45 protein-coding genes and 1 tRNA gene (1 of these 46 cut by a window edge) are annotated in these 40,922 nt (G+C 34.7%); 22 read left to right on the top strand and 24 right to left on the bottom strand.

Going from position 1 to position 40,922, the window contains the following annotated elements:
- From Q0941_RS02940 to Q0941_RS02930, 3 genes are all read left to right on the top strand, one after another.
- Nucleotides 1-694, top strand: a 694-nt coding sequence (locus Q0941_RS02940) for a SufD family Fe-S cluster assembly protein (RefSeq protein ID WP_299291193.1), incomplete at its 5' end; no start/stop codon positions are given.
- 17 nt (nucleotides 695-711) lie between these two features.
- Nucleotides 712-1,026, top strand: a complete 315-nt coding sequence (locus Q0941_RS02935; protein WP_299291191.1) for a hypothetical protein — start codon at nucleotides 712-714, stop codon at nucleotides 1,024-1,026.
- A 321-nt stretch (nucleotides 1,027-1,347) separates the two neighbouring features.
- The gene (locus Q0941_RS02930; RefSeq protein ID WP_299291189.1) at nucleotides 1,348-1,881 is read left to right on the top strand and encodes a ferredoxin family protein; all 534 of its coding nucleotides are present in this window, start codon (nucleotides 1,348-1,350) and stop codon (nucleotides 1,879-1,881) included.
- Between the two features lie 111 nt (nucleotides 1,882-1,992).
- On the opposite strand, the gene Q0941_RS02925 is transcribed toward Q0941_RS02930, so the two are convergent.
- Together Q0941_RS02925 and Q0941_RS02920 are read right to left on the bottom strand one after the other, a co-directional pair.
- A complete protein-coding gene (locus Q0941_RS02925; protein WP_299291187.1) occupies nucleotides 1,993-2,889 on the bottom strand; it encodes a transcription initiation factor IIB in 897 nt (298 codons plus the stop codon).
- 667 nt (nucleotides 2,890-3,556) lie between these two features.
- A complete protein-coding gene (locus Q0941_RS02920; RefSeq protein WP_299291185.1) occupies nucleotides 3,557-4,417 on the bottom strand; it encodes a matrixin family metalloprotease in 861 nt (286 codons plus the stop codon).
- A gap of 938 nt (nucleotides 4,418-5,355) precedes the next feature.
- On the opposite strand from Q0941_RS02920, the gene Q0941_RS02915 reads away from it, so the two are divergent.
- Nucleotides 5,356-5,922 carry a trans-aconitate 2-methyltransferase gene (locus Q0941_RS02915; RefSeq protein ID WP_299291183.1) on the top strand — a complete coding sequence of 189 codons (567 nt, stop codon included), beginning with the start codon at nucleotides 5,356-5,358 and terminating at the stop codon, nucleotides 5,920-5,922.
- A gap of 1,083 nt (nucleotides 5,923-7,005) precedes the next feature.
- The gene (locus Q0941_RS02910) at nucleotides 7,006-7,146 is read left to right on the top strand and encodes a hypothetical protein (RefSeq protein WP_299291181.1); all 141 of its coding nucleotides are present in this window, start codon (nucleotides 7,006-7,008) and stop codon (nucleotides 7,144-7,146) included.
- Between the two features lie 123 nt (nucleotides 7,147-7,269).
- Here Q0941_RS02910 and Q0941_RS02905 read toward each other — a convergent pair whose 3' ends face one another.
- The 10 genes from Q0941_RS02905 to Q0941_RS02860 form a co-directional block, all read right to left on the bottom strand.
- A complete protein-coding gene (locus tag Q0941_RS02905; RefSeq protein ID WP_299291179.1) occupies nucleotides 7,270-7,410 on the bottom strand; it encodes a DUF6659 family protein in 141 nt (46 codons plus the stop codon).
- Between the two features lie 113 nt (nucleotides 7,411-7,523).
- Nucleotides 7,524-7,904, bottom strand: coding sequence for a DUF6659 family protein (locus Q0941_RS02900; protein WP_299291177.1), 381 nt, complete (start codon nucleotides 7,902-7,904; stop codon nucleotides 7,524-7,526).
- 66 nt (nucleotides 7,905-7,970) lie between these two features.
- Nucleotides 7,971-8,627 (bottom strand): Kazal-type serine protease inhibitor family protein, encoded by a 657-nt coding sequence (locus tag Q0941_RS02895; RefSeq protein WP_299291175.1) that lies wholly within the window; start codon nucleotides 8,625-8,627, stop codon nucleotides 7,971-7,973.
- Between the two features lie 69 nt (nucleotides 8,628-8,696).
- Entirely contained in the window at nucleotides 8,697-9,665 is a 969-nt protein-coding gene (locus tag Q0941_RS02890) for a lysylphosphatidylglycerol synthase transmembrane domain-containing protein (RefSeq protein ID WP_299291173.1), read from the bottom strand.
- A 210-nt stretch (nucleotides 9,666-9,875) separates the two neighbouring features.
- Entirely contained in the window at nucleotides 9,876-10,724 is an 849-nt protein-coding gene (locus Q0941_RS02885; RefSeq protein ID WP_299291171.1) for a transcription initiation factor IIB, read from the bottom strand.
- A gap of 550 nt (nucleotides 10,725-11,274) precedes the next feature.
- Nucleotides 11,275-11,691, bottom strand: coding sequence for a hypothetical protein (locus Q0941_RS02880; protein WP_299291169.1), 417 nt, complete (start codon nucleotides 11,689-11,691; stop codon nucleotides 11,275-11,277).
- Between the two features lie 49 nt (nucleotides 11,692-11,740).
- Nucleotides 11,741-12,064, bottom strand: a complete 324-nt coding sequence (locus tag Q0941_RS02875) for a hypothetical protein (protein ID WP_299291167.1) — start codon at nucleotides 12,062-12,064, stop codon at nucleotides 11,741-11,743.
- Nucleotides 12,061-13,476, bottom strand: a complete 1,416-nt coding sequence (locus Q0941_RS02870; RefSeq protein WP_299291165.1) for an SLC13 family permease — start codon at nucleotides 13,474-13,476, stop codon at nucleotides 12,061-12,063. The genes Q0941_RS02875 and Q0941_RS02870 overlap by 4 nt, the downstream gene beginning before the upstream one ends.
- Complete coding sequence (locus tag Q0941_RS02865) at nucleotides 13,476-13,676, bottom strand: hypothetical protein (protein ID WP_299291163.1); 201 nt, start codon at nucleotides 13,674-13,676, stop codon at nucleotides 13,476-13,478. Before Q0941_RS02865 ends, Q0941_RS02870 begins: the two co-directional genes overlap by 1 nt.
- Nucleotides 13,677-13,678: 2 nt before the next feature.
- Nucleotides 13,679-14,146 carry a universal stress protein gene (locus Q0941_RS02860; RefSeq protein ID WP_299291161.1) on the bottom strand — a complete coding sequence of 156 codons (468 nt, stop codon included), beginning with the start codon at nucleotides 14,144-14,146 and terminating at the stop codon, nucleotides 13,679-13,681.
- A 191-nt stretch (nucleotides 14,147-14,337) separates the two neighbouring features.
- Between Q0941_RS02860 and Q0941_RS02855 the strand changes: the two genes are divergently transcribed.
- Nucleotides 14,338-14,532, top strand: a complete 195-nt coding sequence (locus tag Q0941_RS02855; protein WP_299291159.1) for a hypothetical protein — start codon at nucleotides 14,338-14,340, stop codon at nucleotides 14,530-14,532.
- Nucleotides 14,533-14,941: 409 nt separating this feature from the next.
- Here Q0941_RS02855 and Q0941_RS02850 read toward each other — a convergent pair whose 3' ends face one another.
- Complete coding sequence (locus tag Q0941_RS02850) at nucleotides 14,942-15,469, bottom strand: hypothetical protein (RefSeq protein ID WP_299291158.1); 528 nt, start codon at nucleotides 15,467-15,469, stop codon at nucleotides 14,942-14,944.
- 528 nt (nucleotides 15,470-15,997) lie between these two features.
- Between Q0941_RS02850 and Q0941_RS02845 the strand changes: the two genes are divergently transcribed.
- The 4 genes from Q0941_RS02845 (at nucleotide 15,998) to Q0941_RS02835 (ending at nucleotide 17,272) form a co-directional block, all read left to right on the top strand.
- Entirely contained in the window at nucleotides 15,998-16,420 is a 423-nt protein-coding gene (locus Q0941_RS02845; protein WP_299291156.1) for a universal stress protein, read from the top strand.
- Between the two features lie 25 nt (nucleotides 16,421-16,445).
- The gene (locus Q0941_RS02840; RefSeq protein ID WP_299291154.1) at nucleotides 16,446-16,748 is read left to right on the top strand and encodes a universal stress protein; all 303 of its coding nucleotides are present in this window, start codon (nucleotides 16,446-16,448) and stop codon (nucleotides 16,746-16,748) included.
- A complete protein-coding gene (locus tag Q0941_RS10425) occupies nucleotides 16,741-16,875 on the top strand; it encodes a universal stress protein (protein WP_367277464.1) in 135 nt (44 codons plus the stop codon). Before Q0941_RS02840 ends, Q0941_RS10425 begins: the two co-directional genes overlap by 8 nt.
- Before the next feature lie 247 nt (nucleotides 16,876-17,122).
- Nucleotides 17,123-17,272: a hypothetical protein gene (locus tag Q0941_RS02835; protein ID WP_299291152.1), complete on the top strand. Its 150-nt coding sequence runs from the start codon at nucleotides 17,123-17,125 to the stop codon at nucleotides 17,270-17,272.
- Nucleotides 17,273-17,440: 168 nt separating this feature from the next.
- Here the strand turns inward: Q0941_RS02835 and Q0941_RS02830 are convergent, their stop codons facing one another.
- Nucleotides 17,441-17,590, bottom strand: coding sequence for a hypothetical protein (locus Q0941_RS02830; RefSeq protein ID WP_299291149.1), 150 nt, complete (start codon nucleotides 17,588-17,590; stop codon nucleotides 17,441-17,443).
- Between the two features lie 100 nt (nucleotides 17,591-17,690).
- Here Q0941_RS02830 and Q0941_RS02825 point away from each other — a divergent pair, with 100 nt between their 5' ends.
- From Q0941_RS02825 to Q0941_RS02815, 3 genes are all read left to right on the top strand, one after another.
- Nucleotides 17,691-17,843, top strand: coding sequence for a hypothetical protein (locus tag Q0941_RS02825; protein WP_299291147.1), 153 nt, complete (start codon nucleotides 17,691-17,693; stop codon nucleotides 17,841-17,843).
- A 305-nt stretch (nucleotides 17,844-18,148) separates the two neighbouring features.
- Complete coding sequence (locus Q0941_RS02820) at nucleotides 18,149-18,691, top strand: hypothetical protein (protein ID WP_299291145.1); 543 nt, start codon at nucleotides 18,149-18,151, stop codon at nucleotides 18,689-18,691.
- A 268-nt stretch (nucleotides 18,692-18,959) separates the two neighbouring features.
- Nucleotides 18,960-19,409 (top strand): universal stress protein, encoded by a 450-nt coding sequence (locus Q0941_RS02815; protein ID WP_299291143.1) that lies wholly within the window; start codon nucleotides 18,960-18,962, stop codon nucleotides 19,407-19,409.
- A 1,223-nt stretch (nucleotides 19,410-20,632) separates the two neighbouring features.
- On the opposite strand, the gene Q0941_RS02810 is transcribed toward Q0941_RS02815, so the two are convergent.
- Nucleotides 20,633-25,075: a PKD domain-containing protein gene (locus Q0941_RS02810; RefSeq protein ID WP_299291141.1), complete on the bottom strand. Its 4,443-nt coding sequence runs from the start codon at nucleotides 25,073-25,075 to the stop codon at nucleotides 20,633-20,635.
- A gap of 624 nt (nucleotides 25,076-25,699) precedes the next feature.
- Between Q0941_RS02810 and Q0941_RS02805 the strand changes: the two genes are divergently transcribed.
- From Q0941_RS02805 to Q0941_RS02785, 5 genes are all read left to right on the top strand, one after another.
- Complete coding sequence (locus Q0941_RS02805; RefSeq protein ID WP_299291140.1) at nucleotides 25,700-26,194, top strand: hypothetical protein; 495 nt, start codon at nucleotides 25,700-25,702, stop codon at nucleotides 26,192-26,194.
- 167 nt (nucleotides 26,195-26,361) lie between these two features.
- Nucleotides 26,362-26,712 (top strand): response regulator, encoded by a 351-nt coding sequence (locus tag Q0941_RS02800; protein ID WP_299291138.1) that lies wholly within the window; start codon nucleotides 26,362-26,364, stop codon nucleotides 26,710-26,712.
- A 19-nt stretch (nucleotides 26,713-26,731) separates the two neighbouring features.
- The gene (locus Q0941_RS02795) at nucleotides 26,732-27,823 is read left to right on the top strand and encodes a matrixin family metalloprotease (RefSeq protein ID WP_299291136.1); all 1,092 of its coding nucleotides are present in this window, start codon (nucleotides 26,732-26,734) and stop codon (nucleotides 27,821-27,823) included.
- Nucleotides 27,820-29,421: an ATP-binding protein gene (locus tag Q0941_RS02790; RefSeq protein WP_299291134.1), complete on the top strand. Its 1,602-nt coding sequence runs from the start codon at nucleotides 27,820-27,822 to the stop codon at nucleotides 29,419-29,421. The genes Q0941_RS02795 and Q0941_RS02790 overlap by 4 nt, the downstream gene beginning before the upstream one ends.
- Entirely contained in the window at nucleotides 29,418-29,804 is a 387-nt protein-coding gene (locus Q0941_RS02785) for a hypothetical protein (RefSeq protein ID WP_299291132.1), read from the top strand. The genes Q0941_RS02790 and Q0941_RS02785 overlap by 4 nt, the downstream gene beginning before the upstream one ends.
- 442 nt (nucleotides 29,805-30,246) lie before the next feature.
- Here Q0941_RS02785 and Q0941_RS02780 read toward each other — a convergent pair whose 3' ends face one another.
- Both Q0941_RS02780 and Q0941_RS02775 read right to left on the bottom strand, forming a co-directional pair.
- Nucleotides 30,247-30,372, bottom strand: a complete 126-nt coding sequence (locus tag Q0941_RS02780; RefSeq protein WP_299291130.1) for a hypothetical protein — start codon at nucleotides 30,370-30,372, stop codon at nucleotides 30,247-30,249.
- 522 nt (nucleotides 30,373-30,894) lie between these two features.
- Nucleotides 30,895-31,632 (bottom strand): class I SAM-dependent methyltransferase, encoded by a 738-nt coding sequence (locus tag Q0941_RS02775; RefSeq protein WP_299291128.1) that lies wholly within the window; start codon nucleotides 31,630-31,632, stop codon nucleotides 30,895-30,897.
- A 113-nt stretch (nucleotides 31,633-31,745) separates the two neighbouring features.
- Between Q0941_RS02775 and Q0941_RS02770 the strand changes: the two genes are divergently transcribed.
- The gene (locus Q0941_RS02770; RefSeq protein ID WP_367277463.1) at nucleotides 31,746-32,402 is read left to right on the top strand and encodes a DNA repair helicase; all 657 of its coding nucleotides are present in this window, start codon (nucleotides 31,746-31,748) and stop codon (nucleotides 32,400-32,402) included.
- On the opposite strand, the gene endA is transcribed toward Q0941_RS02770, so the two are convergent.
- Nucleotides 32,403-32,951, bottom strand: a complete 549-nt coding sequence (gene endA / locus Q0941_RS02765; protein ID WP_299291125.1) for a tRNA-intron lyase — start codon at nucleotides 32,949-32,951, stop codon at nucleotides 32,403-32,405.
- A 98-nt stretch (nucleotides 32,952-33,049) separates the two neighbouring features.
- On the opposite strand from endA, the gene Q0941_RS02760 reads away from it, so the two are divergent.
- The gene (locus Q0941_RS02760) at nucleotides 33,050-33,559 is read left to right on the top strand and encodes a 50S ribosomal protein L16 (protein ID WP_299291203.1); all 510 of its coding nucleotides are present in this window, start codon (nucleotides 33,050-33,052) and stop codon (nucleotides 33,557-33,559) included.
- Here the strand turns inward: Q0941_RS02760 and Q0941_RS02755 are convergent.
- A complete protein-coding gene (locus tag Q0941_RS02755; protein ID WP_299291123.1) occupies nucleotides 33,551-33,814 on the bottom strand; it encodes a hypothetical protein in 264 nt (87 codons plus the stop codon). The genes Q0941_RS02760 and Q0941_RS02755 overlap by 9 nt on opposite strands.
- 63 nt (nucleotides 33,815-33,877) lie before the next feature.
- On the opposite strand from Q0941_RS02755, the gene Q0941_RS02750 reads away from it, so the two are divergent.
- Nucleotides 33,878-33,954 (top strand) — tRNA-Gly (locus tag Q0941_RS02750).
- On the opposite strand, the gene Q0941_RS02745 is transcribed toward Q0941_RS02750, so the two are convergent.
- Both Q0941_RS02745 and Q0941_RS02740 read right to left on the bottom strand, forming a co-directional pair.
- The gene (locus Q0941_RS02745) at nucleotides 33,955-34,386 is read right to left on the bottom strand and encodes a hypothetical protein (RefSeq protein ID WP_299291120.1); all 432 of its coding nucleotides are present in this window, start codon (nucleotides 34,384-34,386) and stop codon (nucleotides 33,955-33,957) included.
- A complete protein-coding gene (locus Q0941_RS02740) occupies nucleotides 34,379-35,707 on the bottom strand; it encodes a cation:proton antiporter (protein ID WP_299291117.1) in 1,329 nt (442 codons plus the stop codon). The genes Q0941_RS02745 and Q0941_RS02740 overlap by 8 nt, the downstream gene beginning before the upstream one ends.
- A 421-nt stretch (nucleotides 35,708-36,128) precedes the next feature.
- Here Q0941_RS02740 and Q0941_RS02735 point away from each other — a divergent pair, with 421 nt between their 5' ends.
- On the top strand, nucleotides 36,129-37,652 hold the full coding sequence (locus Q0941_RS02735) for a chemotaxis protein (protein WP_299291115.1): 1,524 nt from the start codon (nucleotides 36,129-36,131) through the stop codon (nucleotides 37,650-37,652).
- Here the strand turns inward: Q0941_RS02735 and Q0941_RS02730 are convergent.
- The 3 genes in view from Q0941_RS02730 to Q0941_RS02720 are tightly spaced (at most 52 nt apart) and all read right to left on the bottom strand, a layout consistent with a single transcriptional unit that may run on beyond the window.
- Nucleotides 37,649-39,712, bottom strand: a complete 2,064-nt coding sequence (locus tag Q0941_RS02730) for a glycosyltransferase (RefSeq protein WP_367277462.1) — start codon at nucleotides 39,710-39,712, stop codon at nucleotides 37,649-37,651. The two genes, Q0941_RS02735 and Q0941_RS02730, sit on opposite strands and share 4 nt — an antisense overlap.
- A gap of 52 nt (nucleotides 39,713-39,764) precedes the next feature.
- Nucleotides 39,765-40,712, bottom strand: a complete 948-nt coding sequence (locus tag Q0941_RS02725) for a ferredoxin family protein (RefSeq protein ID WP_299291112.1) — start codon at nucleotides 40,710-40,712, stop codon at nucleotides 39,765-39,767.
- Nucleotides 40,713-40,748: 36 nt separating this feature from the next.
- Nucleotides 40,749-40,922, bottom strand: partial view of a hypothetical protein gene (locus Q0941_RS02720; protein ID WP_299291111.1) — the 3' portion only. The gene runs 138 nt beyond the window's last position; 174 of the gene's 312 nt are visible here — the last part of the coding sequence; its start codon lies off the right edge, out of view; its stop codon occupies nucleotides 40,749-40,751.

Genomic DNA, 40,922 nt, shown 5'->3' with positions numbered 1-40,922 from the left:
TTATTCATCTGAATCTCTTCACTCTGCAGTTGTAGAACTTGTTGCACACAAAGATGCACATCTAAGATACACTACAATTCAAAATTGGAGTAATGATGTCTATAACTTAGTTACCAAACGCGCCTACGCATACGAAGGTGCAACTGTTGAATGGATTGATGGAAACATTGGAAGTAAACTAACAATGAAGTACCCAGGTATTTACCTAATGGGCGAACGTGCATATGGTGAAACTCTTTCTATTGCATTTGCAGGAAAAGGACAACATCAAGACACTGGCGCTAAAATGGTTCACTTGGCACCAAATACTACATCCAAAATTACATCAAAATCTGTTAGCAGATTAGATGGACGTTCTACATATCGCGGACTCTTAAAGGTGGGCAAAGGTGCAACAAATGTCAAAGCAACAGTACGGTGTGACGCTCTGCTATTGGATGATACATCAAAAACTGATACCTATCCATACATGGAAATCAACCAGGAAGATGCAACAATTACTCACGAAGCAACAGTTGGTAAAATTGGAGATGAGCAAATATTCTATCTTATGAGCAGGGGATTTTCTGAAGAAGAAGCCTTGTCCTTAATTGTCAATGGTTTCATGGAGCCATTCACAAAAGAATTACCAATGGAATATGCAGTCGAACTAAACAGACTCATCAAACTAGAGATGGATGACTCTGTAGGTTAGTTTTCCTTTGAGTTGAAATGACGGACGGTCAAAAGACTCTGACAAACATACAAGTATGTTGTCTTGACAAATACGAAGCACAAAAGATGTCTAGCATGATTTTTCAAAACAAAGACAGGCAGGTGTTCATCAAAGACATACTAAGCGTTTATGAAAACGAAGTAGTAGTATCTTTACTTGACAGATCTGCACACTGCATAATGCTAAGAGACGTAACTCAGACAGAAAAGTTTGCAGACTTTATCCAACAGGTAGTGGAATGCAATCAGAAGATCACAGATGTAAAAATTGTTGGTGACACTGTCTTGCTGACAAAAGAAAATTCCAGATGACAAACATAATGACTAGTCTTTGGATACAAACAAAAACGGAATCTGATTTTGAGTATTGGTATGTAGACTATATTGATTGCGAAGTAATCAAAAGTGAAAAAAGACCAAAGTACCAAAGCATAAGGAAATGGAACGGTACAATTGAAAGTTTTCTTGAAACAAAAAACCTCAAATACAAAAAAGAAAAAGACAACACATTCAGATTTACAGAATAAGATATTTTCCAACAGAAGAACAGTTGACTTGATTTGAACAGATTGTTTTTGTTAGTTGAAACTAATTTCACAGCATTTTAAATAATAATTCAACGCTAAGTATTCTATGCCAATTGCAGAAAATTTTCCAGAGGGGCTAAAACCTATTGGAAAGATTACAAACACAAATGCTGAGAGTTTTCACTGGGTTTGGGGGCCAGGAAAATCTGACGGAGAGGCATTCAAGAACGAGGATGTCAAGAAAGCATACGCGGCTCGTGGAGAAGAGCAAGTCCCATTGGGTGTTAGCGGCACAATGGTTGCAGTTGACTGGGACTCTTGTGTAGCTGATGGCGCATGTATCGAAGCATGTCCGGTTCAGGTATTCCAGTGGTTCAGAACTGAAAAAGACATTCCTGCAAAAGATGCCATAGACCAATCGTTTGAGGGCACCGGAAGTTCTGCCAAGGATGAGAGAAAAGACTATACCGATAAAGCAGATCCTATACGAGAGTCAGATTGCATATGGTGTATGGCATGTGTTTCGGTTTGTCCTCCACAGGCAATCAAGGTTGATCAGGGAAATCTTGAGGCACATGAAAAGGCAGCAGGAACTTATGTCAAAATAGAGTCTGGGACAAACCCACATGCTCATGACTAATCATTATTTTTTTATTTGAATCCAACGTCCCATAGCTGCAAACAAGAAATTATTTGTGCAAGCCGACTTGTTTACATCAACATCCCAAGAACAAAATCCAGGCTATCTAATCTAAATCAAAGGAACATGCTTTTTGAATTCCTTTAATCTATTTCGAATGGTTACATTACTGATTCCAGAGATTCTGGATATTCTTAATTGAGAGATCTCTTTGTTGTTAAGAAGACATGCCATGTATATGGTTACAGCTGCAACTGAATCAGGCTTTTTTCCTGCTATGATCTTCTTCTTCTTCAAAGAATTGAATATTTCTATTGCATCTCTCTTTATTTTTTCAGGGAGTTCCAAATTGTTTGAGAATTTTATAATGCTGTTGACAGGATCGGCAACGGGCATATCAAGGTCCATGCTTCTGGACAGAATCCTGTAACTTCTTGAAACAGAACTCTTTTTTTCCTGGAGATGCTTTGAAATATCTGTTAGAGTCCTAACCGTTTCAAGTTCTCTGCATGATGCATAAATACACGCCCCAGTCATACTCCTAACTGATCTGCCCTGTACAAGGTTGTGCTCAAGAGCCTTCCTGTACAAGTATGAGGCTCGCTCAACGATGGCATCCGACAAAGCCATCTTATTTCTCAGTTTTTCCATCTCATTTAATGCAACAATCAGATTCTTGTTGCCAGATGAGCCTGTCTTGCTTCTTGAGTCCCATGTTCTCATTCGACTGTATGATTTTCTGAGTTTCAAGGGAACTGGATTGCCACTGGCATCATAATTTGAACTTCCCATGACCGTAGATAGTCCACCATCATGGATTCTATTGGTTATTCTAGGCCCTGTTCTGGAATTTGGTACGTTCTCAGAAAATCCATCATGTGATAGATCAATTGTATTTTGTTCGAGTACTTGCCCGCAATTTTTGCAAACCATCTCCCCTTTAACATCATCAAATACTGACGAAACGTGCATGCAGCCAAACGGTTTTTGGGAACAGGAAGAGGTCATTTTGCATCTCCGTGAGTATCTACTGAAAGTACAGACATACTGCATTGGCAATGTGTGTGCTCATGTTTATGTGCCCATAGCTAGTGTAAAAAAACGGAATATGATTTAGACAGACGCTACAGTTTTTTTCAACTTCCATTCCTGTTCCGTACTTTATGCACGAATCAACCATCATTGCATCTATATCGTTGTTCAAAGATTTAAGCAACATGAAAATTAGACTGGTCTAATTAGAGGAAGCTAACTGTTTTCTGTTTTTATTTCATGAATCCAGAAAAAATAGTTTGGACTAATTAGCTGTTTCTAATTTTAGAATTGTTTTTTAGTATAATTTGTTTTGACTGTGTAATGAACAACAAACATTGCAATGTATGCGATTCAAAATTAGAAGTTGAACACAGATGCAAGTTTTGCAACGAGCCAACAAGACTGTTTTGTCATACGTGCGGAATAATGGCTGAAAAAATTATGCATCCTGCATGCATGATAATAGACATGAATAACATGGTTCTGGAAGCACAAATACGCCGCAACTAATTTTATTTTTTTTAAAAAAAATCCCAAACTAATTCAGCAATAGATACATCTACCAAGATAGTCCCTTGAGTAAAATTTGTAAACTAGTTTGTTGCCCTATTCTCTCTTCTACGTTCTGAAAATTCGTATGTCATTTTTTGCACATTACCTCGTCCGTTCCAAGGTCGTTGTACAATGCCTCTATCGTATCCAGAGCACATTCGGATATGTATGGGTATGCAGTAGTTATTTGCGGGGCCATCAAATCCTCAGGTGCAGTAGAATGCCCCAATCCAAAACCGTGGCCCAGTTCGTGCCGCACTATAGTTTTTAGCTGAGGCATGCTCAGTTTCTCTACGTTGTATATTGTGATGTGAGCCTTTAGTATCTGATGTGAGTTTTCATCAATTACAGTGGTTGTATAGCCTGAAATTCCCTCAGGATGCGGCATATTGTTGAGTTCTATCAGAATGTCGCCTTCCCCTTTGTCTGTAACATGAAAATGCAGATTCTTGGGGATAGGGTGTAATGTTGTATTGTTGATGCTGTTTAATGCGCCATACCATCCCATGTAATATGTTGATGTCGTACCTTTAGGACCCTTGTGCAACAGGGAATCGTCTATCTCAATTTTCTCTAAGGACATGATCGTATCAAGAATTGCATCCTGTCTTTCTTTGGTTGCATAAGCAGAATCAACAACATGCACATGGAACAGATCTTCCTCAAGAATCTTCCATGCAGCCCAAGTTGATACTGTGTCACCCCTAAGGTTTTGTACTCGTAACATTGTTTTCATATGCTCTGGCTCATTTTGGACTACATCATTGTTTGAAAATGTAAAGAATCCGACAGTTCCTAACGAACCCACTATAGCTAGACAAACTATGATTAGCTTTGTATTCTGACCCTTTTTGAGATTATGTTTTATTAAATGCCTTAATGTTGCATTTTGCAATAGTTCTTTTTGTTTTTCATTTACGTTTTGCCTAGAGTCTTTGTTATCACTCAAAAAGATGGTCCCCTATTGAAAAATTTCTTGCACACTATTCTTGTGCTTTTTCTTACTGATTATGTCCAGTAGCAATGTTGGCGTTATGGGTTTCTCAAAGATCATGGGTATACCTAGGTCATGTATCTGTTTTGGACTGACTTTAGAACAAGTTAAGATTATTATATCAAGGTCCGGTTTGTCTTGCTTTATTGTTTTCAGATGGTTAAGAAACTCAGGATCATCTTCTAGGTATTCTGAAATGAATATGTCTGTTTTAAAAGAGCATGCAAGCGAAATAGCTGTTTGGAACTTGTCAGATACCATCACATGATATCCGTATGATTCAAGAAAGATCCCAAATGACTTTGACAGCGTGTCATCTCTGTCAAACACAACTATGTTCATACCCCCATATTATATGAAAAGTTGTTATTAAAGAGATCCAAGTCACAAATTATAATTACAAACCACTCACAAAAGCCATGCATGAAAATTAACAAATACGGGAATTTTAGAATAAATAGGCTTGGATCAGTTTTGGAAAAATTGTAGATTCGCAGAACAATACTATTTCTCAATAACAGAGTATGAATGAGATTTGAACTGAAAAGAAGTATGTCCATAAGAACATTAACGGTTCAATTCCACAGGGATTCAGATATTCCTTTGGAGTTCAAAACGGATGGATTTAGGCACAATCATACAGAATGTGGGTGCATTGCAAGACAATGCTTACTAGCATATTAAATGCGATAAGGACTTCTTGTTTGCATGAAAACTGCAAAAATTTCAAAATTTGATTGGTCAAGAGTTGACGACAAGCATTCTGGACATACCCAATACGAATGGGGAGAACCAGAAAAAAGGTCTAAAAAATAGATTTTAGATTCTAATCTTTAAGGGCTCGAACCACTTCTGGAGATAAAGATAAACGCATAAGCAACAAATTCAATTTGATGGGATTTTTTGATACAGAAAAAGGCGTAGACGAATACATCAAAATCGCTGAAGGCTATGACGGCACAGAATTAATCAAGATTTTACAAGAATATTTGCCTAAAAAATCCACAGTTTTGGAATTAGGGATGGGGCCTGGGAAGGATTTAGACATTCTAAGCAAAACTTTCACTGTTACAGGTTCGGATTATTCTCAAGTGTTCTTAGACAGATACAAAAAGGAAAATCCTGAATCGGATCTCCTAAAACTTGATGCAGCAACTCTTGATACTGAAAGGACTTTTGATTGTATTTATTCTAACAAAGTGTTACATCATTTGCCAAGAGAAGAGTTGAAAAAGTCTATTCAGAGACAAGCAAAAATTCTCAATCCAAATGGCATAATTTTTCATTCATTTTGGAAAGGAGACGAAGATGAAAACTTCGATGGGATGTTATTTACAAGATATCAGATTGATGAGTTGAAGCAAATTATCGGAGATAGTTTTGATATTTTGGAAATGAAAGTATACACTGAGATGGAAAAAGAGGATTCCATCTATGTGGTATTAAGCAAATCTGTATAGTGTTAAACCTTTATTGGAAATAAAAAATTTGAGAAAAACTTAGGTTTTCATTCCAAAATGAGAGTTCAGCCAATCAAAAAATCCCCCTTAAGAGAAATTGAGATGAAAAAACCGTAACAAGAGCACATACAGTCTGGGGAAAGCACGACGCAGTTGTACGGTTTGATCATTAATGGTTGTAAAAAGTTCTAAAATGGATCGTTGAATTTGCAACACTATTTGGTGAGATCAATTTGGCAAGATCAGAAAAAGTATCATACAAATCAGCATTAGACATCTAAAAAATAGGCCTAACTCTTGCTGACTTGCATACAAGAAATTGAGGTATCACATATCTAACAAGTAGTGTAGACAAACTAAACGAGCTTGGTATGTTTGTCTATAATGAATCCAAGAACAGCTCATGAAGATTTGCTGCAATTAACACATAGCAATTCCCCCTTAAAAGGTAAAAGTCCCATTTGAAGTAGATATGATACACTATGAGAGAGCGTAAATGACTCTTACATCTAGAGCATGTTGCAATCATATTTGCCCAATTATCTGGGCATTACTTGAATTTCAACGGATTGTTTTAATCAGAATAATTTGTCACATTTGAATAATACTTCAATAACACATGTCAAATTATATCTTCTTTGTTTTACGACGTGGTTTTGTTCTTAGCATTGATTTTCAACAAATTTATTTCCTCATGCCATTCATTTGAATTAATTTATCAAGCTTGATTGGTTAAAAAATTCATGGGTGTGTTGAGAATTATTTGTGTTGCATTGTGTTGCTACTAGTATATCAGTTACTTTTGCTATAGTAAAGTATGAAAACAGGTAGATTCATCAGAGAGGTGCCATTACACGTCTACTGAATTAGAAATATTTCAAAAAGGAGGTTTTACATCAACCCAGCCATCTACTTATGCATTAATGTCCAAGGCAGAGATCTTTGAAAGATTCTGTGAAGAAATTTATTTTCTTCAAAAAGATGTGCAGAAATTAAAACAAGAATACGTCCTGATTGAGAAAAACTCTCGACAACTACACAGGAATTTGGTTTTATCCATCAGCAAAAATACTTGATTGAAACATGGCAAGACGTGTAACTTTTGTAATTGATTATTCCACATACAAGAAACTTAGAGATCTTCAAGCAAAGATGATAAAGAATTCGAAAAACAACATAAGTTTCTCAAAGATGATAAATGATCTTTTGCGAAAGTCACTTTAGTCATGATAAATGGGAATTGATGGAATGAGAGATGAAAATTCTTTTCAGGATTAGGATTTAAAAGAGTTAGAAGTATCATAATTACAACACGATCTGGTCTTGATGCAGAACATTTAGCCAATCCTAATTCAGAATTAAATTTTTTCTTTTGGTAACACGAGATGCTAGCTCAGAGCACACACTTTGATGCTGCTCATCAGTTAGTCTAGAACAAGCACCAGATTTGTATCCTCCAGCCAAAAGAGAGTCTAATCCATCAAACAAACCTGCAAAAAGAATTTCAGGATCTTCTAATATCTTTGAGCGTTTTCTCCATAGTCCTTTAATTCTTCTTTATTTATTTCAGACTCATTTTCCAAAATAAATTTTTAAAAATCTCATGGTTTGATATCAGGTAATGTGATGAAGGCAGAATTTACTTCTCTGACAATATCTTGAGCATTGGAATCTCTGTGAGCAGAGATTAGAACAAGATAGTCTTTTGTAGGAATGCTTATCATTGTAAGATTGGTACGTCTAGAAACAATATAGTCAATAGTGCCTAATTTTTCATCAAAGTCTTTTCTCATCATATAGTCCAGCATTAGTTGTACATACATTGTCTGATTTTCCTTGTCAGGCAAAAGAGATTCAACGCCGTCTCTAAAGCCGCCTGCAATCTTTCTTCCCATTTTATTTAATACGCCAGCAAATCTAATCTGAGGCATAGAGAGAACTTTTTGACATGCAGTTTCCAAGTTTTCAATTTCAGAAGACACAAATAGCATTAAACGTTGCAAAATAAATACAATTCACTTTTTAGCATCCATTTGAAATGAATGGTTTTAGTTAATGGACTCTACAAAGTTCTTGCCGTCATCGGTCGCACATTGTCGTGGAAATGTTTTTTTGACAAGATTTCCCGCAGAAACGCATTCTTCAAAATTTGTAATTTTTGAATTACTACATTGGCCAGAATATGCCTGAATCATTTGGGCATTTTTTAATTTGCATTGATTGTTGTATGTTAAACCATCTAGTCCACATACAGGGGAAAATTCAAGAGTGCAAGCAATTACCGGAATATCTTCTTGCCATCCCCTATCTCTTAATTTGCCAACTGATTCTGGAAAAACACAATATGGGGCAGTGCTATATTCTCTAAACAGCAGAGCTCTATTCTCAGCACAGATGATACCATCTACAGAGATTCCAGCATGCTTTTGTTGCAGTGGCCTCAAATATGGCTCCGGGACTCCATTAACCTCACATATTTTTCCTGGATAAATTCCTGGACCGCAGCGGTCATTTAATACACAAATGTTTTCAAGCGCAACAAATCCTGGGGCACATATGTTATTGTAAGGAATGTGAGAAATATTATTTTTTGATTCAGCACCAAACTGAATTTTTGTTATTTCATTTACTTCAGCATTTACAGAAAAACCAAATAGTATTCCAACAGATAACAGCATGAAGACAAATGAAAGAATACCATACATGCAAGATATTGAATGTTTTTGATTAATTACATTTGCTGTGGTTTGTTTTTTGGACTCAGCATAAGTTGCTCATGTTGGTTGTGGGTGGCTTGTACCAATATTTTGTTTTAAGACTATACGCGTACAAACCAGTCCGATAATTGTTGCAAACCAAACTGTGGATAGTCTCATCATGATTACAACTGATGAAGCAACTGCAAGTTCAAGACCTTGCCTAACAAGTAAAAAGTCAGCCATTCCTTCATTAACGCCTATTCCTGCAGGAAGCATTGACAATACACCATATCCTAAAGCAGTAAAATGAATTTGAGATGTCAACAAATATCCCAGATCTACATTTAGGGACAGAAAAACGATGTATACTGCCAATGCATCCAAACTCCAACCAGCTACACTTAGCATCCAACCTGTTGCCATGTTTTTTGGTTTTGTTAGAATTGCAAAAGATCTACCAGGCTCAATATTTGATAGGCCTTCAGATAGAAATTTAATTTTAGATACTTGGGCATTTATGAAGCTAAAAAATCTCTTATTTTTCAGTACAACATAAAGTACTGCAAGCAACAGAGAACAAAAAAATACCAAAAGTGCAGATATCCATTCAAAATAAAATAATATCCCAACAAAAATTATTGAGGTTCCAGCAAGCAAATCATGATAGCGTTCTAAAAAAATCACAGAAAACGATTTTTCTGCAGAAATTTGGAATCCTTTTTTGAGATATACGGATTTAAGAAAAACTCCTATGCCTCCAGGGGTTGCCACCAAAGATAGGCCGGCTAAATAGACAAGCAAGTTTTTGTAAAAAGGGATTTTTTCCTCTAGCATAATCAAAAATTGCTTTTGGCGTAAACTTTTGACTATATGAGATGCAAATCCTATAAAGAAGATTGCCAATAACAACTCAACTCTGATTTTTGAAAAAGATTCAAAAATTTCACTAACGTCAGAAATTAAGATTAATGCAACATAGAAAACTATTGTTGTTGCAACTATTAACAGCCATTTTTGTTTAATTATTTCCATTATTGATTTCATTTCCATATCTCTAGAGATAATGATCTTAATAAGCCCATTTTATTTACAGGGTAAAAATAGGAATATTGAAAAAGGCTATTGTTCGTATTGGCTGAAGGCTTAGATTGTGCAAATTGTACGGAAATGCATGATGGTCATTTTTACAATTTTTGTAAATGTATTTGCCACGATAAAATTGCAAGAAAAATTGTGGGATAAAAGTATGCATTACTAATTTAATGATACGTATTGGGTAAACTCTTTGAGTCTAGTTCTAATTGTAATTTCTGTAATTCCTGACGTCTTTGAGATTTTAGATTGAGATATGTTTTTGTTGTTTTTGATGCATGCCATGTAAATTACAGTGGCGGCTACAGAATTAGGTTTCTTGCCTGCAACAACTCCCGTTGCTTTTAATTTGTCCAAAATTAATAATGCATCACGTTTGATAGTTTCAGGTGTTTTTAGATTGTTGCAATAACGCACAATGCTAGATGTAGGATCAGATATTTGAACTTCAAGGCATAGTTTCTGAAAAAGAAGACGATATGCCTTAGCTATGGTATTTTGTCGTTCATGAATCTGCTTAGCAATTTCTTTGATGGTTCTGCTAGTCCCCAGATCTCTGCAGGCTGCATATACACATGCTCCTGCAACTGCTTTTACTGTTCTGCCACGAATCAATTTTTTCTCTACTGCTTTTCGATAAAAATACCCAGATCGCTCTACTATGGCATCAGATAAGGACATTTTTTCTTTTAGTTTTCCAATCTCAGATAGTGCAACCATCAAACTTCGGTTGGAAGTGGACCCAGTCCTGCTCCTAGAATCCCATATGCGCATTCTGTTTAACTGACCTTTGAATTTGTGCGAAATGGGTTTCCCGCTAGAGTCAAAATTAGATTTAGCGATAATAGTAGATAGGCCACCATCATGAATAGTTAAAGTTGATTTTGGCCCCACTCTAACATTTTGTGAATTATCTGTAAATCCATCAGTGGAATAATCCACCATATTTTGAACCACAACTTGTCCACAGGTTTTGCAAATTTTTTCACCTGCATTTTCGTCAGATATCAAAATTTTATGATTGCAAGTTTGATGTATTTGTGTTAACATTTGATATCCATATACACTTGGTAAATTTATACAACGTGGAAATTAGAGTGAGCTAATTGTCATCCAACCAACATAAGAGATGCAATTCCTTTAACAACTATCAAACCACCAATAATAACTAAAAATTTAATGTCATGATTTTTTTTTGTTATTTGTACTTCTTTATTCATATAATAGATTACATTTTGTGAAATAAATAATGAATGTATTATTTGTGTTGCAATGTGTTGCAAAATTCAAAAAAATAAGACGTTAGAAAAAAAGAAATTAGATGGAGCTGTCATAGATGCACAACCATCTTTTATGTTCTCGTAATTCCACGTCTGAATCAAACGCGTTTCCGCATACACATTTGTGTATTCTTTGTTTCTGAACGACTTGCATACAGTACTGTAGTCAAAAAAACTATTTGATATTCGTGTATTCATTGTGTTACATTGTGTTGCTATTTGTTCCTAAGCGACAAGTCTCAGCAAACAAATCATTAGATTTATCAAAATGCAAGCAGAGGTTAGTTCTGAAGGAATTTTCTGTAAGTTGCATAATTTTGTGCGTAAATATTGCCTAAAATATGCAAATAAGTGTCAAAAGACTTTATCGTAGAAATTCGCATTTTGACATACGCATCAAACATTTTAGTGGACATTTCTACGTTCTGTATATGGTTTTTTTTCATGGTTTCAGAAAATTCTTGGATCTGTCTTAAAACTCCTTGATCAATATTTAACTTATCAAAAAATTCTTTTTCTGCAACATAACATGCACTACTAGCATCATCAAGCATGTGCAGGTATTGAGTATAAAGATCAGAGTATTTTTGTACAATTACGGGCATTTGGCACTCCATGCTTTGAATTATGTCTGAGGTGTTATTTTTCATAATGTCACATAAAGAAATTTTATCAGGTTTGGTCTTTGATTCAGCCATGCGTACATTGGTTTGTTTTGACTAAAAACCTTTGAGTTACATTTAGGAATTAATTTGTAGGTGAGGTCACTATTTCTGTATAAATTGAATCAGCATTGTTTGAATGAATCATAGCACCAAAAGATACACAATTACCGTTAGAGATCGTTTTATCATATACAATTGTTATTTGTTCAAAATCAGATACAACTCTTATTTCAAATGGAGGAATGTTAGTTTGGTTTGCACATATTGCAAAGTTATAACTGTACCAATTTGGAGAATATTCCATTTTGATTGTCTTAAGATGTTTTACTTCAAAGATTTCAGCAAAACTTGTATTAGATAATGCTAAAAATAAAATTCCAAATAATACGATAACCAATATTTTCATACGGGCATCAGAGGAATTTGAAGATATACCAGAATTCCTGCAAGAATCATGGTTGGTACTGAGATTACTGCACCCGGTTTAATCCATTCTTTGAGTGTAATGTGACCACGTTTGCGTCTTTCAAGCATTCCTATTGCGACAATATTTGCAGTACTGCCAATTAGAGTGAGATTGCCAAAAAATGTTCCACTAAACAGCATTCCCCACCAGAACGGGTAGTTGTGTACACCCATTTCTCCAAATTCATGAACTACCGGAATGAATGTAGCCACTGCCAAGACGTTATCCATTAACGCACTTAAGATGCTTGTTATGGGAACAAAAATGAAATACAATACGGATTCATCATTTCCGCTAATGTCATACATTCCCTGTGCCAGAACTGTTGTGACACCCAACATTTTCATTGTTCCAACTGATGCAAACAAGAAGATGAAGAATGCCAGCGTCCACCAGTCAACTCTTCGTTCTACTAGCTCTCGTGCCTTGTTGTGATTAAGGAATAGTACAATTCCTGCAGCTGCAAAAGCTACTCCGGGAAGAAGCACATTTTTCTCTAATCCAAGTGCCTCCTCCATTGGACTGTGTGCAACAAGGGCTGCAATTGTTCCTATGAATATTATCCAAGGAATTCTAAAGTCCTGTTTTTCTTTGGAGTCATCTGAGGTTTCCTCCAAGAGAAGAGATTCAGATTCGTCAGTAGCCTTTCCATCAGATTGTCCTTTTAATGCAACTCCCATCTGATGAATGTATTTTCTAAAGTAAAGCAAGCTTAGTGGTACTGCCACAGCCAGACCGGCAATTGAGACAGGAGTGGCCCATCTAAGAAATTCCATGAATGTAAGATCTGCCCTCATTGCAATCAAGACACCAACAGGATTACCAACTACGGTAGCACTGCTTCCAATGTTTGTTGCAAATACTGTCATCATAACTAATGGAATAGCACTGATTCTGAGCTTTCCTGTAAGATGCAAGACAGTAGCAGTCATAAACAAAATTGATGTAACTTCATCTACAAGTGCAGCAAATAGTGCAGACATTAACATCAAAACAACAACTAATTTGATTGGATTCTTTCCAACCCCTTTCATGATTTTTCCTAGAAGATGCTCAAAGAATTTTTTCTCTTCTAGAAAACCAACAACTATCATCATTCCTACCAAAAATAAGATCATATCAAATCCTGCAAACTCAATCATGGTATCTGTATCAAGTAGTCCTAATCCCAACATGACAGCTATTCCAACTAGAGCAAATGCAAGCCTAAATCTCCAAAATAGTAGAGTTCCTACAATTAAAGATGCAAAAACAGTTACAGAAGCAATCTGTGCAGTGTTTAATCCAGCAAAACTAACAGTAATTGCAATGGCAGCTAGGATGATTGGATACAGGTACTGATTTTTTATCATCAATTAACCTCAGGCTTTGACATTATCTGTAAATGATCATTCTCTTTTACTATCCAGATTTGGAATCCATTTTCAACTAATAAATTAAAAACATCAAACCATGGAAACTCTTTGTTATCTGTTACAATTATCTCGTATCCGCCATAATCCTCAATTACCTTACCAGTAGAACCAACTCTTTCTATCAATCTTTGATACATGATTATTTTTTTTCTCCGTCTATCAACAATACAGGACAAAAGATTTTCTCAAGTACTTTTCTTGAAATACTGCCAAGTTTCAAGATGCCTTTTACTCCAGATAGTTTCTTTCTTTTTGCCATTATTACCATGTCATATTTTCCTTCATTTGCAATACGAATAATCTCCTCATCTGGATAACCATGAACAACTTTGATGCTGGTAGGAATTCCTTTTTTGCGAAGTTTTACTGCTTTTGATTCTAACAATATGTGCATTTGTGTTTTCATCTCTCCTCGTGCTTTCTTTAAATCTTGGGCAAATTGTTTTTTTTCTCCACTCAGAGATAATGATGGAGGGATTGGAATATGTTCAACTACGTGTAAAATAGTAAGTGCCGAATTATTTGTACTTGCAATTTGACCAGCATGCTCAAGGGCTTTGTCCCCTGCAGGAGAGCCTGCATGTGGTACTAAGATTTTTTCATACATTGATAATGACTCCTCTAATTTCGCAATTAAAATAGTATGTGAAATGTCGTAAAAGAATTCCAGATCTAGTACTATCAAACAATCTTACTTTCATGATTCAAAAAGAAAATTATTCCAAATATACAGATAGCAACACAATGCAACACAATGAATACACGAATATCAAATAGCTTTTTTGACTATTTTATCCCATGAGACGAAAGCTAAGCCAGACAGAAATTGAGGCACAAAGGAAAGAACAGAAAATGCGGGCTGTACTTTCCACTGTAGCAATGAAAAGTGGCAAAATACTCAAAATTGCAGGCAAGGTAGCCAAACAGGCTACAAAATTCAAAGAACCCAGATCACAAAAAAAGATTGCCACTATTAACAAATCTCGATACTAGGTTGCCATCTAGTATCATTTTCTATTAAAAAATTTTTAAAAAAATCAAAGAGTGATTTTCTTTTTACGCGGTTTTGATCTCATCCGGGTTTTGCAACAAGGGCATTTTACTTCCTCTGAAAACAGAAATACCGCACATAATGAACACCATTTTTGTCCGATTTTATATCGAAGACTATTTGGAATTGGAATGGATTTTAGAGTTTGGCATAGTCCTTTGCACATCTGAGCCATTAATCCCACCTCCATTTTTCAAATTCTTTTTTTCTTCTCATGGCATTACTTGCACAACATAATGATTATACTGGTAGCAACACAATGTAAACAAAAGAATAAAATCTATCTTTTAGTTATTTTCAGCAAATTTTTGATTATCTGTAAGATTGTTTAATGTATAGTATTCTTAATTACTAATCTTTTGGAAATTTGAATGTGATTCTATTTTTTGTAGATTGTACATCCAAGCTTTTTTGAACAATGTCATGAAACAACTCAGTGATGAGTGTCTTGACATACAATGACCATTTTTCTCCCAGATCATGGTTGATCTTCAAAATGTACCATGATTTGTCAGAATTTACATCGTGTTGCATCCATGCCACATATAGCCAAGATCTTATAATTTCGATAAATTCCTCTATAGAGTATTCACCTTTCATAAAATTCAATATATCTGAAAACGTGTCTTTTTCTACTTCTTCTGCAAGTTGGATAATTTCTTCATCACTCATTTTGTTAATAGAGTATTGAACAAAAGGCTTGGTCATTGGCAGTAATCCCAATTTACGCTCGTATCTTTCCCACAAGATATGATTGGCAAGGATTTTTGTGACTAGTGAATTTACGTTAATCTTTTCTAATTCTGCGTCTTTTTTAATTTCTTCAATAAGCTCAGGATCTAATCGGAATGTTATTGTTTGACTCTGCTTTTTTTTCACAAAAAAATATCAAGTTTAATAGATGTTAAACCTTTTGATAATTTTTGAATATATTCAGTTGCAAAAATTTTAGATTCAAAATTCATACAATTTCAGCAAAATAGATAAGTTGCAAATTGTTATTTTTTGGTGTTCTCAAAATCCTACGCATGGTTATTGACAACCAGTATTTGATGATCAAGAATACATCTAGTGAGATTTATTAAATTCATCAAACCTACATGAATTCTAGATAAAGAGTACAGGACGATTTCATAACCAATTCAAATACCTTTTGTTGAAATTAACCATAGAAGAATATCTTTCTATGATTATATCTACAAATTTTTAACTACCGTGTTCTGTTCAAATCATAGTGAACACATTTGAAATCAAACTGCTCTGATTTTTTTCTTTCTCTTGGTTGTTCATTTAGTTTCAATTTTTCACCTCAAAATTAGTATGCATGCATGATTGATAAAACACTAGCAATACATTGTGGGACATTGTTTTCATCAGTTTAATATTTCAAAAGAACCAATAGACAGTATGAAAAAAATTCGGGTACCAATAGATGGATCCCCAAATTCCTTTAGGGGGCTCTCCAAAGCAGTTGAGATTGCAAAACATGAAAATGTTTCACTTTTCCTTTTTCATGTTGTGACTGCCTCTCCTTCAATCGTTATTGGCGCCTCAAAAAAAGTGGTTAATGAAAAAATTATGAAAGGTATTAAAAAGAACATTATTGATCCGGCCGTTGAAAAATGTAAGAAAAAAGACATTCCTCTTGAGTATAAGCTAGTCTATGGATCTGATCCAGGTTATGATATTGTGAAATTTGCCAATTCCTATTCGTTTTACATGTTAGTAATAGGAGCTCGTGGAACCAGTAAGCTAAAGAAAATTTTTGTTGGAAGTGCATCAGACTATGTACTGAACAAGGCAAAAATGCCTGTTTTGTTGGTTAAATGACTTGAGTATGTTAAGGTAGAATTTAATGACTTTTAAGAAAATTCTTGTTCCATTTGACGGATCTCTGCAGTCAGGAAAAGCATTCAAAAAGGCAATCGAGATGGCACCAAAATTCAATTCTCAAATTATGCTTCTTACGATATTACATAAAAAACCAAAAAATCTCTCTCTTGATAAAAAAATAATTCAAGAGATTCTAAACGAGGATGATTTTTCAACGAAAACCATCAACAGGTTAATGCAAATTGCACAAGACAAAAAAGTTCAATTGGATTTTGATGTAGAATTTGATTCTTCAATTCCAAATGGAATATTGAGATATTGCTAATCCGAACAAAATTGATCTTATTGTAATTGGTTCCTATGGAATAACAGGTCTTCAAAAACTAGTTCTAGGAAGTGTTGCGTATGGAGTTATTCAAAACACTAAACTTCCCATCATACTAGTAAAATAAAATTTTTCAAATCTATGAATAAAATAAAATGGAATGTTTTTGAGAATAAATTGTTCCATTATTAAATGGTGTATGGTGGTATTATTAATATAAAAAATAAAAACTAGGCTTTAGTATTTAATATTCCATGGTCACCTCCAATTTTTTCATAATTGATTATGGTCATCATTACAGATATACTAGTAGCAACACAATGCAACACAAAGAATTCGCAGTTAATTTATGTCATTTTGAAATATCTACTATTATGAAAACACAACAAATTTCAACATGGGACAAAATGGTTCACGCTCCATTCAAGAAAGTAGTGAAATTTGATCTATTATGCATGGGAATTGGAGCTGTGATGGGAATAGGAATAGGTGCTTTTCTTGTTGCTAGCGGAACAATAAGTTAGCATCTTTCTTGTTTTTTATTTAACATGCATTATTCCAACAAACCATAGTTTTGTAAGTGATTTAGGCATAAATTGTGACAGATTTAGAAGCTAGTTTCTATTTTAATTGCAATAGCAAATTATTCAATGATTTTGAATTTAGAAAAATGGGCAAAGGGGAAAAAGGGTTTACCTACATGAAATTTTATGTAGGTAGAGACCTGCATATACCATTCCTACCATTATGCCCAATGCAGAAGTATATGCAGCAAAAATTATTGTGTTTCTAAGACTAACGTATCTTGTGTGTTTTGGTTTGTACATTATTAGAGATTTCATTTTTTTCACCTCAAGGAAAGTAAAGGGAAGATCGCTCATAAATGAGTAGTATTACATTGTGTTGCTACTAGTATATCTGTAATTATTGAAAAAAATACTCATGAAAAGACCAGACATCCCAATCGAAATCAATGATCATTTGTTAATTTATGGAAAAGAATCTTGGGAAATAGAATACAATGAAAAATGTCCACTTTGTGGTTCCAGAATTGATGAATTTCAGTCGTGTGCATGCGATGCAGGTGGAGATTAGCATAATTTATTCTGTGAAATTGAAAAACTAACTGCGAGGTAGAATTTGGAAAAAAGAATTTCTCAATGCAAATGTTGTGGGACTAAATTTGATAACCGTGCAAGTGATTATTGCAGTACAGAATGTTCAAGACGTGCATTAGATCCTACTAAGCAATGTACTGAAGTTACAAGAGACAGGACAATAAATTAGGAACAAATCTCAAATTTGGCCTTTGTTAGATGAGACATCTTCGAATACAACAGCAACACATTGTGTGACATTGTTTTCCATGAATTAAAATAAAATTATGACGTAATACTGTCATGAAACATAGAAACACACGATTCAGCAAACAAACAAGTGTAGGAGATTATTTCAAAATAGTCTTTATTGCATCGTTAATTCTGATGATAGCAAGCATGTTGATTGCAATGGTTGAGGAAAATAGCAAATCACCAGTAGACAGACCGCAAATTAGAGTAAATTCTGAAGAATCCGCTTCAGAACTCAGTATTTTGCAAATGATTAGTCCTGCATACGCACAAACTGACTATGTCCATACATATGATACTAGCATAAAATCATACGAGACAGTGTTTGTCAGTGGTGCAATGGATGTTCGTGCAGACCACAAACCTGCAACCATGTCTTTGATTGGACCTCAAGGAGAGATCATCTATGCCATACCTACTGAATTGGATGAAAAAGGACAATTCAAATGGCTGCTACACCCTCCAGCAGGGGGATTTGAGATTGGCATAAACAAGATCATCATGTCTCATCCTGATTTGGAGTTAGAACTACTAACAGCATTTGAAGTAACTGAAGAGGTCCAACTAGCATCAGAAATGTCACGAAAGATTTGATCTTTTGTAACATATCCTGTTTTTTGTTTAAACAGAAAATATTTTCAGAAGTTTTGATAAACTGAAGAGTCTGAATAACTATGTTACATGATGCCAAATTAATGTAAATGTTTTAAAAATTACCACTAGGTTTACAATAATGTTTTTTTTTAATATGAAAAAATCAATATTTCTTTTATGAAAAGAATAAACCAGAACAATATTGAAAAATGTTCAGAAATAATTTATAATAAAAATGTGTACGAATATCTTAGGAGTGAAAAATAGATTGGCATCTACAATTTTTAAAGATATTTTAGTTCCCTATGACGGTTCAAAAAATGCATTTCGTGCTTTTGATGTAGCAGTGGACATTGCAAAAAAATATAATTCAAACATTACTGTATTGACATGCATTACAAAGCCAGCCTATCGCGGAACATGGTATCATGATGCAAGTGCATCGTCTCCAAAAATGAAAAAAGAAGAAAAAGCAGCTGAAGAAAAAATTTCCAAAATGATAGAACCTGTAAAAAAGAAAACAGATCTATCAATAAAGCATAAAATTATTCCAGTAATTTCAGCAACAAATGAAATCTCATCTTTTGCAAAATCACACAAAATGGATCTTGTCGTCATGGGTGCACATGGAAAAACAGGTTTGGAAAAAATATTACTTGGAAGCATCTCGCAAGGGGTCAGTCAAAAATCACACTGTTCTGTAATGATTGTAAAATGAGAAAATCTCTCTTTATTTTTTAAAATTTGAGCCTAATCTAGAAGACTTGGACCATTTCTGGGTTTGAATCTCATCAGATTGAACCAAAATCTATCAATTAAGAATTTTTTAGAAAATATTGTCTAAATTTTCATTTGCTTTACGCCAAATACTATTGTGCAAGTATTGGCTTAGATATCGGATTCAACATGATGAATTTGGAATTATCACACTTCCACACATTAGATCATAAACATATTCATTCTAAGTTGTTTTAAAAAAACTGTCTTGGTTTTTTGCGTTTAGGGGTTGTTCTTAGAAGAGTATGGCAACAAGGACAACGGATGTATTCGGATTCAAAATAATTAGAACAGAATGAACAAAAACGATGATTGTTGAGATATCGCAAAGAATTGCGAAGAGGTCTTGCTTTGTTTAGGTGACAGACACCTTTACACATGTATCCCATTTTCTATTTGCTCCTTAGAACTAGATGTTGCTTTTTCAACCAGTTCTAGTTGGAACTTTCTTGATCATCATCTAATATCATAAAAATTTCTCTTTCTGATAGATATACAGGTAGCAACACAATGCAACACAATGAATACACCATTATGAAATACTATTTTCACAAAATAGATTCATGGAAGTCCTCCAAATAGAAAAAAAATACAGATGTGTTTGTGGAAGTATGTTTAAGACAGACTTTCAATTCAGAGAGCATAAACGCTGGTTATGCATTTACGAATCAGGTCTATAATTTTTAGACCGTTTTTTTAGAAATTTCAAACAATTGATTGGGTTTGAATATCACAAATTCAAAGTTCTAAAAAATAATTTTTTGTTTTTAATTTATACTAGTACTATCTTCAAATGTACCAATTTTGTTTTAATCTCTATGTGTGTATCAAAATCATCTAACGTCCATGGGTGAGAAACCAAATTATTTGCTTATTCATCTAGTTTCTCACCCAATTCTTTTCTCAAACCGAAAATTTGGAATCAAGTCTAGCAAGGCTTGAACCAGTTTTGGACAAAATTGTTGATTCACAGACCAACTTCTGTTTTGTGCATATTGGCTAAGAATTTTTTAGAAAATAATGTCTTGGTTTTCCACTTGATTTAGATTTAATCTAAGTTTGCTTCTATTTCGATTTGGGTCTGTAAGGATTCAACTCCAGGGGGATCAGCTATGTTTTGAGAACAAAAATTGGTAAAAAAGGCTTGAAAATTAGTTTTGATGACTAGTCGTCATCATCAGGCTTGTCTAGTGCATGTTTGATGGCTTTCATTGCATGTTCCCATGCTTTCTTGTAACTATCTATTGCCTTGTCAGGCTTTCCTGTATCACGAAATGAATCACCCTTTGCAAAGTCTTCAGCAGATTTTGTAATTTCTTTGTCTACTTTCTTTTGGTCTTTTGGATTTGTTACCGGTGTGTTTTCAGCCTCCAACATTGCAGTAATGGTCAATACCCTGTCAGCATTTACCAGAGTATCAATACCAAAATGAGCTGCTGTCTTTAGTTCAGGACTTGGTGTCTTCTTGTTGTCATCATCATCGTCATCGTCATCCTCGTCAGGATTTATAATTTTGAGAAGTTTCTTTACAGCACTCTTTTCCTCATCAAAGACTTTATCTCCTTTCTTATCATTTAGATTCACCTCATCCTCCCATAGTTTTATCTCAAGACTCTTCTCAATCTTTTTGATTGTATCTCTAACGTCTTTTGATTCTGATTCAAATGGTTCAAGCGTTGTTAGAACTCTGTTCTTTAGGTCTTGAGCGCCAAGGACTGTTGCGATAAATGTGTCACTGCTTGTTCCTGCGTCATCATCATCAATAGTTACAGTTACGGCATATTTGCCAGGTAAACGATAGATATGACTTTCAGATGCAGCGCCTTCAGTCAACACTCCAAGACTTCCAGGGGTTTCATCAATGATTAGTGATGTGTCACTTCCTTCGCCCCAATTGGCAGTTCCAACAAAGTCTTCATATGTAGAGCACACTGCACAGTCAAATCCAGGATCTGTAAATGTAGAAGGATCAAGCTTGACCAAATCATGAATTACAGCCTCTTGATCATTTCCAGCTTCAACAGTTGGAGCAACGTTTTGAACTTGAACTATTCCTGAATCAACTGTACAATTATGTTCGTCACATACTTGTAATGAAACAGTAGGTGTTGCAGGTCCATCTGCTGTATCTGTAAATTCAACTGTCTCACCAGGAGTCTCAAAAGTACCATCATCATCCAAATCCCAGGAATAGGTCAGTGGCTGAACAGGAAGATCAACATCAAATGAGGCAGAACCATCAAGCATGATTGTAGAGCCCTCATGGACAACATATGGGCCTCCAAATACTGCAGTTGGTGGAACTTCTGGGTCTAACTCAAAGCTTGCAAGTTGCACTGTATTGAATCCTCCAAGGGCAAACGTGTCATCAGAGATTACATCGTTTCTTTCTTGCTCTCCCTGTGGACCGCTGTTCCATACTGCTGGGAGGGTAATGAATTTGCCATCAAACACCACTGCAGGAGTTTCGCTGATCTTGTGGAAGTGTGGACCGTGATGGCAATGGAATCCTGAGCAGAGGAATCCATGACAGTGACAGTCAGAATAATGTGGAACAGGATTGTAGACAGGAATTGGAGGCACGACAGTAAATCCAGGAACTTCCAAAAATGCCTCAAGTGATTTCATAGTGACATCACTTTCAGTGCTGACTTCAGTAAACTGTGAAAGAGTAGTCTTGTCTGAATCAAGCAAGATTGTCGGAGTAACAACAATTGGCTCTGTTCTTCCTTGTGGAAACACAACGTTGATTTCACTGTTTTCGCTGAAAATCACTGAAGTTACTTGGCCAGAACCATCAACGTCAACGTCAACTACAGAACCAGTCACTCCCTCAACAGGACTGCTGAAATCTAATTTTGTTAGAATTCCAGTGTTGAATCTAAGTTCTTGGTTTGCAATAAAGTCAATGTCAGACTTTGCATCAAAGAAGTCATAAGATAATTTTGCTCCTGGAACTGGAACAGATGCTCCAAATGATGGACAGACTATTGGAAGTGGAGGAATTCCAGCTGCTAGACATTTCAGATTTGTGTAAACTTTGTCAATATCAATTACCATTGAAGAGAACGTATTGGAACCAAACCCAACAACTTCTCCTGAAGGTTTTACTGATACATCCTCAACCTCTACTGACACAGGACCAAAAGTTGCGGCAGTCCCAATCAATGCGTTTGATACAAAGTCTGGAACAACATTTGTTGTTCCAGCAGCATCAAAACTAAACATGGTAGTCTTTCCTGTGTCAAAATCAATGTCTGGAATTGCAAACAAGTCAGCACATCCAAACAACAGACACACATCGGTATCAATGAATTCCTTCAATCCCATATCAAAGAACATTGTAAGGTCGCCTTTTGATGAAGAATCAATGTTTGCATTTGCAGAATCTAAAGTCCATTGAGAACTAATTGGAACACTTTCACCTGCCAAGAATGTATTTGCATCTAGATGTTCAATTTCAACATCACCTGGATAATACACATCTACTGTTCCCTCAAGGTTTTCAGTACCTGCAGACATGCTCAAGTGTCCGCTTGTTCCTGCACTAATTCCTCCACCCAATTTCTTTTTGGCCAGAGTCACATAGTCACTTGCACCATCACTTTCATCCCATGACTGAGGAGTAAACAAGTCCCAACTTGCAGAACCGTCATTTGAAGGACTCCAGATGTCCTGATCAGTTGTAGTAAATGTGGCATCACCACTAAATGAGGCAAAGACATCAGGTGGAGACACCAGACCACTTCCCGGACCAGATGTACTTACAAAGACGCCAACATCAAATGATGAAACGCCACTGCCGTCATCATCGCTAACGGCAACAGTTACAGAGTATGCACCATTTGAGAGATAATTATTTGCCAAAGAGAATGTCATGTCAGGATTTAATGCAAGTGGTTGCACTCCTGTTCCGTCACCGTAATCAACTGTTGCACTCCAAGAGTCATTACCAGGATCTGAAAAGGAACCGGTTGCTGTAAAGTCCTTATTATCACCTACTGTTTTGTCATCAACACCAACTATTGGAAGAACATTTTCAACAGTTACAGTTCCAGTATCAGAACTTGAAGATAAACCATCATTAGCAGAAACCATTACAGTATACACTCCATCATTAGAATAGACATGACTAAGATCAATTGAGCCGTCAGGATTTGGAACTACAACTTGTGGTCCAGATCCATCTCCATAATCTACAGTTATTGTTGGAATTTCACTTCCAGGATCTGAAAAAGATCCCAAGGATGAAAACAAGTCACCTTCGTCAATTGTCACATCATTCCCTGCATCAACTGTTGGTGCAACATTGTCTACTGTTACACTAAATTTGCCAAAAACAGAATCGGCGCCATCATCAACTGTTACAGTAACATCATAGACCCCATCATTGTCATAGACATGTTCAAGCAAGAACGTTTTGTCAGATTCAAACCCGACGTTTGATGTTCCAGTTCCGTCACCAAAATCTACTGAAACCACCCAAGGATCTTCTCCAGGATCAACAAATGAGCCAGTAGTTGAAAACAAGTCTCCCTCATTGATGGTGCCATCGGTACCAGGAGTAAGTGTAGGCGTGACATTGTTGACAGTAACAACAAACTCTGCACTGGTTGTAGTGCTATCAGGAATTCCATCCCCATCAGTGTCAACTCCAGGACCATCAGTAATGGTAATTGTTACGATAAAGTGGCCATCACTTAGAAATGTATGATTAAGATCAAATTCCTTGTTAACAGAATCAATTACGAGGTCTTCAAAATCAGAATCGCCCCAAATCACACTTGCAGTCCAAACATCGCTTCCAGGATCAATAAAAGAAACATCAGGAATTGAAATAGAATCGCCTTCATCTATAGTAAGATTTGGAATCGGTTCTACTACAGGAAGCACATTGTTTACAGTTACAAGAGCTGTTTCAACAACAATATCAGATCCATCATCAACTGAAACTTTTACCTCGAATGGAAGCCCTGCATTAAGAGAATTGTTGTCTTGAGAATAGACATGATCAAGTTCAAATGTTTTTCCAATTAAGACAAGCGGTTGTATTCCAGAACCATCGCCATAATCTACAGTTGCAGTCCAAGAATCTGCATCAGGATCTGCAAATGAACCTGAGTAAGAAAATGTATCGCCTTCGTCAATTGTATCTCCAGAACCTGCATCAACAACAGGGGCAATGTTTGAAGGTACATCATCTACAGGGTTATTTGGATCAGTCTCTCCTGCATCTACAATACCATTAGCATTTAGATCCTCATCGCCATCAGGCAATCCTCCACCATCAGTGTCTGTAGAAAGAGGATTAGTTGTTGTTGCACCAGCGTCAGCATCTGGCACAAACACGCCAGGGTCAGAATCAGCACCTTGTGGAGATGCAAGACCAACTTCTACACCATCAGTCAACCCATCCCCATCTGAATCAGAATTTAGTGGATCAGTGCCATGAATGTTAACTTCTGTGCCATCAAGTATTCCATCATCATCAGTGTCATCATCAAAAGGATCAGTGGCATAAATTGAAGTTTCATCAGAATCATCTAGTCCATCTGCATCGCTATCAACAGCAAATGCCTGTTGTGAAAATGAAAATCCAGTTAACAAAAGACTAAACAACACCCCTAACAATAATCCACGACCATGCATACCTAGGATCATCGCATTGATTATGATAATTAAAGATGATCAGATGTTAGCGATCAATATGACACATACAAGATTATGAACACTGTATTTAGTCAAAAGTAAAAAATCCGATCACATTCTAAAAACTTGGAATGAAAATACAAATAATTTTTCAGAATGATTCCTCAGAGACTTGAACCAATCATGATTTAACAAATAGGGATTTAGAATTAGTCAGAAAATATTGTCCAAATCATGAATAGTATTTTTAACTTAATTGTGCAAAATTAGTTTTCACATAGGGATTCTGATGTCTCAAAACAAATTTTATGTAACTGCAAATTCAAGATTTTTTCTAATTTAGATGATTCACCTACTGTAGATCTCAAGTATGCATAATAATCTTGGTTCAAACCAAATTTGGTTACAAAGTTTTTTCCATTTAAGAATATTCAGCAATCCAAGGAAGAATTGTGCAGTCATTTGCATATTCAATTTTGATGTATCCATATCCAGCATGTCATCTATGACATATTTTTTAATAGACGTATCTCGTTTAGGAATTCAAGAATAAATATTTCTAGTAATATACTAATAGTGAAGATGGAGGAAGATTTCCAAGATATTGAAGACATCAGTAATGATTTTCAAAGATACATGGCAATAAAACAAATGAATTTGAACCAAATTAGGAAAAAACAATTTCAATCCAGCATGAGTAAGAAACCTAGAGAAAGGTTTGAAAATATGATGTATGAAAAAAAGAAATTTGAAAGAAAAGAGATATCTCAGATAAGCCACATTGTTGAAGAAGTTAACAGAAAAATCAGTTTCAATCTCAAGAACATCAAGAAAGATGAGATCTTTAAGAAAAAAGAGGCAATTCAGAAAATGATAATTCTGAATGAAATCGAGAGGAAAATTTCAACTAAGGAAGAAATCACGGAAAGAAAGACATTTGCACAAATAGTAGATTTGCTCACTCATGTTGAAATTCTTTTAGAAACTCCAGCATTGCCTCCAAAACAAATCGAACACTTGAAAAAAGCTAGAACAAACATTCTGCTAGGTTTGAACCTAACAGATACAAATCCGTGAACCCAAATGTATCACAAAATGTGCAGTATTCTTGGCAGCATGACCGTAATAGGATGTGCATTAATGTAATTACGTATTATTACATGTTCATCTTATTATACAGATTGTCAGAAAAAGCAGTATGAGAATCATAAATACTAAGATCTTCATAATAGGTGACTGCGGGAATGAGAGTGTTAGTAATAGATGATAATTCAGAGATAACAGATATGCTTTCCAGGTATCTTAAACTGGAGAATATTGGAGTTACAGTCTCAAATGATGGCAGAAATGGTCTAGTATTAGTTCGGAATTCAAATTTTGACAGAATAATTTTAGATTTGGCAATGCCAGAATTTTCCGGAATGGAAGTATTAGAAACAATATGTAATGAAAGAATCGTCGAACCAAACAAGATAATTTTGTTTACAGCATCATCAATTTCCCAAGAGGAAACAGACAGAATGCTTGCATTAGGTACAAAAGCATGTTTAAAAAAACCTGCCAAGATGAATGAATTGCTACAGGTCTTAAGATAATAGATCTGGGGGATACTTTTTGATAACAAGCACACCTAATGAACGTGATACTTGCCAGAAAAACGAGATACTGCAGGAAATAGAGAGAGTTCTGGTAAAAAAGACAAAGAAACTAGAAAAGGAAAATGAAATTCTAAGAGGCAAGGTTAGCAAAGTAGTGCATGATCTTGCAGAATCTGAACAAAAAAACATAGTTCTAAAGCAAATTAATGAAAAGATCAGATACAACATAAAAAAGATCAACGGTACAAGAACAAAGTTTGAACAGATAACATCGAAAAACCACAGTAGAAGGGAACTGGAACAACAAAAAGAAATTCTCTTAGAAATCGATACCAAGAAAAGCCATCAACATAAAAAGACAGTGGGAATTGTGGCAATGGCTGTTATTGCAATCATCGTTTCAAGTACAACATTGGCAATAAATGATCAACAAGTTGCCAACTACGAAGGTATGATAAAATCCAGTTTTGTGATTGAGAACCTAAGAGGAGACACTGTTGAAACAGCAATATCATGGCAGATTCCAGATGAAAAAATTCTCTATGTCAACATCATTGATGATCAGCACCTAACCCCAGAACGATTTGAGGTGATTCGTGAGACAATCTTTTCAGAAGAATTTCACGAGATAGATGACAGTGAATTACGAAAGGGTCCAAAAGGAAATGTATCAAAATACTATATTGGGTGGATGGGGGCACTAAAAGAGGCATCAAAGGAGCCTACAAAATTTCCAATACCCACCAACATGGAGATAATATCAGAGAAAAACTACATTGCAGGTGACATCAACATACGCCTAACTAACTTAGCTCACGGTGACGGCATTTCAGGATTTACAAAGGTAATTGCAGATACAAGCAAGAATCAGATTCTCAAAGCAGAAGTTACAATATACGATGTTGACAGGATAAGCCTGAAGGAACTTGAAGTAATTTCAAGACATGAATTAGGCCATGTGTTTGGATTGGCACATTCATCTGCACCAGAAGACCTAATGCATCCAGAAATCATTACCCCATATCCATACATTTCGCCATGTGTGGTTGATGCCGTGCATTCCCTGTACGATGGCAGGAAGAAAAGCGAGGTCATATGTGAAAAATGACTAAAGCAAAATCTGCTGAACAGAAATTCAATTTTTCATATTTTTTTAGATACACCATACTTCCCACAGTGGTATTGTTGGTAATTGCATACATTGCATCGATTCCTGATCTTTGGGTGGTTTCAGAGACAGATCATTTTTACTTCGAGATGGTTTCAGTAACTCTTGCTGTAATCTTGGCATATTATTGTCTTGTAAGAGCAGTTACGTTCAAAGACAAATTCAGCATGTTTGTAGGACTGGGATTTGTGGCAAGTGCATCAATTGATTTGCTGCACGGTTTTTTGACAATTTACGGACCAATTACGGATTCAGTCATGGAATACTTTATACCTCAAACCTGGGTTGCAGGAAGAATTCTGACGGCGCTCATACTATTCATAGGCATCATGAAATTTACCAGAAACTTGGCAGATAATGACAAAGAATTGAAGAAATCGGCAACAGTGTATTCAGCTATTGTTTCACTGCTGGCTGTAGTGATAATTTTAATCTCCATTGCAAAGCCATTTCCGTTTATTGTAATTGACTTGCCAATTCATAGACCGTATGAGATTATTGCCACAGGAATATCCCTAGCCGCAATAGCATTATTTTATAGAAAAAAATTGAATTTGCTAGACAACAAATTTTACAACGGAATATTGTTGTTGCTGGTGATTGAAACGTTTGTAACGCTGACTATATCATACTCAGCACATGTATTTGACACAGCATTCACGGTTGCACACATGTTAAAAAATACAGGCTACTTGGTTTTGATTCTCACACAATACACATCAATTAGTGAACAGTACAGTAAGAGACATATCCTCTACGAGAAGCTCATTACAGCACATTCTAAATTGGAAGACAAGATAAAGACTGAAGAAGAATTGGTGAATCTCAAAAAAGTAGAAAAGATGAAAGACGAATTTTCTGCGATGATTACACATGAATTAAGAACTCCACTTACTCCAATCTTAGGAAACGTGGATTATCTTCAAAACAAAAAGGCATCAGAGAATCTCACTGATGAGCAAAAAAATGCAATATTATCAATCAAAAATAATGCCGTGCATCTAAACAAACTCATTTCAGATTTCTTGGATGTTGAAAAGCTTTCTATGAACAAAGTAGAATTCAAAACATCACAGTTTGATGCAAAAAAGATTCTTGAGAAAATAAGGGAAAACTTTGAGTACGTTATGACAGATAAGAATATCACAATTGAGATCAAATCAGAGTCCATAGATATCGCGTCAGACAAACAACGAGTTCAACAGATACTTGAAAATCTTGTAAGAAATGCATGTGATTTTGTAGAAAAAAACAAGGGAAAAATTATTCTTGATTCAGAAAAAATAGGCTCAAACATAATATTTTCAGTCAGAGACAATGGGATAGGCATATCCGAAGAAGCCCAAAAAAACCTGTTTAGGAAATTTTATCAAATTGACACATCATACAAAAGAAAACACGGCGGAAACGGATTAGGATTATCAATTTGCAAAGCAATCACAGACGGGTTGAAAGGCAATATTTGGGTAGAAAGCCAAAAAGGCCACGGCGCAACATTTTATGTTCAGATTCCGCAAAAACTAGAAGATGCAAGATGACTACAGAGGATACAAACCACAAGATTCGAGAATTAGAGCAGATCAATATGATTTTAAAAGATATGATGAAAAAGGAAAAACATTTGAATTCAACTAGTCAAAATCCAATAGAAAGCAGGATAAAAGAACTAGAGTCTGCAGGTGAAATATCAGAAGAGCTTTTAAAAAAACTCGAGACAAAAGTAACCTTTTCAAAAGATGAGATTTCAGATATGAATGATAAGCTCAGAAACCCACTAGTTCCAATAATAGGATATACCGATATGTTGATTTCAGGAAAATTTGGAAATTTGGAACCAGAGCAGTTAAAAAAAATTGAACATGTAAACAACAATGCAAAGTTACTCAGCGAACGGCTGTACAAAATGTTGAACGAAATGTAAAAAATCATCACTGCGTTTTAGAAATCCTATTCTGTTATTACATCAATGTGGGTTGTACAGTGTTTATAAATTCTGAATTGTTTGAGAACCTTTGACTTGACCGTAAAAAACGACACTACATACATTCTAAAACTGTCACAGGTCATAGATTCTAACTAGTTTTGTAGACAAAATGACCCTGCATTAAACAAAAGGACATGCAAATCCTTCAGACTTTAGATTTCAGGAAATAATTCAGAATTATTCTTTCTGAGAGCACTTTAGAAGGTATTGTCCAGTTCTGCCATCCAGTAACACGCTGACACCAATGTCTGTATCTTGACTTTGAAGTCCGAATCTTTGTTCGTAAGCTATTGTTTTCAGACAGATTAAAAATTACTTCAAAATGACCAAAAGTTCTTTACAATCCACAGGTTTTTCCAAAGCATTCACATTTTTTTATCTACATACTAGAAGGATTATTTCTGTCCAAGCCTTTTGTTTTTCTCCACTCTTTTTCAAAACTTTCTTTACATGACTTGTGGCATCTTTTGCCTTCAAATTCAGACATACCATCAGATATGCTCATTTTATTTTTACAAATTGTGCAAATCATATTTTAATCAGATAATAAAACGATATAAAAAAATTCACCCATTGTCATATTTTAGATAAAAGGATGAATCTTGTAGATGTTGTGGAAATAAATTATGCAGTTTTGCCAAATGCCCTGAATGCAGAATTAATGTTCAGAAAATTTGCCTTAAATGTGACACAAAAACACTTTCAAAACACGACTGCTGCTCGACACACCAAAAGAAAATCATTTTTTGCTAATATCGGATTTCAATCTTAAAGGATTAAACCAATATCAAGAATTTGTAGAATCAAATCTAGCAAGGCATGAACCAGTTTTGGACAAAATTGTTGATTCACAGACCAACTTCTGTTTTGTGTATATTGGTCAAGAATACTTTAGAAAATAACGTCCAGAGTTCAAACTTTAGAATAATTAAAAAAGTAGAAATCAATAATTTCTTTATAAAGAAAAGTAGGGAGTGTTTAACCAATTAGACAAAACTCGATGGGAGCATGTAATAATTTATTTTCATTAGGGCTGACGATTTGTAAAAACATGGCCCATAGTCTTTGAATTTCCGTCAACATCCACAGTTATTGGAATGGGCTCAACAGTTGAACCAAGAAATTCATTGATTTGGCTTTTAGTAAACCACTGACTATAATATCCAAGACTATTTCTAAATGCAACTTTTTTTTCGTCAAAAGAATCATCATCGATTCTTTTTACCATTTTTTTCATAGGATGATAGATTTTTGGTGCTACAAATGAGAAATCATTTCCATTAAAGGCAGAGATTAAGCCAAGTCCATCTTTGCCAGCAAGATTCATTATGTTTTCAAAAAATTGTTTTCTTTTTTCAGCTGGAATTACACCAATAGTATTGTACATACACATTACAATTTTAATAGAATCATCAAACAATTCATCGATTTTAGGATTAGTTACATCATAATGGAAAAATGAGATTGAATCTAAATCTAATTGAGATTTTTTCATATTAGATAACTCAACCATAGGTTTTGAAGCATCTAGACCACAATAAGATACAGAGTCACCAAGAATCTTTTGTAAGGCAAATAGAACTCTACCAGTTCCAGAACCAAGATCAATTATAGTAAATTTTTTTTCAGGACCAATAATTTTTTTACATATTTCAGAGGTGATTTGAATTTCTTGTTCAATAAAATTTGAAATTACATGATCAGGGTTATTTTCAACACTCCCATCGTATTCTGATGACATGTCATCCCATGCTTCTCCAAACATGATTGAAATATCAGAAATTAGATAATTTCAGTCTTTAATTTGAAAAATTCTATAGAATTCAAAAGAGACATTCAAAATGTTTCTTTAAATAACAATTTTGTTTTTGTCTAGTGTTGGGCTTACGTGAAATTGATTTGAAAGAAGAATATCGTTCAGATAGAAATGACATAGTTGCAGAATTTTTCTTTCCATGTTTAGGTCAATGTATTGAATACGACAGATGTGTGGATTTTCTCTCAATTCAAACTCTAGCCACGATTGCCATGGCATTTGAGAATTTTGCTGAAGGAAAAGCAAAATTAAGAATGATTACAGGTCACAGATTTCGAACAACAGACCTCAATTTATTTACAAAATTATTTTCAGAAAAATACACAAAATCATTTGATGGTAAGTTCATCAAAGATACAAAGATTCAGAAATTGCAAAATATTGTAGATAACGGTCAAATTGAATTGAAGATAGCAATACCCAATTCAGAACAAGTAGCAGATTCTTTTTCAGAAAGAATAGGTATTTTCAGAGATGATCAGGATCAAGCTGTTGCATTTACAGGAACTTCAAGAGAATCATTTTCAACTCAAACAAGAGATTTTGAATCAGTAGATGTTTTCACGTCATGGAATGACAAATCAAGGGTAGAAAGAAAAATGAAAGACTTTGAAGATTTGTGGGATAACAAAACAAAGTATCTTGAAGTTTATGATTTCATGTATGCAGAAAAAAACAATCTTCTAAAATATTCATCAGAGTGGGTTTTGCAGGAATAGTTACTCGAATTTAGTTTTATTTTCATAAAAATTCATTCTATTAATTTTGTAATAGATTACCTCTCCTCTTCGTTCAATAACTGCAATAATTGGTTCTTTACCCATTTGAGTAATTTCTTCAATCTTTTTTTGCATTTGCCCCATTTTCTCCTGTTGTCCTTCATTAAGACCAAAAATCAGGAATTTTGCTCCTTTTTCACCAAAGTGACCACGTTCATAAACACGAAAGTCTGAACCAAATCCAAAACCATCTTTGACTACATAACCCCGATTTCTCAAATCTCGATAAATCAGAAATTTTGTTAAAATTTCAGAATCATTTTTTTGGCAAATACTCATGTAAGTGTCAAAGTCAATTTGCTTTTTGCCTTTTTTCAAAACAAGTTTTTTTGTATAAAGCAAGTACAGAGTTTCAAAGGATTTTAAAATTAATTTAGAGTCTTCAGTCTCACCAAAACCTTTGAGTTCCAAGTCATGAATCATTTTTTTATCAGAAATGAACACTTGATCTGATATCATTTGCCCCTTTACTGAGAGAATATCATCCATTCTGAAGTGAAAATCAAAGGTTTTCCATATAAGCATTGGAAAATATGAGTGGTCTCTGGCTAACCGTTAAAATATGGGCATTTTGGTTTGAGGATATCATGCATGGCGCTAATTACAGAGAAGGCAACGGACAAGTGTTTACCAGAAAAGAGTACATCAAGGGCAAACCAAACATCAAGATTGCAAAATTTCAAGGTGGCAAAAGAGGCACTTACGAATATTGTGTTCAATTATGTCTTAATGAAAAAATTCAGATTAGACACATGGCAATTGAATCAACAAGATTAGCAGCAAATAAGACTTTAGAGAAAACTACTGGTGAATCAGGTTACTATTCTAGATTAAGAGTATATCCACATAATTTGCTTAGAGAAAATAAACAGATTGCAACTGCAGGTGCAGATAGAATTTCTGAAGGAATGAGAAGATCATGGGGCAAAGCTGTCAGTTTAGGGGCAAGAATTGTTCAAGGACAATGCATTATGGAATTATACGTAAATGGTGAAGCTCATTTAGAAGCAGCTAAAAAAGCACTCAAAGGAGCATGTGTTAAAATGCCAGGAACACCAAAAATCAAAGTTATTGAATGGAACAAACCATCACCTTAAACTCTCTAAAACTGATTTTTTAGATTCTACAAATTTTAAAAATTCTTGAATTTCTTGTTCAGTAGGTTCACGATTGAGAATTCTCTTTGATTGATAAAAAAATGAATTGTATAATCGACCAACAACAATTCCAAATACAAAAGATTGAGAATCACTACTAGATGAAATCAAACTTGAAAGATTTTGCATATGTTCTTTATCTGAGACCATATCCTGAATTTTTTGTTCTATTTTCTTGAGAAGTTTTTCATCCACAGTTTGTATAATCTCAAATAGTTAAAAACAGTTTAATATCCAAATTCAGCCTCTAGGATTGTTGCAGTTATAGTACAGTTTGGTTAATATTCGAGCTTGCCAAGTTCGTGACCCGGGTTCAAATCCCGGTAACTGCACCATTATTTCTGATTTTTAGGAATTAATCCAGTTCGAATTATCTCAAGAGCATCTTGGGCTTTTTCAGGTCTGGGCAACTGAACCATAAACACATTATCTTTTCCATAATTTGATTTTGGAGAAGTCAAGGCAAGCATTGTTGTTTGAGCTAAACATTCAAAAAATTTCAAATCAGTTTTTGCATTAACAAGAAATTTTTCAACAATATTTCCTTTAGAAAATGTCAGTACAATTTCTACAAAAACATTGCCTAAACCATCCTGAAGAATATTCAAATCAGTATTTACAGAGAACGTTTGTCCAGCAACTTTTGATAGCATTTCATCATATTTTTTGTCCTCAATAACAATACACGGAGTTTCTTTTCCATCAAAATCAAATGTAGTGATTCCATCATGAACTTGTTCAAGAAACTTGTTTAGTTCATCAGACATCGTCTTTTTCCTCCAATCTAGGAATTATTTTATCGCCAGCTTTTACCAAAAATGGAGACAAAAATGCTGTGATAATCGAAATAATACCAATTAATGGGAACAAGAAAGCGCTTACTGCACCAATATCAACACCAGCTTTTACAATAACAATAGAGAACTCACCTCTTGGAGCAGCTAAAGTAAATGCAGAACGCATTGCCTTTCCACGCCTTTGTCTAAAGATGAAATTACCTATCATATTTCCACCAAACTTCATTCCTGTTGCAACTGCAATTAGAGCAATAGCTACAAAGATGTAATTTTCAAGTTGCGAAATATCCATGAGTGCTCCTACTGAAATAAAGAAAATTGCTACAAACATGTCCTTAATTGGACTAGACAATAATTTTGCAACTTCAGCAGATTTGGATTCTGCTACCAAAACACCTGCCAAAAAGGCTCCAATTGCCACAGATAATCCTACAATGTTTGCAAACAGGGCATAACCAAAGCAAACACCAAGAACACTTAACAAAAGAATTTCACGATGTTCGGCAGCTGCCACTTTATCAATTAGTGGAGGAATTACTCTAGTTCCTACAGTAAAGGTTCCAACAATTAGTGCAGTTGCAACAAGGACAACTACTACAATGGATTCGATTGAAACTGTTCCAACTAAAGCAACAGATTGTAAAGATGAAATCAAGATTACTGCAATAACATCTTCCACAATTAGAATACCCAAAACCAAAATGGATGATTCTTTTTTGATTCTACCCATTTCTTCTAAAATTTTCACAATAATTGCAGTACTTGAAATTGATAATGCAGCTGCAATAAACAATGCATCCATAAATTGCAATCCAAGCGCAGTAGCAGTATAGAATACAACTCCTAAAGTTGAAAATAATCCAATAGTTCCTACACCTACGGCAACCTTTCCAATACTTCTAATTTTGGCATAAGGAAATTCAATACCGATAACAAACAATAACAAAATTACTCCAATTTCTGCAAAGAGATGCAATGCAGTAATATCAGATAAAATTCCAACTCCTTCTAATACATCACCTGGAGGCCCGCCCTCAGGTAACACCCAAGACCAAAATGGAGATAAAGGTCCAATCAACATTCCTGCAAATAGATATCCTATGATCAGAGGTTGTCGAATTTTGAAAAATGCAAGGGTAACGACAGCTCCAATAATCATGATAAAAGCTAAATCAGTTACAAAGCTAGTGTGAGGTAATTCGGGAGTGATTTGCTCAATTAAACTACTAACAGTATTATTTAGAGAACTTTGAATTCCACCTGAATCAATCTGCTGCAGATAATTTTGCATGTTATAATTTAACAAATTTGTTTAAAAACGATTCCGAATCAAAAATTTGAAAAGTTTTTTCCCTCAAAATAAAAAATGAATCCAGGCTCATCTTACTGTTTAACCTCTTTATGCTCAATTATCTTAATGGTGTTGCAGAGTGATGATTAGGTCAACTGAATTCTATGTAGAGATATGACCTGGGGTATCTGACTGCAAAATTGGTTACATTGGAATTACCTGATTATTAATAGTACCGTACCATACCGTACTATATGATACAATGTGAATTTTGTACAAGAGGTTTCCTAGAAACTCCAAACGGATTGGCTGAAAAGACCTTCCATGAATTGCTACACGAACCAGAAGTTGTAAACAAGTAGCTCTTTACATTTTTTATTTTAGACCTAACTTTTTTATCATCAAATTTTTAATTCATTTTATGGCTGCAAAGAAAAAAACAGTAAAACCTACAACTAAAACAACAGCTAAAAAAACTGTAAAAAGAGAACCAACCCCCTCTGCAGTGTTAAAAAAAGTTGCAGCAGTTTCTGATTCAAACAAAGTACTCCAAAAAGAAATTAAAGCCATGTCAAAGATTTTTGGTGAAAATCAAAAAGTTCTAGTTTCAATGAAAGGAATGATTGACACTTTAACATCTACCCTAGAGCATATCCAAAAACAATCAAAGCAGATCAACATAATTGAAGAAGATACTCAAAAATTGTATTCAGGCCTTAATCAAGTTAGAACACAATCAAATCTAGTTACTAAAATCAATGATCAAACTGCCAAATTGCAAGATGAAATTAATAGAATTTCTGAATTGCAAAAATCATCAAAATCTCAAGAATTAACTCAGCAAGTAGAAGATAGTATGAATTCTATCAAAAACAATTCTCAAATGATTATTAAAATTGCTCAAAGAATTGATGAAGTTAGAGATGATCTTAGAAAAGTTTCTGGAAAAACAGATTCATTTGTTGATGTAGGAACAGATATTGAAAATCTAAAAAAATCAATTGATGAAATTTCTGGAAAAACATCTCAATTAGAATCAGGCACTCAAATTGTTGAAAGTCTCAGACAAGAATTTGGAAAGATTACAGAAGGTGTATCTTCATCATCTAATTTGAGTTCAGAATTAGAAGCAATTAAGGTGACCATTGATGCCATCTCTTCTAAAGCATCAAAGATAGATTCACTTGGAGGAGTTATTGATGGACTAAAGCAACAATTTGAGACAATTTCTGAAAAAGCTAGTTCTGTAGACAGTTCTAGCCTTGAATCAATGAAAGAATTAGCAGGTAAAATTGACAAAATTGAGACTGAGATTAGTTCCCTGTCTCATAGAGCAGATTCTACAGCATTTGTTGGAGAAGGCCTAAAATCAGTTCAAGCAGATTTCAGCGATTTCAAGAAGAATGTTTTTGATAAAACAAATAGTATTGAGCAAAAAATTTCCACAGTTTCAGAAACTCTCAAAAAACAAGACGAATCAACTGCCGAAGTAAGTAAAAAATCTGATAAATTAATTGAAGAAATCCAGTCTGTCAAAAATGCAGCCAACAAAGCTTCAAGTGATTCTTCAAAAGAAATGATGGCATTATTGAAACTATCAGAATATCAGTCAAATATCAGAATGAATGCTGAATCAAAATATGGAGAAGCTAAAGATTTAGAAAAAATGGCAACACAAACTTCAGAGATTGTAAAATTGTTTGACAAGGTTTCACAAGATGCCGGTGAAAAGATACCATTACCTCATGAAGTAAGACAATGGGCAGTGGGTAAAATTTTTGATTGTGCAGACAAGTGGGAAATTAGATTTAGTGATGTTTATTCAATTTTATCAAATGCAATTGGAAGAGACATGCTTAAAGAAGCAGTTAGAATTCAACAAGTTAGAGATATTTACGGAATTAGAGCTGTAGATGAAATTAGAAAAGATTTGAATATTTCTTAAACACCTGATTCATCTGTTTCTTTGAATTGTTCTCTCTTCTTCTTCAAAGCTGCAAAGATACCAATGATTGCGGCAATCCAAACTACACTAAATAAAATATTTCCAATACTAACATACATGTAAGGAGTTGCATCCATGATGTTAGTTTTAATCAAAAGTGATCTATCACTGATATCCATCATTCCGGTGTGATAAGCAGAACTATCTTTAGGAACAGTAGAAATCTTCTCAACACTTGCTGCCAAAGTATTCACATCTTGTTGAATTCGAATAAAGTTTGTAGTTTCAATTGGAAATATCCAAACAGGGTTTTTTGATGGTTCCCCTCTAGCATTAGTTGTTTCTGGAAGTTTTTCAAGAATGTAATCCATATCAGTTTGAATTGCTGCTAAATGTGCTGAGATAATGACAGGATCTGATGAGCCGATAATGCCATCAAGATTTCCTCGAATTCTATCTAGGGGGTAAATATCGGTATTATACCCATACAAAGCCATACCTACACCAAATACAATAATTGCAAAAATTCCTAACATAGATAATTTGTAAACTGTGTTTGCCATCTTCTCTTTCTTGGTAACTTGACGAGATGTACTTGATTTATTTCTTTTAAATCTTGTATGAGAAAGACTCAGGTAAGCAATGTAAAAGAATCCAATTGCTTGAAGGGCAATTATGGGTACAAATACAGGATTGTTAGAAAATATTGCAATAAAGATTCCTAAGATTCCGTAAATACCAAAGAACAGTTCAAGTAAAGTTACTTGTGAAAATGGTAAATTGTATGCATTATCTTTCCAATCATCCTTTTTCTTTAAAACACCATATTTTGGAGTTCGTAAGAATTCGTTTTTCTTTCCTAGTACTGCATCAAATACTGCAACAGTATTGTTTACAGACATTCCAGCATTGTAGACAAGTAAAGCTGGAAGAATTTTCGCTTTAGATTTCCACGATTTATGATACATACTTTGTATGATCATAATGTATGCACCAGGACCCATAGCAAGATATGTTGCAATAGTTAATGCAGGAAGAAAGCTTATGACATATAGATTAACTTGACCTGCTAACAATATTGGTAATGCCAAAAATTGTATTAGCATTAATGGGTAAACAATATGACGAGTTAATTGAATAAAGGCTTGAATCTTTGCTTCAATTGCAACTTTACGCTTTACAACAATATCTGAAAGTAATTTTAAGGCGCATTGAATGGAGCCTTTTGCCCAACGGAATTGTTGTCTTTTTGCTGCATTCATTTGTACAGGCAATTCTGCATCGACAACAATATCTGGAAGAAAAACACATTTCCAGCCTTTCATTTGTGCACGATAACTAAGATCAAGATCTTCAACTAAAGTTGCAGTATGCCATCCACCAGCATCCTCAATACAATCACGTTTCCAAATTCCAGCGGTACCATTAAAATTCATAAACAAATGAGAATTACTTTTTGCTTTTTGTTCAATTAAAAAATGAAAGTCTAAACTAAGAGCTTGAGCTTGAGTGATTGCAGAATAATTTTCATTGACATGCCCCCACCTACATTGAACAAGGCCGATATTAGATTTTGAAAAATTTGGAATAGCTCTTTTTAGGAACCATTTTGGAGGGATAAAATCAGCATCAAATATTGCTACAAGTTCAGTATCAGTTGTTTTCATTGCATATTTCAGAGCACCAGCTTTGTATCCTTTCCTAGTACCTCTACGTACATGTTCAATTTGGAATCCTTTTTTCTTGTAATCATCAACGGCGTTTCCCAATAATTCTACAGTATCATCATCAGAATCATCCAATACCATAATCCGCATTTTGTCTTTTGGATAATCTAATTCACAAACAGCATCAACCAATCGTTTTGCTACATATTTTTCATTGTAAATTGGTAATTGGATTGTAACTGATGGAGTTCCCAAATCAGCAGTAGATTGAACATTTTTTCTTTTTCTTGAAAGATATGCAAGATAATAGAAATTGCAAGTATAGGCTGTAATTACAATTGCAGATATGATAAACAAATCAAATACTAATTGCATGAAAGGGTTGACTGCCATATCCCTAATTTTGGAGAACTACTATTCGCTATTTATACTTGCGAGAAAATTACTACTTTTGTTCAAAGATCTTAATTGCCTGAGGAGGACACACACCTTCACAAGCAAGACAAAAGATACAATCAGGTTCTTTTGACATCAATGGTTTTTTCTCTGATGCAGGATTTCCCGGAGTATCAAACCATTCGTAAACACCTACTGGACATGCTTCAATACAACCACCATCAGCTACACAAATATCATAATCAACTGAAACAAATTCTCCCCAAACACCCATGATGCCATTACTGGTTCCTTTTCTACCCCAAGTTTTGATGGTATGCTCAGGAGCATCATATGCTGCAGAAGATTTCATCTTTGATTTGAATTCAACATCTATTGGACCTGGTTTTGCACCATCTGGAACTTCAATTTCACCTTCATCCTCTTCTGCATCATCTTCAGTAGCTTCAACTGGTTTGACTTTAGCACCCAGAACAATCTTTGCAAGAGGAGTTAATTCTTCTAATTTTTGAATTGCTGCAATTTCAGAAATCTTTTCTGATTTTGCAAAATACGAAACCATTTTGTCAGCCAAAATAGTATTTCGTAAAATAGTATCAATTACCATTTTTGCAAAATGGTCTGCTTTCTTTCTGTAATCTTTGACCCAGTTTGGATCACCAAATTTTTCAATTGGGAATATCTGATAAATAATATCAACAACTTCACCAGTAACAATTTCAACTGTTACAGATAGTTCAACTTCTTGGTATCCTTTTGCATCAGGATCATCCATATTTTGTTCAGTCCATCTGTATGTTGCAAAAATTCTGTCTGCATACATGTCCATCTCAAATGCTTTTTTCAAACCATCATGAACAGATTTGATTTCATTAGGATCTTCAAATTTGATTGGTAGTCTGTAAAGTCCTAGCTTGAATCCATGTAATGGATAAACTCCACGTTTAGCAGTTGGTGCTTCCATAGACCAAACTCGATCTTTGAGAAGTAAGGACATTTAATTCTGGTAAAATTATTTTATTTAAAAAGGTTATCAGTCGTCATCATCAGGACAGGTTAGTTCTCTTAACTCTGTGTATTTTTTTTCCATTGCTTCAGCATGAATCAACACTTGTTTGAGATCAAAAGAATCCTTTGAAAAATACCACCTAATTGGAACCCAATGACCAATTCCATCCATATCATGAATCATACCTTTGTCAGCCTT

Origin of the sequence: Candidatus Nitrosopumilus sp. (genome assembly GCF_028278985.1) — an archaeon.
Lineage (GTDB): Archaea > Thermoproteota > Nitrososphaeria > Nitrososphaerales > Nitrosopumilaceae > Nitrosopumilus.
The sequence above is the reverse complement of the archived record's forward strand: the minus strand, read 5'-3'. Positions and strand labels throughout refer to the sequence as shown.

What these genes read in the sequence shown, in the direction of transcription:
- Q0941_RS02915 (WP_299291183.1), top strand. Translation starts at nt 5,356, where the DNA reads ATGGGATTTTTTGATACAGAAAAAGGCGTAGACGAATACATCAAAATC.
- Q0941_RS02760 (WP_299291203.1), top strand. Translation starts at nt 33,050, where the DNA reads ATGCATGGCGCTAATTACAGAGAAGGCAACGGACAAGTGTTTACCAGA.
- Q0941_RS02725 (WP_299291112.1), bottom strand. Translation starts at nt 40,712, where the DNA reads ATGTCCTTACTTCTCAAAGATCGAGTTTGGTCTATGGAAGCACCAACT.
- Q0941_RS02845 (WP_299291156.1), top strand. Translation starts at nt 15,998, where the DNA reads ATGAAAAAAATTCGGGTACCAATAGATGGATCCCCAAATTCCTTTAGG.
- Q0941_RS02890 (WP_299291173.1), bottom strand. Translation starts at nt 9,665, where the DNA reads ATGAAATCAATAATGGAAATAATTAAACAAAAATGGCTGTTAATAGTT.
- Q0941_RS02775 (WP_299291128.1), bottom strand. Translation starts at nt 31,632, where the DNA reads ATGTTTGGAGAAGCATGGGATGACATGTCATCAGAATACGATGGGAGT.
- Q0941_RS02855 (WP_299291159.1), top strand. Translation starts at nt 14,338, where the DNA reads ATGAGACGAAAGCTAAGCCAGACAGAAATTGAGGCACAAAGGAAAGAA.
- Q0941_RS02860 (WP_299291161.1), bottom strand. Translation starts at nt 14,146, where the DNA reads ATGTATGAAAAAATCTTAGTACCACATGCAGGCTCTCCTGCAGGGGAC.
- Q0941_RS02935 (WP_299291191.1), top strand. Translation starts at nt 712, where the DNA reads ATGACGGACGGTCAAAAGACTCTGACAAACATACAAGTATGTTGTCTT.
- Q0941_RS02740 (WP_299291117.1), bottom strand. Translation starts at nt 35,707, where the DNA reads ATGCAAAATTATCTGCAGCAGATTGATTCAGGTGGAATTCAAAGTTCT.
- Q0941_RS02780 (WP_299291130.1), bottom strand. Translation starts at nt 30,372, where the DNA reads ATGAGCATATCTGATGGTATGTCTGAATTTGAAGGCAAAAGATGCCAC.
- Q0941_RS02805 (WP_299291140.1), top strand. Translation starts at nt 25,700, where the DNA reads ATGGAGGAAGATTTCCAAGATATTGAAGACATCAGTAATGATTTTCAA.
- Q0941_RS02925 (WP_299291187.1), bottom strand. Translation starts at nt 2,889, where the DNA reads ATGACCTCTTCCTGTTCCCAAAAACCGTTTGGCTGCATGCACGTTTCG.
- Q0941_RS02790 (WP_299291134.1), top strand. Translation starts at nt 27,820, where the DNA reads ATGACTAAAGCAAAATCTGCTGAACAGAAATTCAATTTTTCATATTTT.
- Q0941_RS02800 (WP_299291138.1), top strand. Translation starts at nt 26,362, where the DNA reads ATGAGAGTGTTAGTAATAGATGATAATTCAGAGATAACAGATATGCTT.
- Q0941_RS02870 (WP_299291165.1), bottom strand. Translation starts at nt 13,476, where the DNA reads ATGATAAAAAATCAGTACCTGTATCCAATCATCCTAGCTGCCATTGCA.
- Q0941_RS02745 (WP_299291120.1), bottom strand. Translation starts at nt 34,386, where the DNA reads ATGTCTGATGAACTAAACAAGTTTCTTGAACAAGTTCATGATGGAATC.
- Q0941_RS02825 (WP_299291147.1), top strand. Translation starts at nt 17,691, where the DNA reads ATGAAAAGACCAGACATCCCAATCGAAATCAATGATCATTTGTTAATT.
- Q0941_RS02820 (WP_299291145.1), top strand. Translation starts at nt 18,149, where the DNA reads ATGAAACATAGAAACACACGATTCAGCAAACAAACAAGTGTAGGAGAT.
- Q0941_RS02895 (WP_299291175.1), bottom strand. Translation starts at nt 8,627, where the DNA reads ATGTATGGTATTCTTTCATTTGTCTTCATGCTGTTATCTGTTGGAATA.
- Q0941_RS02840 (WP_299291154.1), top strand. Translation starts at nt 16,446, where the DNA reads ATGACTTTTAAGAAAATTCTTGTTCCATTTGACGGATCTCTGCAGTCA.
- Q0941_RS02875 (WP_299291167.1), bottom strand. Translation starts at nt 12,064, where the DNA reads ATGAAAATATTGGTTATCGTATTATTTGGAATTTTATTTTTAGCATTA.
- Q0941_RS02835 (WP_299291152.1), top strand. Translation starts at nt 17,123, where the DNA reads ATGAAAACACAACAAATTTCAACATGGGACAAAATGGTTCACGCTCCA.
- Q0941_RS02865 (WP_299291163.1), bottom strand. Translation starts at nt 13,676, where the DNA reads ATGTATCAAAGATTGATAGAAAGAGTTGGTTCTACTGGTAAGGTAATT.
- Q0941_RS02910 (WP_299291181.1), top strand. Translation starts at nt 7,006, where the DNA reads ATGGCAAGACGTGTAACTTTTGTAATTGATTATTCCACATACAAGAAA.
- Q0941_RS02785 (WP_299291132.1), top strand. Translation starts at nt 29,418, where the DNA reads ATGACTACAGAGGATACAAACCACAAGATTCGAGAATTAGAGCAGATC.
- Q0941_RS02880 (WP_299291169.1), bottom strand. Translation starts at nt 11,691, where the DNA reads ATGGCTGAATCAAAGACCAAACCTGATAAAATTTCTTTATGTGACATT.
- Q0941_RS02730 (WP_367277462.1), bottom strand. Translation starts at nt 39,712, where the DNA reads ATGGCAGTCAACCCTTTCATGCAATTAGTATTTGATTTGTTTATCATA.
- Q0941_RS02830 (WP_299291149.1), bottom strand. Translation starts at nt 17,590, where the DNA reads ATGAAATCTCTAATAATGTACAAACCAAAACACACAAGATACGTTAGT.
- Q0941_RS02735 (WP_299291115.1), top strand. Translation starts at nt 36,129, where the DNA reads ATGGCTGCAAAGAAAAAAACAGTAAAACCTACAACTAAAACAACAGCT.
- endA (WP_299291125.1), bottom strand. Translation starts at nt 32,951, where the DNA reads ATGGATGATATTCTCTCAGTAAAGGGGCAAATGATATCAGATCAAGTG.
- Q0941_RS02930 (WP_299291189.1), top strand. Translation starts at nt 1,348, where the DNA reads ATGCCAATTGCAGAAAATTTTCCAGAGGGGCTAAAACCTATTGGAAAG.